This window comes from Caballeronia cordobensis (assembly GCF_001544575.2).
GTDB classification, from domain to species: Bacteria; Pseudomonadota; Gammaproteobacteria; order Burkholderiales; family Burkholderiaceae; genus Caballeronia; species Caballeronia cordobensis.
The window spans coordinates 114,624-170,242 of the sequence record NZ_FCNY02000008.1; the positions used below are offsets into that span (position 1 = coordinate 114,624).

Annotated in this window: 58 protein-coding genes (2 of these 58 cut by a window edge); 19 read left to right on the forward strand and 39 right to left on the reverse strand. The window is 63.9% G+C overall.

Translation table 11 applies throughout. The features are described from left to right. Positions 1-100 carry the 5' portion of an NADH:flavin oxidoreductase gene (locus AWB70_RS16895; RefSeq protein ID WP_053570570.1) on the reverse strand. It extends 1,016 nt beyond the left edge of the window, so only the first 100 of its 1,116 coding nucleotides appear in the window; its start codon is at positions 98-100; its stop codon lies off the left edge, out of view. A 105-nt stretch (positions 101-205) separates the two neighbouring features. Between AWB70_RS16895 and AWB70_RS16900 the strand changes: the two genes are divergently transcribed. Beyond that, on the forward strand, positions 206-1,141 hold the full coding sequence (locus AWB70_RS16900; protein WP_053570569.1) for a LysR family transcriptional regulator: 936 nt from the start codon (positions 206-208) through the stop codon (positions 1,139-1,141). Between the two features lie 18 nt (positions 1,142-1,159). Here AWB70_RS16900 and AWB70_RS16905 read toward each other — a convergent pair whose 3' ends face one another. The 11 genes from AWB70_RS16905 to AWB70_RS16955 all read right to left on the reverse strand — a co-directional run bounded on the left by AWB70_RS16905 (position 1,160) and on the right by AWB70_RS16955 (position 12,439). After that, positions 1,160-2,053, reverse strand: a complete 894-nt coding sequence (locus tag AWB70_RS16905) for a LysR substrate-binding domain-containing protein (protein ID WP_053570568.1) — start codon at positions 2,051-2,053, stop codon at positions 1,160-1,162. A 64-nt stretch (positions 2,054-2,117) separates the two neighbouring features. Then, positions 2,118-2,843 carry an amino acid ABC transporter ATP-binding protein gene (locus tag AWB70_RS16910; RefSeq protein ID WP_014193481.1) on the reverse strand — a complete coding sequence of 242 codons (726 nt, stop codon included), beginning with the start codon at positions 2,841-2,843 and terminating at the stop codon, positions 2,118-2,120. Positions 2,844-2,883: 40 nt separating this feature from the next. Next, on the reverse strand, positions 2,884-3,540 hold the full coding sequence (locus tag AWB70_RS16915; protein WP_045456715.1) for an amino acid ABC transporter permease: 657 nt from the start codon (positions 3,538-3,540) through the stop codon (positions 2,884-2,886). Continuing rightward, positions 3,537-4,286: an amino acid ABC transporter permease gene (locus tag AWB70_RS16920; protein WP_014193479.1), complete on the reverse strand. Its 750-nt coding sequence runs from the start codon at positions 4,284-4,286 to the stop codon at positions 3,537-3,539. Before AWB70_RS16920 ends, AWB70_RS16915 begins: the two co-directional genes overlap by 4 nt. A 43-nt stretch (positions 4,287-4,329) precedes the next feature. Beyond that, positions 4,330-5,103 (reverse strand): transporter substrate-binding domain-containing protein, encoded by a 774-nt coding sequence (locus tag AWB70_RS16925; protein WP_053570567.1) that lies wholly within the window; start codon positions 5,101-5,103, stop codon positions 4,330-4,332. A 77-nt stretch (positions 5,104-5,180) separates the two neighbouring features. Next, positions 5,181-6,254 (reverse strand): ABC transporter ATP-binding protein, encoded by a 1,074-nt coding sequence (locus AWB70_RS16930; protein ID WP_053570566.1) that lies wholly within the window; start codon positions 6,252-6,254, stop codon positions 5,181-5,183. 11 nt (positions 6,255-6,265) lie between these two features. Continuing rightward, complete coding sequence (locus AWB70_RS16935) at positions 6,266-7,108, reverse strand: ABC transporter permease (protein ID WP_053570763.1); 843 nt, start codon at positions 7,106-7,108, stop codon at positions 6,266-6,268. After that, positions 7,105-8,025, reverse strand: coding sequence for an ABC transporter permease (locus AWB70_RS16940; RefSeq protein ID WP_053570565.1), 921 nt, complete (start codon positions 8,023-8,025; stop codon positions 7,105-7,107). The genes AWB70_RS16935 and AWB70_RS16940 overlap by 4 nt, the downstream gene beginning before the upstream one ends. 5 nt (positions 8,026-8,030) lie before the next feature. After that, on the reverse strand, positions 8,031-9,128 hold the full coding sequence (locus AWB70_RS16945; protein ID WP_053570564.1) for an ABC transporter substrate-binding protein: 1,098 nt from the start codon (positions 9,126-9,128) through the stop codon (positions 8,031-8,033). Positions 9,129-9,269: 141 nt separating this feature from the next. Then, entirely contained in the window at positions 9,270-10,745 is a 1,476-nt protein-coding gene (locus tag AWB70_RS16950) for an aldehyde dehydrogenase family protein (RefSeq protein ID WP_053570563.1), read from the reverse strand. After that, positions 10,742-12,439, reverse strand: a complete 1,698-nt coding sequence (locus AWB70_RS16955; protein ID WP_082378150.1) for a 5-guanidino-2-oxopentanoate decarboxylase — start codon at positions 12,437-12,439, stop codon at positions 10,742-10,744. The genes AWB70_RS16950 and AWB70_RS16955 overlap by 4 nt, the downstream gene beginning before the upstream one ends. A gap of 296 nt (positions 12,440-12,735) precedes the next feature. Here AWB70_RS16955 and AWB70_RS16960 point away from each other — a divergent pair, with 296 nt between their 5' ends. Beyond that, positions 12,736-13,590, forward strand: a complete 855-nt coding sequence (locus AWB70_RS16960) for a CPBP family intramembrane glutamic endopeptidase (RefSeq protein ID WP_053570562.1) — start codon at positions 12,736-12,738, stop codon at positions 13,588-13,590. A gap of 13 nt (positions 13,591-13,603) precedes the next feature. Here the strand turns inward: AWB70_RS16960 and AWB70_RS16965 are convergent, their stop codons facing one another. Continuing rightward, positions 13,604-14,668: a LacI family DNA-binding transcriptional regulator gene (locus tag AWB70_RS16965; protein WP_045456723.1), complete on the reverse strand. Its 1,065-nt coding sequence runs from the start codon at positions 14,666-14,668 to the stop codon at positions 13,604-13,606. Between the two features lie 385 nt (positions 14,669-15,053). On the opposite strand from AWB70_RS16965, the gene AWB70_RS16970 reads away from it, so the two are divergent. From AWB70_RS16970 to AWB70_RS17020, 11 genes are all read left to right on the forward strand, one after another. Next, positions 15,054-15,455, forward strand: a complete 402-nt coding sequence (locus AWB70_RS16970; RefSeq protein ID WP_053570561.1) for a RidA family protein — start codon at positions 15,054-15,056, stop codon at positions 15,453-15,455. Between the two features lie 57 nt (positions 15,456-15,512). Then, a complete protein-coding gene (locus AWB70_RS16975) occupies positions 15,513-16,817 on the forward strand; it encodes an MFS transporter (protein WP_053570761.1) in 1,305 nt (434 codons plus the stop codon). A 38-nt stretch (positions 16,818-16,855) separates the two neighbouring features. Next, positions 16,856-17,458: a flavin reductase family protein gene (locus AWB70_RS16980; protein ID WP_053570560.1), complete on the forward strand. Its 603-nt coding sequence runs from the start codon at positions 16,856-16,858 to the stop codon at positions 17,456-17,458. A 66-nt stretch (positions 17,459-17,524) separates the two neighbouring features. Then, positions 17,525-18,685, forward strand: coding sequence for an acyl-CoA dehydrogenase family protein (locus AWB70_RS16985; protein WP_053570559.1), 1,161 nt, complete (start codon positions 17,525-17,527; stop codon positions 18,683-18,685). Next, positions 18,675-20,207: an AMP-binding protein gene (locus tag AWB70_RS16990; protein ID WP_053570558.1), complete on the forward strand. Its 1,533-nt coding sequence runs from the start codon at positions 18,675-18,677 to the stop codon at positions 20,205-20,207. The genes AWB70_RS16985 and AWB70_RS16990 overlap by 11 nt, the downstream gene beginning before the upstream one ends. Positions 20,208-20,222: 15 nt before the next feature. After that, positions 20,223-21,017: a citryl-CoA lyase gene (locus AWB70_RS16995; protein WP_053570557.1), complete on the forward strand. Its 795-nt coding sequence runs from the start codon at positions 20,223-20,225 to the stop codon at positions 21,015-21,017. Beyond that, positions 21,014-21,451, forward strand: coding sequence for an acyl-CoA thioesterase (locus tag AWB70_RS17000; protein ID WP_053570556.1), 438 nt, complete (start codon positions 21,014-21,016; stop codon positions 21,449-21,451). The genes AWB70_RS16995 and AWB70_RS17000 overlap by 4 nt, the downstream gene beginning before the upstream one ends. After that, a complete protein-coding gene (locus AWB70_RS17005; protein ID WP_053570555.1) occupies positions 21,448-22,248 on the forward strand; it encodes an enoyl-CoA hydratase/isomerase family protein in 801 nt (266 codons plus the stop codon). The genes AWB70_RS17000 and AWB70_RS17005 overlap by 4 nt, the downstream gene beginning before the upstream one ends. 1 nt (position 22,249) lies before the next feature. Beyond that, positions 22,250-22,999 carry an electron transfer flavoprotein subunit beta/FixA family protein gene (locus AWB70_RS17010; protein WP_053570554.1) on the forward strand — a complete coding sequence of 250 codons (750 nt, stop codon included), beginning with the start codon at positions 22,250-22,252 and terminating at the stop codon, positions 22,997-22,999. Between the two features lie 23 nt (positions 23,000-23,022). After that, positions 23,023-23,979, forward strand: coding sequence for an electron transfer flavoprotein subunit alpha/FixB family protein (locus AWB70_RS17015; protein ID WP_053570553.1), 957 nt, complete (start codon positions 23,023-23,025; stop codon positions 23,977-23,979). Further along, positions 23,976-24,245, forward strand: a complete 270-nt coding sequence (locus AWB70_RS17020) for a hypothetical protein (RefSeq protein WP_014193459.1) — start codon at positions 23,976-23,978, stop codon at positions 24,243-24,245. Before AWB70_RS17015 ends, AWB70_RS17020 begins: the two co-directional genes overlap by 4 nt. 45 nt (positions 24,246-24,290) lie before the next feature. On the opposite strand, the gene AWB70_RS17025 is transcribed toward AWB70_RS17020, so the two are convergent. From AWB70_RS17025 to AWB70_RS17065, 9 genes are all read right to left on the reverse strand, one after another. After that, a complete protein-coding gene (locus AWB70_RS17025) occupies positions 24,291-24,764 on the reverse strand; it encodes a cupin domain-containing protein (protein ID WP_053570552.1) in 474 nt (157 codons plus the stop codon). Between the two features lie 33 nt (positions 24,765-24,797). Further along, positions 24,798-25,238 carry an HdeA/HdeB family chaperone gene (locus tag AWB70_RS17030; protein ID WP_235024274.1) on the reverse strand — a complete coding sequence of 147 codons (441 nt, stop codon included), beginning with the start codon at positions 25,236-25,238 and terminating at the stop codon, positions 24,798-24,800. A 35-nt stretch (positions 25,239-25,273) separates the two neighbouring features. Continuing rightward, positions 25,274-26,230 carry a D-2-hydroxyacid dehydrogenase gene (locus AWB70_RS17035; protein ID WP_053570550.1) on the reverse strand — a complete coding sequence of 319 codons (957 nt, stop codon included), beginning with the start codon at positions 26,228-26,230 and terminating at the stop codon, positions 25,274-25,276. Between the two features lie 21 nt (positions 26,231-26,251). Then, on the reverse strand, positions 26,252-28,231 hold the full coding sequence (tkt, locus tag AWB70_RS17040; protein ID WP_053570549.1) for a transketolase: 1,980 nt from the start codon (positions 28,229-28,231) through the stop codon (positions 26,252-26,254). Between the two features lie 55 nt (positions 28,232-28,286). Further along, entirely contained in the window at positions 28,287-30,149 is a 1,863-nt protein-coding gene (locus AWB70_RS17045; RefSeq protein ID WP_053570760.1) for a TRAP transporter large permease, read from the reverse strand. Between the two features lie 5 nt (positions 30,150-30,154). Continuing rightward, on the reverse strand, positions 30,155-31,195 hold the full coding sequence (locus AWB70_RS17050; RefSeq protein ID WP_045456757.1) for a TRAP transporter substrate-binding protein: 1,041 nt from the start codon (positions 31,193-31,195) through the stop codon (positions 30,155-30,157). Positions 31,196-31,263: 68 nt separating this feature from the next. Further along, the gene (locus tag AWB70_RS17055; RefSeq protein ID WP_014193452.1) at positions 31,264-32,028 is read right to left on the reverse strand and encodes an SDR family NAD(P)-dependent oxidoreductase; all 765 of its coding nucleotides are present in this window, start codon (positions 32,026-32,028) and stop codon (positions 31,264-31,266) included. 36 nt (positions 32,029-32,064) lie between these two features. Next, on the reverse strand, positions 32,065-33,048 hold the full coding sequence (locus tag AWB70_RS17060; protein ID WP_014193451.1) for a transketolase family protein: 984 nt from the start codon (positions 33,046-33,048) through the stop codon (positions 32,065-32,067). Beyond that, positions 33,045-33,815, reverse strand: a complete 771-nt coding sequence (locus tag AWB70_RS17065; RefSeq protein WP_235024283.1) for a transketolase — start codon at positions 33,813-33,815, stop codon at positions 33,045-33,047. The genes AWB70_RS17060 and AWB70_RS17065 overlap by 4 nt, the downstream gene beginning before the upstream one ends. Positions 33,816-34,033: 218 nt before the next feature. Between AWB70_RS17065 and gcvA the strand changes: the two genes are divergently transcribed. From gcvA to AWB70_RS17090, 4 genes are all read left to right on the forward strand, one after another. Continuing rightward, complete coding sequence (gcvA, locus tag AWB70_RS17070; protein ID WP_014193449.1) at positions 34,034-34,921, forward strand: transcriptional regulator GcvA; 888 nt, start codon at positions 34,034-34,036, stop codon at positions 34,919-34,921. Between the two features lie 285 nt (positions 34,922-35,206). Continuing rightward, complete coding sequence (locus tag AWB70_RS17080) at positions 35,207-36,490, forward strand: NHL repeat-containing protein (protein ID WP_159680252.1); 1,284 nt, start codon at positions 35,207-35,209, stop codon at positions 36,488-36,490. A 380-nt stretch (positions 36,491-36,870) separates the two neighbouring features. Continuing rightward, positions 36,871-37,998, forward strand: coding sequence for a TlpA disulfide reductase family protein (locus tag AWB70_RS17085; protein WP_053570546.1), 1,128 nt, complete (start codon positions 36,871-36,873; stop codon positions 37,996-37,998). Positions 37,999-38,050: 52 nt separating this feature from the next. Beyond that, a complete protein-coding gene (locus tag AWB70_RS17090) occupies positions 38,051-38,884 on the forward strand; it encodes a hypothetical protein (RefSeq protein WP_060854110.1) in 834 nt (277 codons plus the stop codon). Between the two features lie 74 nt (positions 38,885-38,958). Here AWB70_RS17090 and aroQ read toward each other — a convergent pair whose 3' ends face one another. From aroQ to AWB70_RS17120, 6 genes are read right to left on the reverse strand one after another with little or no spacing between them, the layout of a single operon-like run. Further along, the gene (gene aroQ / locus AWB70_RS17095; protein ID WP_053570544.1) at positions 38,959-39,402 is read right to left on the reverse strand and encodes a type II 3-dehydroquinate dehydratase; all 444 of its coding nucleotides are present in this window, start codon (positions 39,400-39,402) and stop codon (positions 38,959-38,961) included. Between the two features lie 19 nt (positions 39,403-39,421). Next, positions 39,422-40,255, reverse strand: coding sequence for a shikimate dehydrogenase (aroE, locus tag AWB70_RS17100; RefSeq protein ID WP_053570543.1), 834 nt, complete (start codon positions 40,253-40,255; stop codon positions 39,422-39,424). Between the two features lie 7 nt (positions 40,256-40,262). Then, complete coding sequence (locus tag AWB70_RS17105) at positions 40,263-41,474, reverse strand: CaiB/BaiF CoA transferase family protein (protein ID WP_053570542.1); 1,212 nt, start codon at positions 41,472-41,474, stop codon at positions 40,263-40,265. Beyond that, positions 41,474-41,932 carry a MaoC family dehydratase gene (locus AWB70_RS17110; protein WP_053570541.1) on the reverse strand — a complete coding sequence of 153 codons (459 nt, stop codon included), beginning with the start codon at positions 41,930-41,932 and terminating at the stop codon, positions 41,474-41,476. Before AWB70_RS17110 ends, AWB70_RS17105 begins: the two co-directional genes overlap by 1 nt. Before the next feature lie 2 nt (positions 41,933-41,934). Then, positions 41,935-42,327: a VOC family protein gene (locus tag AWB70_RS17115; protein ID WP_053570540.1), complete on the reverse strand. Its 393-nt coding sequence runs from the start codon at positions 42,325-42,327 to the stop codon at positions 41,935-41,937. Beyond that, a complete protein-coding gene (locus tag AWB70_RS17120; RefSeq protein WP_053570539.1) occupies positions 42,324-43,274 on the reverse strand; it encodes a ketopantoate reductase family protein in 951 nt (316 codons plus the stop codon). Before AWB70_RS17120 ends, AWB70_RS17115 begins: the two co-directional genes overlap by 4 nt. 98 nt (positions 43,275-43,372) lie before the next feature. On the opposite strand from AWB70_RS17120, the gene AWB70_RS17125 reads away from it, so the two are divergent. Then, positions 43,373-44,278, forward strand: coding sequence for a LysR family transcriptional regulator (locus tag AWB70_RS17125; protein ID WP_053570538.1), 906 nt, complete (start codon positions 43,373-43,375; stop codon positions 44,276-44,278). Between the two features lie 21 nt (positions 44,279-44,299). On the opposite strand, the gene AWB70_RS17130 is transcribed toward AWB70_RS17125, so the two are convergent. The 10 genes from AWB70_RS17130 to AWB70_RS17175 all read right to left on the reverse strand — a co-directional run bounded on the left by AWB70_RS17130 (position 44,300) and on the right by AWB70_RS17175 (position 54,316). Further along, complete coding sequence (locus AWB70_RS17130; protein WP_014193435.1) at positions 44,300-45,049, reverse strand: IclR family transcriptional regulator; 750 nt, start codon at positions 45,047-45,049, stop codon at positions 44,300-44,302. A gap of 11 nt (positions 45,050-45,060) precedes the next feature. After that, the gene (locus tag AWB70_RS17135; protein ID WP_014193434.1) at positions 45,061-45,813 is read right to left on the reverse strand and encodes an amino acid ABC transporter ATP-binding protein; all 753 of its coding nucleotides are present in this window, start codon (positions 45,811-45,813) and stop codon (positions 45,061-45,063) included. After that, positions 45,810-46,454, reverse strand: a complete 645-nt coding sequence (locus AWB70_RS17140; protein ID WP_014193433.1) for an amino acid ABC transporter permease — start codon at positions 46,452-46,454, stop codon at positions 45,810-45,812. Before AWB70_RS17140 ends, AWB70_RS17135 begins: the two co-directional genes overlap by 4 nt. Before the next feature lie 11 nt (positions 46,455-46,465). Further along, positions 46,466-47,182 (reverse strand): amino acid ABC transporter permease, encoded by a 717-nt coding sequence (locus AWB70_RS17145; protein WP_053570537.1) that lies wholly within the window; start codon positions 47,180-47,182, stop codon positions 46,466-46,468. A gap of 13 nt (positions 47,183-47,195) precedes the next feature. After that, the gene (locus AWB70_RS17150; protein ID WP_014193431.1) at positions 47,196-48,047 is read right to left on the reverse strand and encodes an ABC transporter substrate-binding protein; all 852 of its coding nucleotides are present in this window, start codon (positions 48,045-48,047) and stop codon (positions 47,196-47,198) included. Positions 48,048-48,261: 214 nt separating this feature from the next. Beyond that, complete coding sequence (locus tag AWB70_RS17155; protein WP_053570536.1) at positions 48,262-49,542, reverse strand: MFS transporter; 1,281 nt, start codon at positions 49,540-49,542, stop codon at positions 48,262-48,264. Between the two features lie 92 nt (positions 49,543-49,634). Continuing rightward, positions 49,635-50,735 carry a porin gene (locus AWB70_RS17160; protein WP_053570535.1) on the reverse strand — a complete coding sequence of 367 codons (1,101 nt, stop codon included), beginning with the start codon at positions 50,733-50,735 and terminating at the stop codon, positions 49,635-49,637. Between the two features lie 30 nt (positions 50,736-50,765). Then, positions 50,766-52,382: a bifunctional 3-(3-hydroxy-phenyl)propionate/3-hydroxycinnamic acid hydroxylase MhpA gene (gene mhpA, locus AWB70_RS17165; protein WP_053570534.1), complete on the reverse strand. Its 1,617-nt coding sequence runs from the start codon at positions 52,380-52,382 to the stop codon at positions 50,766-50,768. Positions 52,383-52,470: 88 nt separating this feature from the next. Further along, positions 52,471-53,409, reverse strand: a complete 939-nt coding sequence (locus AWB70_RS17170; protein WP_053570759.1) for a VOC family protein — start codon at positions 53,407-53,409, stop codon at positions 52,471-52,473. A gap of 58 nt (positions 53,410-53,467) precedes the next feature. Further along, positions 53,468-54,316 (reverse strand): fumarylacetoacetate hydrolase family protein, encoded by an 849-nt coding sequence (locus AWB70_RS17175; protein WP_053570533.1) that lies wholly within the window; start codon positions 54,314-54,316, stop codon positions 53,468-53,470. Between the two features lie 174 nt (positions 54,317-54,490). Between AWB70_RS17175 and AWB70_RS17180 the strand changes: the two genes are divergently transcribed. Then, positions 54,491-55,210 (forward strand): TetR/AcrR family transcriptional regulator, encoded by a 720-nt coding sequence (locus AWB70_RS17180; protein WP_045456789.1) that lies wholly within the window; start codon positions 54,491-54,493, stop codon positions 55,208-55,210. A gap of 35 nt (positions 55,211-55,245) precedes the next feature. Here AWB70_RS17180 and AWB70_RS17185 read toward each other — a convergent pair whose 3' ends face one another. Continuing rightward, positions 55,246-55,619: the 3' portion of a MarR family winged helix-turn-helix transcriptional regulator gene (locus AWB70_RS17185; RefSeq protein ID WP_053570532.1), read on the reverse strand. Its footprint extends 82 nt past the window's final position; 374 of the gene's 456 nt are visible here — the last part of the coding sequence; its start codon lies beyond the right edge, outside the window; the stop codon is at positions 55,246-55,248.

Consider the following 55,619-nt stretch of genomic DNA (forward strand, 5'->3'; position numbering starts at 1 on the left):
TGGCCGTGATACGCGTCATGGGCGCGACGGCGATGCGGTTCCGCACGGCGACGCCGTTGCGGTCGTACGGAGAAAGGATGGGAGAGGTTGTGCCGTTCATGTCGCTGCTCGTGTCGTGAAGAAGGTGAATGCATGGTAGGCGTCGCGAGCGGAAGGAAACAGAGGCCGGCGCGTGAAGCCGGCCTAACACTTTTGGATATAAACGATGTTCTCCCAGGACGTCCAGACGTTCCTTGCCGTCGCATCGGCTGGAAGCCTGTCAGCGGCGGCGCGTCAGTTGAACGTGGCGCCCATGCAGGTGTCACGGCGCATCGCCGCGCTCGAAGAAGAACTCGGCGTGCGCCTCTTCCATCGGACCACGCGGTCCCTGACCCTGACCGCGGAAGGCGAGGCGTTCGTCCCGTATGCGCGGGCGATGGCGGATGCGGAAGCGGGAGCGCGCGCCGAACTCAATCCTGCCTCGGGCGCGGCGTCGGGCGTATTGCGCATGACGGCGCCGAGCGGCTTCGGCCAATCCGTCGTCTTGCCGATGCTGCCGGGCTTGCTCGAAGCCAACCCGGAACTGCGTATCGACCTGGATGTTTCGGACCGCCAGGTCGATATCGTGGGGCAGGGGCTGGATCTCGCATTGCGCATTGCTCCGCTCGAAGACTCGGAACTGGTGGCGAAAAAGATTGCTGCGAATCCGCGCCTCATTTGCGCTTCGCCGGCGTACCTGGAAAAGCACGGACACCCTGCGACGCTGGGGGGACTGGACCAGCATCGCTGTATCCAGCTCAATTCGGTGGGACGATGGCCGCTCGTCGTGGACGGCAAGCCGATACGCAAGCGCATCGAAGGGGTCATCACCACGAGCAGTGTGGAGGCGGCGCGCACGGCTGCCGTGCAGGGACTCGGGCTCGCCCTGTTGAGCTACTGGGATGTCTTCAGACAGCTTGCTGACAACTCGCTCGTTCGCGTTCGGCTGAACGACGCCGCGATGGAAGATCTGTCGGTGTGGGCCGTCATTCCCAGCCGGCGATATGTGCCGAATCGGGTGAAAGTGTTCCTCGGTGCCCTTCAGCAGGAACTGTCGGATCTGGTGGAACGCTGCGGCCCGCCGTACGGCGATCAGACTCCGGTGCCGCGCTTGCCCGAATGAAAAGCGCGCGTAGTGCGGCTATGCGCGGATCGCCGCCGCCTCATCGCGGTTACGCACCATCCAGTCGCTGAAGAGCTTGAGCTTCGGCTGATGCGCGACGCAGTCCGGATAGACGAAGTAATAGCGCGAACCCGTCGAGAGCACGGTCTCGAACGGCATCACGAGCCGCCGGGCCGCGACGTCTTCGCCAACCAGCGTGCGGTCGCCGATCGCGACCCCGAAGCCCTGCATGGCGGCATTGGTCGCCAGATCGAGGGTCTCGAACGTCGGGCCGAGCGTCGCGTCGATCTCGCTCGCCCCTGCGCGCTCGAGCCATAGCTTCCAGTCGCGGTGATCGCGCGTCGGATGCAGCAGCGCATGATGCGCGAGATCCGACGCCGCGGCGAGCGGCTTTTCGGTGAGCAGATCGGGCGAGCACACGGGCGTAAGCTGCTCGTCGAAGAGCGGCACGGCATGCACGTCCGCACCGGGCGACGAGCCATAGATGATCGCCGCATCGAACGATTCGACCTGAAAGTCGACGTCGTGCTGCCAGGTCGTCGTGATCTGCAGTTGCAGTTCGGGATGCTCGCTCTGAAAGCGCATGATTCTCGGCAGCATCCAGCGCATGACGCACGTGGGCACTTTCAGCGCGAGATCGGTGCGCTGGCGCGTGAGACGCAGCGAGACTTCTTCGATCCGGGCGAAGCCCTCCCGGACGACCGGCAGCAGCACGTCGCCTTCGGCCGTCAACGTCAGCCCGCGCGCGCCCCGTATGAAAAGCGGAAAGCCGAAGTACTCTTCGAGCGCGAGAATCTGCCGGCTGATCGCGCCTTGCGTGAGGCACAGATGTTCAGCGGCGCGCGTGAAGCTGCGATGCCGCGCGACCGTCTCGAAGATCTGCAAGGCATTGAGCGGAGGAAGTCGTCGCATGGGGCGTGTCTCCGATCAGGAAAATCGTGTCAGCCGAAGCTATGGTAGCAAGCCGGACACGATGCTAATGAAGTATCTTGCCGAGAAACTCCCGCGCCCGCTCGGAGCGCGGATGCGCGAAGAACGCGTCCTTGCCGTCGTCCTCGACGATGCGCCCGTGATCCATGAAGATCACCCGGTGCGCGACCTTCTTCGCGAAGCCCATTTCGTGCGTGACGCACATCATCGTCATGCCTTCCTGCGCGAGTTCGACCATCACGTCGAGCACTTCGTTGATCATCTCCGGATCGAGCGCGGAGGTCGGTTCGTCGAACAGCATCGCGACCGGATCCATGGACAGCGCCCGCGCGATCGCGACGCGCTGCTGCTGGCCGCCCGAAAGCTGGCCGGGAAACTTGTCCGCGTGCGCGCGCAGGCCGACGCGCTGGAGCAGGCGCAGCGCCTTGTCGGCGGCTTCGTCTTTCGAGCGCCCCAGCACTTTCGTTTGCGCGAGCGTGAGGTTTTGCGTGATCGACATGTGCGGAAAGAGCTCGAAATGCTGGAACACCATGCCGACCTTCGCGCGCAGCTTCGACAGATTGGTGCGCCTGTCGTGGACGGATTCGCCGTCGATCGTGATGCTCCCGCTCTGAAACGGCTCCAGCCCGTTGACCGTTTTGATGAGCGTCGACTTGCCGGACCCGGACGGGCCGCAGACCACGACCACTTCGCCTTTGCTGACCGTGGTGCTGCAATCGGCCAGAACCTGAAACTGCCCGTACCACTTCGACACGTTACCAATGGAAATCATGCGCAAACCTCATTGAACGGATGTGGGTCACAGCGTAGCGTCAGCGATGCCGGCCGATGCGATACCGCCGCTCCAGCGCACGCGCGTACCACGTCAGCGGGAAGCACATCGCAAAGTAGAGCAACGCGACGATGGCGTAGATCGGGAACGGGCGGAACGCGGCGTTCGTGATCATGGTTCCGGTCTTGGTCAGCTCCGTGAGACCGATGATCGACGTGAGCGCCGTGCTCTTCACGACCTGCACGAGAAAGCCGACGGTCGGCGGCACGGCGATCTTCCATGCCTGCGGCCAGACGACATAACGCAACTGCTGCGTCCATGTCATGCCGAGGCTCGCCGCCGCGCTCCACTGGCCGCGCGGCACCGCTTCCACGCAGCCGCGCCAGATGTCGGCGAGATAGGCGCCGGTATAGAGCGTCAGCGTGACCGTCGCGGCGGCCCACGGCGATACTTCGACGCCCAGGAGCGGCAAGCCGAAGAAGCCGAGGAACAACTGCATCAGAAGCGGCGTGCCCTGAAACAGTTCGACGTACAGCACGACGAATCTGCGCAGCCACGGCAGCGGCGACACCCGCATCGCGAGCAGCACGAGGCCCGCGATGCCGCCGCCGGCGAACGCGATCAACGACAGCAGAACCGTCCAGCGCGCGGCGAGCAGCAGGTTGCGCGCGATATCCCATAGCGTGAACTCGATCATCGTGAACGCTCCTTCGGAAGGCCGACGCGCATCGAAAACAGGTTGCGCCATCCGCGCCGCGATTCGCCCGCGCCGCCGCGCGCGGCGCGTCCCGCGAACAGCCGCTTGCCGAGCCGGTTGATCAGCATGCGCAGCACGATCGACAGCAGCAGATAGATCGCGGTGACGATCAAGTAGCATTCGAACGAACGGAAGTTGCGCGACTGAATGAAGCTGGCGGCATGCGTCAGGTCCGGCACCGAGATTTGCGACACGACCGCCGAGCCGAGCATCACGATCAGCACCTGCCCGAGCAGCGCCGGAAACACGTTGGCGAGCGCCTGCGGCAGCACGACGTGGCGGAACACGTGCGGACCGCGCAAGCCGAGCGCCATCGCGGCCTGCACTTGTCCGCGCGGAATCGAGTCGATGCCCGCGCGGACGATCTCCGTGGCATACGCGCCGAGGTTCACCGTCATCGCGAGCACGGCGGCTTCCATCTCGCCGATGCGCACGCCGAGGCTCGGCAGCCCGAAGAACACGAAGAACAGTTGCACGAGAAACGGCGTATTGCGGATGATCTCGACATACGTCGCCACGGCGGCGCGCACCGGCTTCGAGCCCGTCACGGCAAGACACGCGCCGCCGATGCCGACCAGACCGCCCAGCAGCGTGGAAAGCGCGGTGAGGCCGAGCGTGACCGCGACGCCATGCACGAGCACGTCGGCGTAGAGGCCGAAGTCGCTGAAATCGAAGGTATAGGTCATCGTGGCGTCCTCGGCGTGCGAGCGAGCGGATGAGCGCGGCGCATCACAGATCGGCCGGCAGCGGCGCGCGCAGCCACTTCTGCGAGATCGCGTTCATCGTGCCGTCCTTCTTCGCGGCGGCGATGGCCTCGTCCACCTTCTGCTTGAGGCGCGGCTCGTTCTTGTTCAGGCCGACGTGATCGGGCGAACTGAAGAGCGAGAACTTCTGCTCGGGTTCGTTCGCCGGACGGCGCGCGATGATGGTCGCGCCCACGTCGTTGCCGACGACGAGCAATTGCGTCTGCCCGGCGAGAAACGCGGAGATCGCGCCATTCGGATCATCGAAGCGCTTGATGGTCGTGGAGGGCGGCGCGACCTTGCTCACGCTCAGGTCTTCGAGCGTGCCGCGCGCCACGGCCACGCTCTTGCCCGCGAGGTCGCCCGCGTTTTTCACGGCGAGCGACTTCGGACCGAACACGGCCAGGTTGTACGGCGCATACGCCTGCGAGAAGTCGATCACCTTCTCGCGCTCGGGCGTCTTGCCGACCGAGAGCAGCATGTCGGCCTTATGGTCGGCGAGATACGCCATGCGGTTGTCGCCCGTGACCTGAATGAGTTCGACCTTCGCGTTGAGCGTCTTGCCGAGCAGATTCGATACGTCGATGTCGTAGCCCTGCGGCTTCATGTCCGGCCCGATCGAGCCGAACGGCGGATAGTCCATGAAGACGCCGATGCGGACCACGCCGGATTTGCTGATCGTATCGAGCGCATCGGCGTGGGCCAGCGGCGCGAATGCGCAAAGACTTGCGACGCCGGCAAGGGCGAGGGCGGCGGACATGCGCTTCACGAGGCGTTACGCGGAAGTCGTCGTGTTCATGAATGTGTCTCCTCTATCGATGTTTCGAGCGGTGTGAATCAGTGCGCGGTGCGAGCCGCGATGAGCTTGCAGGCATGCGGCGGCAGCTCCGCGAAAATGGGCATGCCTATCTGTAGATCCGGCGTCTCGCGCGGGGTCGTGGCCGCGGTCAGCGTAAAGCCCGCGCAATCGATGGTCGCTTCGAGCGACGAACCCACGTCGCGGATGAACGCCACCGTTCCGGCCAGCACATTCGGTCCCGGTTGGGCGATGGCCGGGCGCATCGATACGTCTTCGGGGCGAATCAGCAGGCGCATATCGTCAGTCGCGCCGTTCGTGCGCGCCGCGGCGGCGACGGCGATCCGCTGGCCGCCGGGAAGCGCGATGCGATCCGTGCCATCGATCGTGACCGGCAGGATATTGCCGAGCCCGATGAAATCGGCGACGAACTCGCTCACGGGATTGCGATAGATGTCGAGCGGCCGGCCGACCTGCGCGATGCGGCCTTTTTCCATCACGACGATTTCATCGGCCATCGTCATGGCTTCGCGCTGATCGTGCGTCACCATGATCGTCGTGATGCCGAGGCGCTGTTGCAGGAGACGGATCTCGACCTGCATCGCCTCGCGCAGCTTCGCGTCGAGCGCGGAGAGCGGTTCGTCGAGCAGCAGCAGCTTCGGCGAGGACGCGATGGCGCGGGCAATCGCGACGCGCTGCCGCTGCCCGCCCGACAGACGCGAAACCGGCCGGTCCGCCATGTGCGGCAACTGGATCAGGTCGAGCAGTTCGGCGACGCGCGCGGCTTGCGCATCCTTCGCGACACGGCGCAAGCGCAGCGGATACGCGATGTTCTGCGCCACCGTCATGTGAGGAAAGAGCGCGAGCGATTGAAACACCATGCCGAAATCGCGCTGGTTGGCGGGCACGTGCGTCAGGTCGCGTCCGGCGAATGCGACCGTTCCGGACGACGGCGTTTCCAGCCCCGCGATGATGCGCAAGAGCGTCGTCTTTCCGCAGCCGGACGGGCCGAGAAAGCACACGAGCTTGCCGTCGGGCACGGCGAGATCGACGTGATCGACCGCATACGCGGTGTGAAAGCGCTTCGTCACCGCCTGAAGTGTCAGATGAGTCATGAGGGCTCCTTTTACAGCGCGACGCCTTCATCGCCGACCAGCTTTTCGAGCAGCCAGATCAACGCGAAATCGATGAGCACGATGACGACCGCGAACGAGAACACGGTCGGATCGAGCGAGGACACAGTGCGGCTGTACAGCCAGATCGGCAGCGTCATCGTGTCGATGCCGTACAGGAAGAACGTCACCGTGAATTCGTTGAACGAGATGATGAACGCGAACAGCATGCCGGCGAGAATGCCCGGGCGCATGAGCGGCAAGACCACATCGACGATCGCGCGGCGCGGGCTCGCGCCCATCAGGCACGCGGCTTCCTCGAACTCGGGTCCGATCGATGCGACCGATGCCGCGCAGTTCTTCACCGTGAACGGCAAGGCCAGAATCACGTGCGCGATGACGAGCCGCGCGATGCCGAGCTCGACGGGCAGCACGTTGAACACGAGCAGCAGCGCAAGCCCGAGCATCACGAGCGGATAGACGAGCGGCAGCGCGACGAGCTGTTCGATCACGCTCTTGCCGCGAAAGCGATAGCGCGAGAGCACGTAGGCCGCCGGCACCGAGACCGCGGTGGCAATGAGCATCGTCGAGATCGCGACGATGAGGCTCGTCGTGAGCGCCGTGCCCATCGAGAGCACGTCGCTCGCATCGGGCGACAGGAACGTGTGCCACGCCGCGTGATACCAGCGCAGCCCGAAGCTCGGCGGCGGGAATTCGAGCGTGTCCGAATTGCCGAACGACATGGTGATCATCGTCAGAATCGGCAAGGCGGCGAGAAACAGCACGACGGTCGCGAGCAGGCTGGCCGCGCGGCTCAGCCGTCCGGGCATGGTCGCGGAGAGGCGCAGGGTGGTCATGAGCGGCATTCCTCTTGGCGTTGCAGGCTGCGCACGAGCCGTTGCGAAACCGACATGACGATGAGCGTCGCCACCATCAGCACCACGCCGGAAGCCGACGCCGCCGGCCAGTTCAAAAGCGGCGCGACCTGGTCGTGCACGAGCACGGCGAGCATCGGCACGCGGCGGCCGCCCAGCAGCAGCGGCACGGCGAACGCGCTCGCGTTGTAGGCGAAGACGAGGAGCGCGCCGGACACGAGACCGGGCATGGCGAGCGGCAGGACGATATGGCGCAGCGTCTGCCCGCGCGTCGCGCCGAGCGTCGCGGCGGCTTCCTCGTAACTGCGCGAGATGGCGCGCATCGCGCTTGCGAGCGGCAGCACGGCGAGCGGGAACGCGGTCTGAATCAGCCCGAGCAGCACGCCGTTCTCGCGATAGAGCCATTGCAGCGGACGGCGGATCACGCCGGCGGCGAGCAGCGCGTGATTCAGCATGCCGGCCGGTCCGAGCATCACGAGCCAGCCATAGCCTTGCAGCAACAGGTTGACGAGCAGCGGCAGCAGCACGCCCGCGAGCAGAAGCCTGCGCGCGAGCCGTGACTCGGTGCGCGCCATCGCGAGCGCGACGGGAATGGCGAGCAGCACTGCGCAGATCATGCTTTGAAACGCGAGCTTCAGCGTGAGCCAGAGCGAACGCAGAAAGTACGAATCGGCGAGGTCCGCGTAATTGCGCAGTGTGAGCGCGTGCCACTCGTTGCCCGGCACGCCGAAGCTCATGCGCAGCACCACGAGCGTCGCCGCGACGAGCACGGCGAGAAACGCGAGGATGGGCGCGAGCAGCATCCACGGCGGCACCTTCGGCAGCGTGGGCGCCGCCGGCTGCGCGGGGCCGGCGTCCGTGACCGCCGCCGGTCTGCGCCGGAAAGAGAGAGCGGACATGGAGGTCAGGCCGAGAAGATTTCCGTATAGCGCTTGATCCAGGCGGGCTGCACCGAGGCCAGCGCACGGTCGTCGTGCAGCACCGCGCTTTCCGCGATTTGCTTGGGCGACGGCACGAACGCGCGGCTTTCCGCCGGAATCACCGCTTTCGAGTTCACCGGGCCGTTCAGCACGTCGGCGGCCATGCGGCCTTGCACGCCCGCATCGAGCGAATGGTTGATGAACGCGTGAATCAGGTCGATGTCGCCCGGATGCGCCTTCGGAATCACCGTGAACATGAGCTGCGTCGCGAAACCTTCCTTCATGCCGTAGGTGACGGCCATCTTGTACTCGGGCTTGCGCAACTGATTCGGAAAGAAGGCGGGCGAGTAGATGCCGCCGATATCCAGCGATCCGGTGCGAAACAGATCGGCGACCTGATTCGGGTTCTCGCCGAGCGTGAGCACGCGGTCCTTCAGTTGCGCGAGTTTCGCGAAACCCGGCTCGATGTTTTGCTGCGAGCCGCCCGCCATCTTCGCGGCGATGATCGCGAGATCGACCGCTTCGGCCCATTCCGGCGGCGGCAGGAAAATGCGGCCCGAATATTTCGGATCCCAAAGCGCTTCGTAGCTGGAAGGAGGCGTCTTCACCGATGCCGTGCTGTAGACAAGCCCGTCCGACCACAGCAGATAGCCGACGCCGAAGCCATTCGCGCCCGTGCGGTAGGGCGGGGCGACATCCTGCAGATTGGGCAGCTTGTTCAGATCGGGCTTCATCAGAAGGCCGGCATCCGCGAGGCCCGAGGCGCCCACGCCCGCGAGCGTGATGACGTCGTAGGTCGGCCGGTCGCCCGCCGCCTTTACTTTCGCCACCATGCCGGAGGTGCCGTCGGCGCGATCGGCGACGACCTGCGCGCCGGTCTTCTGGCTGAAGGTCGCGGCGATGTTGCGCAAGGCCGCCGCGCCGGTGTCGTCCGACCAGGTCAGGAGGCGCAGCGTCTTGCCGGCGAAGCTCTTCTCCTGCGCCCGCGCCGTGCTGATGAACGGCATCGGCAGGCTCGACGCGGCGAGCGCCATGCCGATGGTCTTGATGGCGTGCCTTCTGCCTCGCTTGATGTCTTGCATGGCTCACTCCTCGATGAACGGTGCGACGGTCTGAACCGGCTTCGGTGGAACTACTCTAGGGACGCAAAATTTCGGCAACAATCGAATTCTCGGCATGATCGCCATGAGCCGAATGCATGGCTCCGAGCTTCGAAAAACCTTTCAGTCGGCGCTGACCGCACTCAATATCTGCTTCACTTCCTGGAACGAGGCGAGACCGAACGGCCCGAGTTCGCGGCCGAGGCTGCTTTTTTTGTAGCCGCCCCATGAGGTCTGCGGAAAGATCAGTTGCGGTGCGTTGATCCACACGACGCCCGCCTGCAGCGCGCCGGCCACGCGCTCGCCGCGGGCCGCATCGCGCGTGACGACGGTGGCCACCAGCCCGAACTCGGTGTCGTTGGCCGCGGCGATCGCGTCGGCTTCGGTATCGAAGCTGCGCAGGCACAGCACCGGTCCGAAAATTTCCTCGCGCCAGACCGCGCTGGCGGCGGGCACATCGACGAACATCGTCGGCTGCACGAAATAGCCGGGGCCTTCCGGCACGCCGCCCTGCACGACGAGACGGGCGCCGTCCGCCTTGCCGGAGGCGATGAAGCGTTGCACCCGTTCGAATTGCGCGCGATTCGTGAGCGGCCCCATTTGCGTGCCGGATGCGAACGGGTCGCCGACGACGGTGCGCGCGACGCGATCGGCGAGGCGCGCGATCAGCGCCTCCGCAAGCGGCCGCTCGACGAGCACGCGGGACGTCGCGGAGCACATCTGTCCGGCGTTGAAGAACGCGCCGCCCATGACGAGATCGACGGCGAGATCGAGGTCCGCATCCGCGAACACGACAATTGGCGACTTGCCGCCCAGTTCGAGGCTCACGCCCTTGATGGATGGCGCCGCCGCTTTCATCACCTGCTCGCCGACCGCCGTGCTGCCGGTGAACGACACCTTCGCCACGAGCGGATGCGCCGTGAGCGCCGCGCCGACTTCGCTGCCGGTGCCCGTCACGACGTTGAACACGCCCCGCGGCAGCCCGGCGCGCTCGACGATCGCGGCGAGTTCCAGTTCCGGCAGCGGCGTGAATTCGGACGGCTTCAGCACGACCGCGCATCCGGCGGCGAGCGCGGGGGCGAGCTTCCACGCCGTCGTGACCATCGGGAAGTTCCACGGCACGATCAGCGCGACCACGCCCACCGGTTCGCGGCGGATCACCGCGCGATGATCGGCGCTCGGAATCGCGATGGCTTCGTCCGCGGCATCCAGCGTTTCGGCGAGCTGCGCGTAGTAGTCGAAGGTCGCGACCACGTCGCCGACATCGATGCGCGATTCGGCGATCGGCTTGCCGTTGTTGCGCGACTGAAGCGCGGCGAGTTGCTCGCCATGCGCCTCCACGCCGCGCGCGATGGCACGCAGATAAGTCGCGCGCTCCGTGCCCGTCGTGCGCTTCCATGCGCCAAACGCATGCGACGCCGCTTGCACCGCGCGATCGACGTCGGCGGGGCCGCCGGCTTCCACTTCGACGATCGTTTCCTCGGTCGATGGATCGACGACAGGCAGCCGTTGCCGCGTCTCGGACACGCACCATTCGCCGTCGATGAAAAGCCGCGTGCGCAGCGGGGATTCGAAACGGGGACGGGCCGGCGCGCTCATGACGGCACCCGCGCGAACCAGTCCGCTTCGCGAACTTCGATCACGGTTGGAATCTCGCGCGCGATAGCTTGCCGCAATGCGAGGTCGAGCGTCTGCGGGTCGTCGGCTCTCGCGGCCTCGCATCCGAAGGCGCGCGCCAGCGCCATGAAATCGGGCGTGTAGATATCGACGCCGACGGGCGTGATCGCGCGCTGATCCATGTACTTGCGGATCTCGCCATAGCCGAAGTTGTTCCACAGCAGCACGATCACGGGCACGCGCGCTTCGACCGCGCTCGCCAGTTCCGGCAGCGTGAATTGCAGTCCGCCGTCGCCTGTCAGGCACACGACGGGCCGGTCGGGTGCGGCAAGCTTCGCGCCGATGGCGGCGGGCAGTCCGTAGCCGAGCGTGCCGTAGCCGGTCGACGAGTTGAACCACGCACGCGGCGCGGGCGCATCGTGAAGGAAATTGCCCGCGTAGACCGGGCTCGTCGAATCGCCCGCGATGACGGCATCGGGCAGGGCGCCGATGATCGTGTCGATCAGGCGCTGCTGCGAATGCGCCGCGGCGTCGCAGGCGGCCATGACGGCGTCGCGCGCCAGCGCCACGCGCGCGGCGCCCCAGTCCGGCGAGGCGGGGCGGACCGGCCGTTCGTGCAGCCGCGTCGACAGCGCGCTCAGCGCGTCGCGCGCATCGCCGACGATAGCCACATCGGGACGCGCGTTGCGCATCGCCTGTTGCGCGTCGATATCGATGCGGATGAGCTGTCCGTCGATCGCGAAGCCGCCATCGAACATCACGTCGTAGTCGGTTTCGCCGAGTTCGGTGCCGACCGCGAGCACGACGTCGGCTTCGCGGATCATCGCGCGCGTGGGCGGCAGCGATTGCGTCGAGCCGATGAGCAGCGGCGCGCCGCGCGGCAGCAGCCCTTTCGCGTTGATGGTGAGCGCGACGGGCGCCTGCAGCCGATCGGCGAGTTCGCGCAGTTCGGGCGCGGCATGCGCCGCACCGCCGCCGGCGAGAATCAGCGGGCGGCATGCATCGGCGAGCAGGTCCACGGCTAACGCGAGCGCGGCGGGATGCGCGGCGGGCTTTGCGGGACGCACGGCGGGCGATGCTTTCATCGCTTTCATCGGCGACACGATGACATCGAGCGGAATCTCGATATGCACGGGGCGCGGCCGCGCGCTTTCGAACACGGCGAACGCGCGCGCCAGCACGTGAGGCAACTCGGCCGCATTTAGCACGGTGTGCGAGAACGCGGCGAGTCCATCGAATACTTCGCGCTGCGAAGGCAGTTCGTGCAGACGCCCGTCGCCGTGGCCGAGTTGACTGCGCGCGTTGACGCTCGATATCACGAGCATCGGAATGGAATCGGCATAGGCTTGCGCCATCGCGGTCGCGATGTTCGTCATGCCCGGCCCGGTGATGATGAAGCACACACCCGGCTTGCCCGTGACCCGCGCGTAGCCGTCGGCCATGAAGCCCGCGCCCTGTTCGTGACGGGGCGTCACGTGCCGGATCGACGAGTGCGCAAGGCCGCGATACAACTCCACGGTATGCACGCCCGGAATGCCGAAGACGTACTGGACGCCGTAGGTCTCGAGCAACGTGACGAGCGCTTCGCCACACGTTTGGGGGGAGGGGGTCACGTCGCTGTTCGCCATGCTCACGTTGCGTTCGTGGAAGTGCCTGGTGGATTCGCGAAGGTTCATCGGTCGTCGCATTCCTGGTTGATTTGAGCGCGGACGCGGCCGGTGAGACGAGCACCGGCGGCTGGATTTGGAACCATTCTCGACGCGGCCTCGTCGCGGCAACAATCGAAAAGATTTCATGAGGCGCATGACTTTCCTGCATGCGCAGGCGTACCGCCGCAGTGGAGGCGGGTTTGACAATCGAGCGTTATTCGTGGAGTTCAAGCGAATGCGCTTCGACTTAACGCGGCGCTAAGCCAAAGCTGTCATCATTCACGCCTCGATCGACTCACCGACTCACTCAAGGAGACATGCTTATGGTCGCGGCGCCTTTCATCGCGCTATTTCTGGCTGCGGCCGCCGTCTGGTCGCCGGCTCCGCGATGGCTCGTGCCGGGTCTGCTCGTCATCGCGTATGGCGCGGCGCTGGCCGGCGGCCAGATCACGCCGCTTGCCGCGATGCCGCTCGCATTGCTCCTGGCCGCCGCGGCTGCGGTCGCGCCGCATCGTCGGGCGTGGCTGCGTTATGCAGGTCACGCGTTGTTCATTGCGCTGGCCGTTGCGTTGAGCCTGCACTGGCTGCCGGGCTTTCATAACCCGCGCGTCATCGGGCCCGAGCGGCTTTCAGCGGAGGCGGTACCGTTCACGATGTACCTGAACCTCGACAAGCCGCTCGTCGGTTTCTGGCTGCTGCTGGCATGGCCGTGGACGCGCCCGCGCCATGGGACGCTGGCATCGATGAAAGCGGGGATGGCGAGTCTGGCGGGAACGACTATCGTCTGCCTGCTTCTCGCGCTTGCGCTCGGCATGGTGAGATGGGAACCGAAGTGGCCTTCGTCGACGTGGCTTTTCATGCTGAACAATCTGCTGCTCGTCACGATGACAGAAGAAGCCTTTTTCCGTGGGTATGTGCAGGGCGGATTGTCGCGTTTGTTCAAGCGCTTTGCATACGGGGACATCATCGCGCTGATGATCGCGGCGCTCGTTTTCGGGCTTGCGCATTTTCCCGGCGGCTGGCATTGGATCGTGCTGGCTAGTCTCGCGGGCATCGGCTATGGGCTCGCGTATCGCTTTGGCGGCCTGGCTGCCGCAATCGTGGCGCACTTCGGGTTGAACGCGGCGCACTTTCTCTTGTTTACTTATCCGATGCTTCAGGCGTACGGGACGTCATGACGTTCCGTGTAGTTCACGCACGAACCGCGCGTGCTCGCGCGGATGCACTTGCCTTGCCGCGCGCAGGCGTCCGATGCGGTCCGTCCGAAGCGCGGATGATCATCTCAGGCGCCCACACCTCCTGAAGCGTTTGCGGTGACGCACCTTCGAGCCGCTGAAGCAGCATCTGCGCCATCCGCTTGCCCGCGCGATGTGTCTCCGCCGAGAACGTCGTCAGCGCGGGCTGTACATATCGTCCGATCGGATGGTTGTCTCCGCCGATCACCCCGACGTCATGCCCCGGCCTTCTCCCCGTTTCCGCGATGCCGCGCAGCGCCCCCAGCGCGATCAGATCGTGCCCGCATACGATCGCCGTGGGCGGATCCGCGAGGTTCAGCAGTCGGCGCGCGGCTTCCGCCCCGCCTTCTTCCGAAATATCCGCCTCGATGCAGAGCGACTTGTCGAACCTGATGCCGGCTGCACGCAAGGCCTCCGTATAGCCCGTTCGTTCGAGATGACTGAACATCAGATATTCCGGCGCGTGAACGAGCGCAATCCGGCGATGACCGAGCGCAATGAACCGCGCACAGCCTGCGCGGCCAACGACCTGATGATCGATATCGACGAAAGGGAAGGCATCGGACGTCTCGCTGCGGCCAAAGGCAACGAAGGGAATATCGCGCTCGAGCAAATAGGCGATGCGTTCATCCTCGCGCCGCGTGCGCCCGAAGAGCAGCGCATCCACGCGCTGCCGCTCGATGAGACGCTTGAATAGATCGATCTCCGTTTCGACGCTGCGCGCCGAGGCGACGATCACCTGATAGCCGGTGTTGTCCATCGCATCGTTCACGCCCATCAGCATGTCCAGAAAGAACGGATGCGCGAACGATGTCTGCGGCGGCGACACGACGAACGCGATGGTATCCGCCGATTGCCGTCGCAAACGGCGCGCCGCCGGATCCGGCGAAAACCCGTGCAGCTCGGCCGCCTCCAGCACGCGCTTGCGGGTGTCGGCGCTGACGTCCTCGCGTCCGTTCAGCGCCTTCGAGACGGTGCTGACGGACAGCTTCAGCTTCGCTGCGAATTCCTGGATGTTCATTCCGGCTGCTCTCCACAGGTCCGCTCCGCGCGGAGCGTCGAAAACGATTTTTCGAACATTTTACGCGCGCATGCCGTGTTCGCGGGAAACGCCGATGTTTCGCCAGAAATCGATTTCGAAAATGCCGCGCAGCGGGCGGTGAGTCATCGGTGTTTACCCTTCGAACGGAACCGAAGTCGAACAGGAAAAAGCCATCCGACATGGCCTCTTTTCGCCGGCGGGGCTTGGCTCTCGCCCGAATCGAACGCTCGGATGGTCATCTAAAACGATTTCGAAAGCCGGATTTTTATTCCTTGAAGCTTGAGGAAGTCACTGCTATCTTCGTCTCGAAATCGTTTTCGATAACTCGAATGGATTTCGGAACCGCAGGCACTTTCACTCAAAGGTGAGCAACTTGATCGAATATATCGTCACACCCAATGCGCCTCTGCCGCGCGGACATTACGCGCAGGCAACGAAAGCGAATGGTCTGATTTTCGTCTCCGGCCAGTTGCCGCTCGAAAACGCGGACGGCGTCGTTATTCCCGAAGGACTCGACGCGCAGGTTCATCAGGCTTTGTCGAACGTGCGTGAAGTGCTGCTGGCAGCGGGAAGCGACATCGACAGGCTGTTGAGCGTGCAGATCTATGTGTCGGACATCGAGAACTGGCCGAGGGTGAATGAACTGTATCGGGCGTTCATCGGCGAGCGCGCGCCGGCTCGCACCGTCGTGCCGTGCGGTCACTTGCACTATGGCGCGCATGTCGAGATCAGCGCGATCGCCCTGAGTGGCGATATCGACCGATAAACCGGCGCAAGTGCGCAAGCGCGCACGAGAACCGCGCAGTTCAATGAGGAGATGACGATGCAGGCGTTTGACTGGTACAAGGAAGCGGCTCCGGCGGAACGGCGCACGTTCTGGGGATGCTTTTGCGGCTGGACGCTGGATAGTTTCGACAATCAGGTCCTGTCGTTTCTGTTGCCCGCGCTGATGGCGGCTTGGCATTTCTCGAAAACCGAAGCAGGGCTGATCGCGACCTCGTCGCTGCTTGCGGCCGCGGTCGGCGGGTGGGTCTCCGGCATTCTCAGCGACCGTCACGGCCGCGTGCGCGTGCTGACGGGCTCGATCATCTGGTTCACGGCGTTCAGCATCATCGCGGGTTTCACGAACTCGTATCACCAGTTGCTGATCGTGCGTGCCTTGCAGGGAGTCGGCTTCGGCGCGGAGTGGGCGGTCGGCGCCGCGCTGATGGCGGAAGTCATCAACCCCGCGCATCGGGGCAAGGCGCTCGGGCTGGTGCAGAGCGGCTTCTCCGTCGGCTGGGCGCTCGCCGCCGTCATCACGGGTTTGCTGCTCGCGTATCTGCCCGCGTCGATCGCCTGGCGCTCGGCGTTCTGGATCGGCGTCGTGCCCGCGATCGTCGTGCTGCTGATTCGCCGATACATTCCCGAGCCCGAAGTATTCCGCGAGATGAAGAAGGCGACGGGCGGGGCGGTCGTGGCGACATGGCGCTCGTCGTTCCGCGCGGATGTCCGGCGCTGGAGCCTGCTTGCCGCGCTGCTCGTCACGGGGCTCCAGGCCAGCAGCTACGCCATCATGATCTGGCTGCCGACGATGCTCATGCAAGTGCGTCATTTGCCGGTATCCACCGTGGCGCTGATGGCGACGATGATGAGCATCGGCTCGTTCATCGGGCAGGTCGGCTTCGCCTATCTCAACGACTCCTTCGGGCGCCGCTTCACCGCCATCGCGTTCTGCATCTTTTCCGCTTCGCTGACGGCCTGCTACCTCTTCGTTCCCATGGACCCGTGGCTTCTCGCGATGCTCGGGCTTCCGGTCGGCATGGGCATTAACGGCGCGTTCGCCGGCATCGGGCCGATGCTCTCGGAGCTGTTCCCGACCGAGATCCGCACGACCTGCATGGGCTTCTCGTACAACGTGGGCAAGTCGCTCGGCGCGCTCTCCGTCGCGCTGGTGGGGGTGGTGGCGGAGCGCATGGGCATGGTGGGATCGATCGCGCTCTTCAGCTTCATCGGCTACTTCTGCGCACTGCTCGCGCTGACCTTCTTGCCGGAGACGCGCGGCCGCGATCTCACCAACGTCGTCGCCGACGACCCAGGCCATGTCGAGGCCGATCTGCTCGAAGCGGCGAGTCCCACCCGCAGATGACATCTCGATCCGCATCCCTCGAAACTTCGGAGACGTCCATGTTTTACGATCCCGCCGCGGGCCACGGCCTGCCGCATGATCCGTTCAAGGCGATCGTCGCGCCGCGCCTCATCGGCTGGATATCGACGCGTTGCGCGAACGGTCAGTCGAACCTCGCGCCGTACAGCTTCTTCGGCGCCTTCGGCAGCGCGCCGCCGATCATCGGCTTCTCCAGCGAAGGGCGCAAGGACAGCCTGCGCAACGTCGAGGCGACGGGCGAATTCGTCTGGAACCTGGCCACGCGCCCGCTTGCCGAGCAGATGAATCTGACTTCGGCGACCGTCGCGGCCGAGATCGACGAATTCGAGCTGACGGGCCTGACGCCTGTCGCGGGACGCAACGTCTCGGCGCCGCGGGTCGGCGAGTCGCCGGCAGCGCTCGAATGCAGGCTCCTGCAGGTCGTGCATCTGCACGACATGAACGGCAAGCCTACCGACAACTGGCTCGTGCTCGGGCAAGTCGTCGGCGTACATATCCAGGAGGCGTATCTGAAGGACGGTTTCTTCGATACGCGCGCCGCGCAGCCGATCATGCGCGCCGGCTATCGCGCGGACTACGCGCAGATAGGCGACATGTTCGAGATGCATCGCCCGGTTGTCTGAGCGCCGCGTAATGGACGGCACACGTGTGCCTTCGATCGAAAACGATTTCGACAAAGTGAGACTGCAATGACCCAGATGGACAACGAAGTATCCATGATCCGCACGACCGCACGACGCTTCGTGCGTAACCGGCTCGTTCCGCTCGAGCAGCAGATCGAAACGGACGACGACGTGAGCGAGGAACTCCTCGCGCGCTTGCGCTCGGAAGTCGCGGCGCTCGGCTTGTACGGGTTCAATCTCCCGAAGAGCATCGGCGGGCCGGGTCTGACGGCCGCGGCGAAAGTCGCGATTCTCGAGGAAGTGACGCACACATCGGTGCCGTTGAGCGAGGTGTTCGGCCATCTGCCGCTTCAGTTGTCACAGGCGAGCGAGCGCCAGCGCGCCGAGCTTCTGCCCGGCATTCTCGCGGGCGGGAAGATCGTCACCTATGCGTTGACCGAGCCCAACGCGGGCTCGGACCTCGGCGGGCTGCGCACGCGCGCCGAGCGAACGACCGGCGGCTGGCTGCTCAACGGCGCCAAGCATTTCATCTCGCACGCGGAGACGGCGGATTACATCATCGTGCTCGCGCTCACCGATGCGTCGGCGCCGCTGAAGGGCCGGCTCAGCACGTTCATCGTTCGCCGAGGCAATCCGGGCGTGGTCGGCATGACGCGTTACCGGAAGATGGGCTGGCGCGGCTATCACCTGAACGGCTTCACGCTCGAAAACTGCTTCGTTCCCGACGAAGACCTGCTCGGCGAAGTCAACGCCGGCTTCCTCGGCATGATGCAGTCCATCAATCAGGATCGTCTGCTGTCCGCGAGCCGTTCGCTCGGTCTCTCGGCGCGAGCCCAGGCGATGGCCTGCGAGTACGCGCAGGAGCGCAAGGCATTCGGCGCGCATCTCGCCCAGCATCAGGCGATCCAGTTCATGATCGCCGATAACGACGTCGAGATCGAGGCGGCGCGCATGCTGATCCGCGCGGCGGCGGAGCTGATCGAAAGCGAAGATCCGCACGCGCACGTCGCCGCGTGCCGCGCAAAGCTCTATGCCAGCGAGATGGGATGCCGCGTGACGGATCGCGTGCTGCAGATTTTCGGCGGCATGGGCTACATGACGGAACTGCCCATCGAGCGCTTCTATCGCGACGCGCGGGCGTTTCGCATCGGCGAAGGCACGTCGGAGATGCAGCGGATCCAGATCGCACGCGCGGCGTTCGCATCGGGAGGCCGCCATGGCCTTTGATCTGCTCGAAGCCGGCGATCACGAACGCGTCGCGCTGCATCATGGCGAACGCAGCTTCACGCGCGGCGAGCTGGGTGTGGCGTCACGTCGCGCGGCGTCGTTCTTGCATGAACTCGGCGTGAAACGCGGCGATACCATCGCGGTTTGGCTGCCCGACGGCGCGGTGTGGATGCAGCTCTTCTTCGCCGCGGCGCAGCTCGGCGCGCTGATGGTGCCCGTGAGCACGCGCTTCCGGCAGCAGGAAGCGCTGCATGTCGTGAAGACCGCGAACGCGCGGGTGCTCTTCGTGCCGGAGCGTTTCCTCGATTTCGACTATGCCGGCGCGGCGCGCGAGATCGAAGACGCTTGCGAGGTGTTGCAGCAGGTCGTGCAGGTCGCGCGCTTCGACAGCCCCGGCTGGAGCGCATACGAACCGTACCCGCGCTGGGAAGGGCGCGACACGGATCTGCTCTGCACGTTCATGACGTCCGGGACGACCGGCCAGCCGAAGCTCGCCGCGCACACGGCGGGAGGCATCGCGCGGCATGCGCGCAACGTCGGCCAGTACAACGACATGCGGCCGAACGACGTCATGCTCTGCGCGCTGCCGCTCTATGGCGTGCTGGGCTTCGTGCAGGCCATCGCGGCGCTGGCCTCGGGCGCGGCGTGCGTGCTGCTGCCCGTCTTCAAGGCGGATGCGGCGGCCGCGGCGATCGAACGGCATCGCGTGACGCATTTCTTCGGATCGGACGCGATGCTGGACATGGTGCTCGATGCCGGCGACTACTCGCTGGCGAGCTGGCGTCGCGGCGCATTTCCCGAGTACGCGGGGCTGGGCCGCAGCGTCATCGCGAAGGCATGGGATGCGTGGGGCGTGCGCCTGAGCGCGCTCTACGGCATGTCCGAATGCTTCGCGATGACCGCGATGCGCGATCCGCAAGGCGATGCGGAGCAGCGCGGCATGCCCGGCGGCACGCCGATCTCGTCCGAGATCGCATTCCGCATCGCCGATCCGGAAAGCGGCGTGCAGCTTGCCGACCAGCGGCAGGGCGAACTGCAACTGCGCGGCTACAACGTCATGGCCGGCTATCTGAACAATCCCGCGGCGACATCCGCGGCCTTCACGGCGGACGGCTGGTTCCGGACCGGCGATCTCGCTCACGCCGATGGCGCTTCATTCCGCTATGTCGGCCGCATCAGGGACAGCCTGCGGCTACGCGGCTATCTGGTCGATCCCGTCGAGATCGAGATGTTCCTCGCGCAGCATCCGGGCGTGGAGGCGGCGCAGGTCGTAGGCGTGCATGTCGAGGGCGAGGGCGACGTCGCTGTGGCCTTCATTCGCGCATCGGCGACGCCCGCCACCGAAGAAGCGCTGCTCGCCTGGCTGAAGCAGGGCATCGCCGGCTTCAAGATGCCGCGCCGCATCGTGACCGTGGCGGCGTTCCCGCAGAAGGACGGTCCCAATGGCGTCAAGGTCCTCAGAAACGAGTTGCGCGACATGGCTTCGCAGTGTCTCGGACTCGCGCAAACGACATCGGCATGACACGGAGATCAAACAATGAAGCAAGCTGAAATTCGCTCGGACATCGCCTGGGCGACGCCGGAGAAAGTGGTCATTCACGGTCTCGATCTGTGCGAAGACATCGTCGGCAAGATGGACTTCGGGCAGATGGCTTTTCTGCAATTGTTCGCGCGCCTGCCCGAAGCGCGCGAACTGCGCATGTTCAACGCGATGATGGTCATTCTCGTCGAGCACGGCATCACGCCTTCATCGCTCGCCACGCGCATGACGTATGCGGGGGCGCCGGAAGCGGTTCAGGCGGCCGTCGCGGCCGGTTTGCTCGGTCTGGGCTCGGTGTTCGTCGGCTCGCTCGACAATGCCGCGCGGCTCTTGCAGGAGTCGATGCCCGATCCGGACGCTGCGCTCGATATCGATGAGCTCGCGCGCAAGATCGTCGATGGCTACCGCGCCCGCCGCGAGATTCTGCCGGGGATCGGGCATCCGTTTCACAAGCCGATCGACCCGCGCGCGCCCGCGCTGTTCCGGGTCGCACAGGAGACGGGCTACGACGGGCCGTACATCCGCCTCATGACGGCGATAGGCAAGGAGGCCGAGCGCAGGCTCGACCGCGCATTGCCGGTGAACGTCACGGGCGCGATGGCTGCGGTCGCATCGGAGATGGGCATTTCATGGCGAATTTGCCGCGGCCTGGCGGTCGCCGCGCGCGCGGTCGGGCTGGTCGGTCACATTCTGGAGGAAATGCGCCAGCCGCTCGCGACCGCGCTCTATCTGCGCACCGAACACGAGGCGAGCGCGCATCGGGTTCCTCGACAGGAACGGGAGCAAGGATGAGCGCACTTCGAGACAACGGCTTTCGCTTCTGGACCGAAGAGAAGCTGAGAAACGCGGACACCGATCAGTTCAGACACGTCAATAACGCGTCCATCGCGACATTGTTCGAAGCGGCGCGCATGGAAATTTTCGCGCCGCCGCAAATTCACGCGCTGATGAACGGCGCGAATCTCGCCGTCGTGAGATTGCTGATCGAGTTCGACGCCGAGTTGCACTTTCCGGGACGCGTGCGGGTGGGCAGCGCGGTCGTCGAGGTGGGGAATACGTCGTTCAAGGTGCGGCAAGGTCTGTTCGATGAGCGCCAGGGAACCGGCTGCGCGACGGCGGAAGCCGTGTGCGTTCTGCTGCACGGCGAGACCGGACGTTCGTATCCGATCGCGCCTGAACTGCGCGCATACCTTCTCTCCGACGACGCGATGGAGGCGCTCGCATGAATGCCGACAAGGTGCTGTATGAGCGGCGCGGACACATCGCGCTCGTCACGCTGGATGAGCCGCAGCGCCGCAATGCGCTGTCGCGGGAGATCGTGCGCGGGGTGTCGGCGGCCTTGCGACGCGCGCTCGACGAAAACGCGCGCGCGGTCGTGATTGCGGCGAACGGCCCGGCGTTTTGCGCGGGCGCGAATATCGACGATCTTCGCGACGGATGGATGGAAGGCCCCGCGCCCGACGAAGACCCCGCGGTGATGTTCAGGCGCATGGCCGAGTTCGAACGGCCGGTGATCGCGGCGGTTCATGGTCCGGCGCTCGGCGGCGGCATGGAGCTCACGCTCGCGTGCGATCTCGTCGTCGCGTGCGAGGCGGCCTGGTTCTCGATGCCCGAGCTCGGGCACGGCGTGATTCCGAACACGGCCTTGGCCTTGCTGCCGCGCGTCGTCGGCATGCGCCGCGCGCTCGATCTGATTCTCACGCGACGGCGCGTATCGGCCGGCGAAGCGCTGGACATCGGCCTCGTCAATCGCATGGTTCCCGCGCACGACGTGCTCGACAGCGCGCTGGCGCTCGCCGGGCAAGTGGTCGAAGCCGTGCCGCCCGGCGCCCTCAAGGCGGCGAAGCGCAACGTGCGCGCGCATGCCGCCATCGACTGGCAGCGCGTCGTGGCGTCGCCGCGCGATGTGCCGAAGACGGAGTGGCAGGAAGGGCTCGATGCGTTCACGCAGAAACGCGCGCCCGACTATGAGCGCTTCTGGCGAGACGACTCAACGGCCTTGCAAGGTATTGAAGGAGACTGACGTGAAAATACTGGTAGCGGTGAAACGTTGCGTGGACGCCAACGTGAAGGTAGGCGTGAAGCGCGACAACACGGGCGTCGACATGGCGAACGTGAAGATGTCGATGAATCCGTTCGACGAGATCGCGGTCGAGGAAGCCGTGCGCCTGAAGGAAGCGGGCGTGGCGACGGAAGTGATCGCGGTCTCGGCGGGCGTCGCGCAATGTCAGGAAACGCTGCGGACCGCGCTTGCGATCGGCGCGGACCGCGCAGTGCTCATCGAATCGAACGAGGTGTTGCAGCCGCTCGCCGTGGCGAAGCTGCTCAGGGCACTGGTCGAGCGGGAGCAGCCGTCGCTCGTGATGCTCGGCAAGCAGGCGATCGACGACGACTCGAATCAGACCGGCCAGATGCTCGCCGCGCTCGCGCGTTTGCCGCAGGCGACGTTCGCATCGAAGGTCGTGATCGCCGAGGGTCGCGCCACGGTGTCGCGCGAAGTCGACGGCGGCGCGGAAACGCTTTCGCTGACGCTGCCCGCGGTCGTGACGACCGATCTGCGCCTCAACGAGCCGCGCTACGTCACGCTGCCCAGCATCATGAAGGCGAAGAAGAAGCCGCTGGACGTCATGACGCCCGAAGCCCTTGGTGTCGATGTCGCGCCGCGGCTCGAAACGCTGAAAGTCAGCGAACCGCCGAAGCGCGCCGCCGGCGTGAAGGTGGCGGATGCGAAGGCGCTGGTCGTGAAGCTCACGACCGAAGCCAGGGTGCTTTGACCCAAGGACACGCGGAGACGAACATGACGATTCTTGTAATTGCCGAGCACGACAACCAGACGCTCAAGCCGGCCACGCTGAACACGATCGGCGCCGCCGCGATCGTCGCGACCTTGACCAATCAGCCGGTTCACGTATTCGTCGCGGGATATGGCGCGAAACCCGTGGCGCAAGCGGCGGCGAAACTGGCCGGCGTCGAGAAAGTGCTGCTGGCCGATGGACCACCACTGGCGGACGGACTGGCGGAGAACATCGAGGCGACGCTGATCGGGATTGCGCAGGATTATTCGCACATCCTCGCGCCGGCGACAGCTTATGGAAAGAACGTCGCGCCGCGCATTGCGGCCCGGCTCGATGTTGCGCAAATCAGCGACATCGTTTCGGTGGTCGGTGCCGATACGTTCGAGCGCCCGATCTACGCAGGCAACGCCATCGCAATGGTCAGATCGCGCGATCCCGTCAAAGTGATCACGGTGCGTGCCACGGCGTTCGATCCCGTCGCGACGGAAGGCGGCAGCGCGTCGATCGACATGATCTCCGTCGCCGCCGACGCAGGCGGCTCGCAGTTCGTGAGCCGCGAGGTGACGAAGCTCGATCGTCCGGAGCTGACGTCGGCACACGTCGTCGTATCCGGCGGTCGAGGCCTCGGCAGCGGTGAGCACTACAGGAGCGTGCTCGAACCGCTCGCCGACAAGCTGGACGCGGCGATGGGCGCATCGCGCGCGGCCGTCGACGCCGGTTATGCGCCGAACGACTTCCAGATCGGCCAGACGGGCAAGATCGTCGCGCCGGAGCTATACATCGCGGTGGGCATTTCGGGTGCGATCCAGCATCTCGCCGGCATGAAGGACTCGAAGATCATCGTCGCGATCAACAAGGACGAGGAAGCGCCCATTTTCAGCGTCGCGGACTATGGGCTCGTCGGCGACCTGTTCGATTGCGTGCCCGCGCTGCTCGGGGAACTGGACGCGCTGCGATGAAGCCGCGGTTGCAGAGCGCCGCACCGGGCGGCGCGAATCTGACGGACAGGGCTCGCCTTCAGGCTCGCGCCACCGCGAATGCCGAAGACGCGAACGTGTGGCGATGGTTTTCGCTGCTGTTGCAGGAGTCGCGCATCCGCTGGTTGCGCGCGCCTGACGGTTGGCTCGTGTCCATCGATCATCGGCATATTGCGACTGAAGCGAGCTTCGACGAGGCGATGCGCGCCGCGAAGGCGCGTCTCGACGGGCAGGCCGGGCGCGACTGAACGAAGCGGTTGTGAGAAGCGCCGCCCTAGCGACGCCCCGACTCATCACTCCCCTGTCAGCGGCGGCCCGACAAACTCGATCTCCCACTTCGCACCCAGGCGCGCGAGCGTGGCCGGATCGGGCATGCCGTCGCTCATCACGTCGCGCAATTCGCTGAAGAAAGCGGTAGCGTCGAATCCGGGCGAGATGAGGACCAGCATGCGCGACGTCTCATCGCTGATATTGACGAAACGGTGCGTGGTGCCGACCCGTGCCGTCAGCGTCTCGCCTGCCCGCACGACTCGGCGCTCGCCATCCACTTCGAAGAGATAGGCGCCTTGCAGCACATGGAACACTTCGGTTTCGTTGCCGTGCCGATGCATCGGCGGGCCGAAGCCCGGTGCATCGCGTGTTTCGATGAGCGTCGCGCGCCCCTGCGTTGCCGATGGCTCGATGCAGACCGTCAGATCGAGCCCGATCGCGGGAATGTGAATAGCGTGATCCGCGATCGTTTCTTCGTCGATGAGTTGCGGTTTCATGATGTCGGTCCTTATCGTCGATGGCGCTTGGGGTCAATGATGGTCGAACAGTGCGATCTGCTTCGACTTGACCATCGAGCGGACCTTGCTCATGAACTTTGTCTGCGGGTCTTTCTGGCACTCCTGCGCGACGGTCGCGGCGACCGGCTGCATGGTATCGACGACCGTGGTTTCGGTGCCCGTCACGCCGAGCTTGTCGACGCCCGCAACCCAGTAGACGAGCGCCGGCTTGTACGCGTCGTCTACCTGCACGAAATCGGCGCATGTCATCTTGGCCGGCGCGATTTTCTGCTCGGCCGCGTGGGCCACACCGGATGCACCGATGACGAGAACAGACATGGCGGCGGCGATGCTTTTCGAGAATTTCATTTGATACTCCTTGGTGGTGGTGAAGTTCGAGACTGTCTGCGCATCGTATCGACGCAGAATTAGCCGCGAATTACCATCGATGAGTATCCGTGCGTGCTCGCGCATCGCCGCCCACGCCTGAAACCGCCGCGCGATTCAGGTCATGACACGACGTTGACAGGCGCGCCCGCGACGAACGCCGCGATGTTGTCCATCAACTGATCGGCGAGCGACTGCTGCGCTTCATCCGACGCCCACGCGACATGCGGCGTCACGATCACGTTCGGCCGGTTCGCGATGCGCATGAGCGCGTTGTCGGGCGCGGGCGGCTCCGTCGTGAGCACGTCGAAGCCGATGCCGCTGATCAGCCCTTCGTCGAGCGCGGCGACGAGCGCGGCTTCATCGACGAGACCGCCGCGCGCCGTGTTGATGATGAGCGGCTTCTTCTTCATCGCGCGGAATTCCGCCGTCGATAGCATGCCGCGCGTGTGCGGCGTGAGCGGGCTATGGATCGTGATGACATCGCTGGTCGCGAGCACTTCGTCCCACGGCGTGTAGAGCGGGCCCAGGCCCTCGCGTCCCTTATGCGCCGCGAAAAGCGGCTTCATGCCGAAGGCTTTGGCGATGTCCGCGACGCGCTGCCCGAGCACGCCTTCGCCGATGATGCCGAGCGTAGCGCCGCCCAGATCGCGGATCGCGTGATTGAAGAAGCAGAACTGGCCGGACTTCTGCCATTCGCCGTTGAGCACGTCGTCGCGATACGCGATCAGATTGCGCCGCAGCGCGAGCATCAACGCGAAGGTATGCTCCGGCACGGTGTTGACCGCATAGCCGCGAATGTTCGATACGACGATGCCGCGCTTTTCGCACGCCGCCTTGTCGACGACATCCGTTCCCGTGGCCGCGACGGCGACCAGCTTGAGCGTCGGCACCTGTTCGATGATATCGGCGCTGATCGCGACCTTGTTCGTGATGACGATGCTCGCGCCCTGCAGGCGCGCCGCGACCTGATCCGGCGCGGTGCGGTCATATTCGACGAGTTCGTGTTCGAACGCGGGGCGCTTCAGCGCGATCTGCGGTGCGAGCGTGGCGCGGTCGAGAAAGACGATCTTCTGCATGTGTGTTCCGAGGTAAGGGGTTCAAAGAAGCCGCTGCGCCTGTTCGACGACGTGCGACGCCGTGATGCCGAAGTGCTCGTAAAGCGTTTCAGCCGGCCCCGACGCGCCGAAGCCCTTCATGCCGACGAAGCCGCCGCGCTCGCCGAGATAGCGGTCCCAGCCGAAGCGCACCGCCGCTTCCACCGCGATGCGCACGGTACCCGCGCCGAGCACGCTCTGCCGGTAATCCGCGTCCTGCTCGTCGAACAATTCGCAGCAGGGCATTGACACCACCGCGGTCGCGACGCCCGCCGCCTGCAACTGCTCGCGCGCGGCGAGCGCGATGGCCACTTCCGATCCCGTCGCGATGAGCGTGACGCGGCGCTTGCCGCCTTCGGCCTCGGCCAGCACATAGCCGCCGCGCGCCGACCGGTTCGCGTCGTCGTGCGTGCGGCGCACGAGCGGCAGCGCCTGACGCGCGAAGACCATCGTGCTCGGGCCGGTCTTGTGCTCGTAAGCGAGCATCCAGCATTCGGCGGCTTCGACGGCATCGGCGGGACGGAACACGCGCATGTTCGGCATCGCGCGCAGCGACGCTAGGATTTCCACCGGCTGATGCGTCGGCCCGTTCTTGCCGACGCCGATCGAGTCGTGACTGAAGACGAACTTCACCGGCAAGCCCATCAGCGCGGCCATGCGCATCGCGGGGCGCTCGTAGTCGGAGAAGGCGAGATAGGTGACGGCGAGCGGCACGATGCCGCCGTGCGCGGCCATGCCGTTCGCCATCGCGCCCATCACGTGTTCGCGCACGCCGCAATGCACATACGCGCCGCCGCGATCTTCCGCGTTGAAGGCGCGCAGGCTGCGCTTGTGGCTCGTCGGCGCTTCGAGGTCCGCGCAGCCGACCATGCGCTCGGGCAGCACGTTCGCGAGCAGATCGTTGATCTCGGCGGAAATCACGATGCCGCCCGGCGCCTCCGTTTGCTTCGACGCATCGCGTTTGTACGTTTCGAGCGTGTCTTTCCAGCCGGCGGGCAATTCGCCCGCGATGACGCGTTCGACCTCCGCGCGCGTCGCGTCCGGCAACGAGGCGACGCGCTCGCGCCACGCGCGATATTCGCCTTCGCTGCGGCGGCCGGCATCGCGCCAGGTCGTCATGAGATCGGCGGGAATCTCGAACGGCGCGTGCGGCCAGTTCAGCTCGTTGCGCGCGGCGTCGGCGTCTTTCTCGAACAGACGCCCGCTATGACCGCCGCGCTGACCTTGCAGGCGCGCGATGCCGCGTGCGATCACCGTGCGGCACGCGAGCATCGACGGACGCGGATCGCGCTTCGCTTCATCGAGCGCGCGCGACACCGCTTCGAGGTCGTGTCCATAGACTTCGATCACATGCCAGCCCGCCACGCGAAAACGCGCGCTCACGTCCTCGCTGACGGACAGCGCGGTGCTGCCGTCATCGGTGATGCGGTTGTCGTCCCAGCACAGAATGAGTTTGCCGAGCTTGAGATGTCCGGCGAGCGAAATCATTTCCTGCCCGACGCCTTCCTGCAGACAGCCATCGCCGACGAACGCATACGTGTAGTGATCGACGATGCCGGCGCCGAACTTCGCGTTCAGATACGCCTCCGCGACCGCCATGCCGAACGCGTTCGCGATGCCTTGCCCGAGCGGCCCGGTCGTCACTTCGATGCCCGACGCCGTGTCGAACTCCGGATGCCCTTCGCAATGCGACCCGAAGTTACGAAACGACCTGATCTGATCGATACCGAAGTTCGCATAGCCCGTGAGATGCAGCAGCGCATAGAGCAGCATGGAGCCATGTCCGTTCGAGAGCACGAAGCGGTCGCGGTCGGGCCATTGCGGATCGGCGGGATTGAACTTCATGTGGCGCGTGAACAGCGCCGTCGCGATCTCGGCCATGCCGAGCGGCACGCCCTGATGACCTTCGCCCGCGCGCACGATCGCATCGATGGCGAGAAAGCGGATGGCGTTCGACAGCGCTGGCGTGTCGATGGAAGACATGACTTCTCCTTGCCGCTCCATGACTGGAGCGGCATCAAGGTGATTTGAGGGGGATTTACTTCAGGAAGCCAGTGGAAATCCACGGCACGGCGGCGACGACGATGAGACCGACGATCAGCGCCGCGATATAGCCGATGATCGGCTTCATGCCTTCGTCGGGATGAATGCGGCTCACCGCGCACGCCGAGTAGTAGCCGACGCCGAACGGCGGCGCGAACAGGCCGACGCCCATCGAGAGGATCACGACCATGGCGTAATGCACGTCGTTGATGCCCATCTCCCGGGCGATCGGGAACATCAGCGGGCCGAACAGCACGATCGCGGGAATGCCTTCGAGCACGCTGCCGAGCACGATGAACACGAGGATCGACGCCGCCATGAACATCCAGCCACCGCCGGGCAATGCGGCCATCGCGCGCGCGAGCTGGCCCGAGAAGCCCGATTGCGTGAGCGCCCACGCCATGCTCGTCGCCGCGCCGATGATGAGCAGGATCGCACCGGAAAGCGCGGCGGTATCGATCAGCATCGGCTTGAGACGCATCCATTCGAAGCGGCGATAGATCAGCAAGCCCGCCAGCACCGCATACGCGATGCCGATGGTCGACACTTCCGTCGCCGTCGCGACGCCTTCGACCACCGCCGCGCGAATCACGAACGGCAGCGCCAGCGCGGGCAGCGCGACGGCGAGCTTGCGCAGGATCTCGCCGCGGGTCGCGCGCTTCACATTGGAGAGATCGTCCACGCGATAGCGCCACCACACGACCGCGCACAGCGTGATCGCGAGCACGATGCCCGGCAGCATGCCGCCCGTGAAGAGCGCGGAAATCGACACGCCCGTGACCGAGCCGAGCGTGATGAGCACGAGACTCGGCGGAATGGTTTCGGTCTGCGCGCCGGTGGCCGCGAGCAGCGCGACGAGATCGCCGGGTTTCGCGCCGCGCGCTTTCATCTCGGGGAACAGCACGGGTGCGACCGCGGCCATGTCGGCGGCTTTCGAACCGGAGATGCCGGAGACGAGATACATCGCGCCGACGAGCACATACGACAAACCGCCGCGCACATGCCCGAGCAGGCTCGCGAGAAACGCGATCATCGCGGCGGCCATGCCGGTCATCTCGATCAGTTGCCCGAGGAACACGAAGAGCGGCACGGACAGGAGAATCAGATGCGACATGCCTTCGTCCATGCGCCCGACCACGACGACGAGCGGCGTGCTCGTCGTCAGCGCGAGATAGCCGAAGGTCGCGAGGCCGAACGAGAACGCGATCGGCACGCCCGACAGCACGCACAACGCGACGAGCCCGACGAAGAAGATCAGCAGGTTCAGATTGCCGAGGTCCTTGAGCACCGGGCTCGCCGCATAGAACGCGCCCGCGATGGCCACGACCACGGCGAGCGCGCCGAGCACGAGCTTCCAGTCGCCGACGCGCGCGAGCCGCACACAGGCGACGAGCAGCATCAGGCCGGAGCCGATCGGCAACGCGGCCGCGCGCCACGAGTTCGAGATGTCGAGCGCGGGCGTCGTGATGAACGCTTCGTCCTGCGCGAACTCGACAGCGGGGCCGATCACCATCGCGAGGAAGGCGAGGGGCGCCGCGATCGCGATCACGTCGAGGAACGCGCGCATGCCGGGCGAGGCCATGCCGACGAGCGCCGTCATCCGCATGTGTTCGCCGCGCCGCAACGCGACGACCGCGCCGAGCATCGCGAGCCAGAGGAAAAGCATCGACGCGAGTTCGTCGGACCAGACGAGCGGCGTGTGCAGCGCGTAGCGGCTCGTGACGCCCGCGAGCAGCACGACGATCTCGGCCACGACCAGGAGCGCGGCCGGAATTTCGACGAGATGGCCGAGCAGGGTATCGAGTTTTGCCGCGATACCGCGATGCGGCGCCGGATGCGGAAGCGGAACCGTCTGCATGATGTTCATACCAGTTTGCCGGTGTATTTTTCGAGCACGCTCCAGCCTTGCTCGCCGTACTTCGCTTTCCAGTCGCTATAGAAGCTGGTTTTCTTCAGCGCGCCGCGGAACGCTTCACGATCCACCTCGACGATGTTGATGCCCTTGCCCTTCAGATCGTCGCGCAGGCTCACATTCAGCTTCGCGATGTCGGCGCGCTGGTTCATACCGGCCGCTTCGAACTCGCGCGTGACGATCGCGCGCATGTCGGCGGGCAGCTTCTCCCACGCGCGCCGGTTGCCGAGAATCCAGTACGCATCCCACACATGCGAGGTGAGGCTGATCGACTTCTGCACTTCGTAGAGCTTGGCCGTCGCGATGATCGGCAACGGATTTTCCTGACCCTCGACCACGCCCGTCTGCAACGCGGAATACAGCTCGTTGAAGTTGATCGGCGCGGGACCGGCGTCGAGCGACTTGAAGAGCGACGTGAGCATCGGCGCCTGCGGCACGCGGATCTTGAAGCCCTTGAGATCGGCGGGCGTCTTCACGACGCGCGTCGACGAACTCACTTGCCGGAAGCCGTTGTCCCACGGTTTCGACACCGCGATGATTCCCGACTTCTCGATCTGCTGACGGATGTAGCCGCCGAGATCGCCGTCCATCGCTTTCCAGACCGTGTCGTAATCGGGGAACGCGAAGCCCGTATTGACGATGCCCGCGGCGGGCGTGAGGGTCGCGAGAATCGACGACGCCTGATTGAAGAACTCGACGCCGCCGCTCCTCACCTGCGAGAGCAGGTCGGTGTCGGAGCCGAGCTGGTTCGCGGGAAAGAGCTTGATGTCGAGCCTGCCGCCGGTGGCTTCGCGAATCTTGTCGCATGCCTGCTGACCGCGAATGTTCACCGGATGCGTGGGGTCCTGTCCGGTCGCGAGCTTGTACGAGAACTCCGCCGCCGACGCGCGGCGCGTCGTGATGGCGAACAGCGGCGCGGCCGCGGCGACGGTCGCGCCCGCCTTCAGGAACGTGCGCCGGTCGATGCCGCTTTCTTTGGTGCGAGTGGTCATGGTGTGCTCCTCCAAACCTGGTGATGTCGATATAAGTGTTGTTATTCGATGCCGCGTTGTTCGCGGTTTCAGCCGTGAATCAGCATGCCTCCGTTCACGTCGATGACCGCGCCGGTAATGTACGAGGAAATCGGCGCCGAGAGAAACAGGAACGCGCCCGCGACGTCATCGGGTACGCCGAGGCGATTGAGCGGAATGCCCGCGAGAATCTCGACGCGCTTGTCGTCGCTGATTTTGCCCGCGTTGATGTCGGTTTGAATGAGGCCCGGCGTCACGCAGTTCACGCGAATGCCGTCGATGCCGAACTCGCGCGCCATCGCCTTGGCGAGACCGAGCACGCCCGCTTTCGCGGCGGAATAGTGCGGGCCGCCGAGAATGCCGCCGCCGCGCTGCGCCGATACCGACGACATGCAGCCGATCGAACCGCCGCCGTTCTTCTTCATCACCGGCACGACGGCTTGCGACAGATACAGCACGCCGCGCAGGTTCACATCGAGAATGCGGTCCCAGCTTGCCGAGTCGATGTCGAGCAGCTTCGCAGCCTGCGTGATGCCCGCGTTGTTGATGAGAATGTCTATGGCGCCGAAGTCCGTGACGATGCGATCCACGGCGGCGTCGCATGCGGCGCGGTCGGTCACGTTGCACACATAGCCGCGATGTTCCGGGCCGATGCTGCCGGCTGCCTCGCGCGCGGCCGCTTCATCGAGATCGAGAATGGCGACTTTCGCGCCGTGCTTCGCGAACATGCGCGCCGTCGCCATGCCGATCCCGCGCGGCGATGCCGCTCCGGAAATGACGGCGACCTTGCCTTCGAGAAGACGCGACTCTGACATGATGTGATTCTCCTGACGTTCGTGGTGGATGAAGGCTTAGCCGAGCCAGCCTTTGATGGTGTTGCACATCGCTTCGGTCGAAATGCCGTAGCGGTCGTGCAAGGTGGGTAACGCGCCCGCGTCGAGGAACGCATCGGGCAGGGCGATCTGTCGGAAGGCGGGCGTCACGCCCGCGCCGAGCAGCGTGCGCGCGACGGCTTCGCCGAGCCCGCCGATCACCGTATGGTTCTCCACGACGACGACCATGCGGCCCGTGCGCTTCGCTTCGCGCAGGATGGTCGCGGTGTCGAGCGGCTTGATGGTCGGCACGTGCAGCACGGCGACGTCGACGTTGTCCTGCCGCAAGGCGTTCGCCGCTTCGAGCGAACGCATCGTCATGATGCCGGTCGAGATCAGCAGCACGTCGTTGCCGCCGCGCAAGAGCTTGGCCTTGCCGAGTTCGAACTGATAGCCGTATTCGTCGAGCACGGCCGGCACGTTGCCGCGCAACAGACGCGCATAGACCGGACCCTTGTGCGCGGCGATGGCCGGAACCATCTGCTCGATGTCGAGCGCATCGCACGGATCGATCACGGTCATGTTCGGCATCGCGCGCATCAGCGCGAGATCTTCGGCAGCCTGATGGCTCGGGCCGTAGCCCGTCGTTAGACCCGGCAGCGCGGCGACGATCTTCACGTCGAGGTTGTCTTCCGCGATCGTCTGATGGATGAAGTCGTAGGCGCGGCGCGTCGCGAACACGGCATAGGTCGTGACGAACGGTTGCGCGCCTTCGTGCGCCATGCCGGCCGCCGCGCCCATCAGCAATTGCTCGGCCATGCCCATCTGGTAGTAGCGCTCGGGGAAGGCCTTTGCGAAGACATGCAGATCGGTGTATTTGCCGAGGTCGGCCGTCATGCCGACGATGTTCGTCTTCGTGTGCGCGAGTTCGGCGAGCGCGTGGCCGAAGGGCGCGGAACGCGTCACTTGTCCTTCGCTGGCGATGGACGCGATCATCGCGGAGGTTTTCAGTCGCGTGTTCATGCTGTGCGTCCTTGTTCGAGTGCTTCCAGCGCGAGCTGCCATTCATGCGGATCGACGCGAATGAAGTGATTCTTTTCCCGCTCTTCGAGGAACGGCACGCCGCAGCCCATCTTCGTATCGCACACGATGATGCGAGGCTTCGCGTCCGTGAGATTGCGCGCGTTGTCGAAGGCCTCTTTCACGGCGCGAATGTCGTTGCCGTCGATGCGCTGCGTGTACCAGCCGAATGCTTCGAGCTTCTCGACCAGCGGCTCGAACGCCATGATCTGCGTCGAAGGGCCATCGGCTTGCTGATTGTTCACATCGACGATGGCGATGAGGTTGTCGAGCTTCCAGTGCGCGGCGGACATGAGCCCTTCCCAGATCGCGCCTTCATCGAGTTCGCCATCGGAGAAGAGCGTGTAGACGAAGGACTTCGAGCCCTTGCGCTTGAGGCCGAGACAGCGGCCGACAGCGATCGTCAAACCCTGACCGAGCGAGCCGCCGGACATTTCCATGCCGGGCGTGTAGCTCGCCATGCCCGACATCGGCAAGCGGCTGTCGTCGCTGCCGTAGGTTTCGAGTTCGTCTTCGGGCAGCACGCCCGCTTCGAAGAGGGCGGCGTACAGCGCGATCGCATAGTGACCGTTGGACAGCAGGAAGCGGTCGCGCTCTTCCCATGTGGGATCGTCCGGACGATGATTCATCGCGCCGAAATAGGCCACCGCGAGTACGTCGGCGATATCGAGCGCCTGGCCGATGTAGCCCTGGCCTTGCACTTCGCCCATCAGAAGCGCGTTGCGGCGAATGCGATGCGCATGCTCCGCGAGTTGCGCGATGTCGTTTTTCACGCGTTGTCTCCATCGTTATATTGGCGGCCGCGCGGCTCGGGGTATTCCCTTGAAACGCCCGGTCAGCGAGTAGATACAAGCGTATTGCTTTGGACAGACGCGCTCAAACGAATTAAAGTGGCCGATCGTTGAATTCAATTCATCCGAACACCGCAATGCACAATCGCGTCACGCTCAAGTCCATACAGGCGTTCGAGGCAGCGGCGAGGCTGTCGTCTTTCGCACTTGCAGCAGACGAACTGTTCGTGACGCCTTCGGCGATCAGTCATCAGATCAAGCTGCTGGAAGAGCAATTGAGCGTGCGGCTCTTCCATCGCGTGCATCGCGCGGTGATCCTGACCGACAGCGGCCGGCAGTATGCGGAAGAGATCGGCGCGGCGTTCGCGCGCATCGAGAAGGCGACGCGGGATATCGGGCGCATCGCGAAGAGTGACATCCTCACCGTGCATTCGACGCCGAGCTTCGCGACGCAATGGTTGATGCCGCGGCTCGCGCGCTTTTCATCGCGGCATCCGGATATCGATTTGCGGCTGCATGCGTCGAACGATCCCGTCGATCTCACGCGTGAGTCGGTGGATATCGACTTGCGGTATGGCGCGCGCAGGCTGCAACCTGCGGGCACGCTGGTGCTGGATCTGCCGTCCGAGACGATCGTGCCGCTGTGTTCACCGGCACTGATGGAAGGCAAGCACCCGATCCGCACGGTCGCGGATTTGAAGCATCACACGCTGATTCACAGTGAAAATTGCCTGGTTGGATGGCGTGACTGGATGCGCATGCATCGAAAGACGCCGCTCGACATTTCGCGCGGGCCGCGCTTCGATCGCTCGTTCATGGCGATCAGCGCGGCCGCCGATGGCGTGGGCGTGTGTCTGGAAAGTTTGCTGCTCGTGCAGCGGGAACTCGATACGGGGAAGCTTATCGCGCCGTTTGGATTCGACGGGCTGAGCGTGAATGGGTATACGTTGAACCTGCTCAAGTCGTCGGTGGATCTGCCGAAGGTTAAGAGCTTTCAGGATTGGTTGTTTGAGGAGTTGGGGTAGGGTGGGCGGGCGGGTTGGGCCATGATGAGCCATTCGTCCAGGCATTGCCCGTACATTCGGACGGTCAGTGACAATCCCCAAGCGGACGTCCGATCACGACGTGACTTGATTCCCCACAGCTTTCGCGAAGTTGCGTCGAGCATCGCGTTATTTAACGAACGCCAGCCTCAACTTTGAGGCGCATCTGCCGTAATGGGGAGAGGGTCGATAGTCAAACTACGAGCAACCGCGAAGAGTATCTGGCTTTCCTCGACAAATCCTGGCAACGCTCATCCGCGGAAAAAAATGAAAATGGTCGCACCGTCATCCCTCAAGCGAACAGTCATCGCATCGCTGTGCCTGTTCCTCGCCGCCTGCGGCGGTACGAACAATCCGCAGCAAACCACCACCTCACCGGCGAGCAGCGCTCCGGCGGACAGCGCTCCGGCGAGCAGCACCCCGGCGAGCAGCGCTCCGGCGAGCAGCGCTCCGGCGGACAGCGCTCCGGCGAGCAGCCCTCCGGCGAGCAGTGCGCCGGTGAGCAGCACTCCGCCTGTGGTTACTTATCGAATCGGCGGTGCCGTCACGGGTCTACCGGGCTACGAGCCGCTGACGCTGCTCAATAACGGTGGCGACGCGCTGACGTTGACGGCAAATGGTTCGTTCACGTTTGCCACGCGAGTCGCGACCAACAACGCCTATGCGGTCACCGTAGGCAAAAATCCGCTGTGGAAGATTTGCAATGTAACGAATGGCAACGGCACAGTCACAAACGATGTGAGCAACGTGGCGGTAGCCTGTTCGGCTGCCCACGGGAACGTATCCAGACTGGCCTCGACGTACACGTTTAGTACGCCCATGGCCACCGCGGTCGATGCGCGCGGAAACGTCTACGTCGGCAACACCAATGGCAACACGGTCGTCAAGATTTCTGCCGATGGCAGCAGCGTCACGACGTTAGGCGGCGGATACACGTTCAACGGACCCATGGGTATCGCAGTGGATGCGAGTGGCAATGTCTACGTAGCCGATGCGAACGATAGCAAGATTCTCAAGATATCCTCCAACGGAACTACCGTCACGCAGTTGGCGGCATCGCACACGTTCAGCGATCCGATGAGTGTTGCCGTGGATGCCAGCGGCAACGTCTATGTGGAAGACACGAACAATTATCAGGTCGTCAAGATCGCGCCTGACGGTACCACTGTCTCCGTACTGGCGCCCTCGTATTCCTTCGGAATGTTGATGGGTATGGCCGTGGACGCGAGCGGCAACGTCTATGTGTCGGACTACACGAACAACAAGATCCTGAAGATTTCGGCGGGCAGCAACACTGTCACGCAACTCGCTGCATCGTCGACGTTCGCCGGTGCCTACGGTCTGGCCGTGGATACGAGCGGCAATGTCTACGTCGCGAATTCCATGACCAACAAGATACTGGCGATAGCACCGGGCAGTTCCACCGCCACACCGATTACGACCTCGAGCGCGCTGAACGGACCCTACGGTGTAGCGGTGGACGCGCAAGGCAATCTTTACGTTGCGGACGGCGGTGACAGCCAGATTCTCAAGATCACGCCTGTACCTTGATCGAGAGGTTGCCGTAATATTTCAGGCGAGGGTGCGCAAAGGATTGCTGACTTGATCCACCCAAATTCAGACGCAATCCGATTGCGTGCTGCCGTGCGCATAGATGGGGGAGGTCCGCTGGACCTCCAAAACCTGTCACTTGCGCAGAACTACATCGAAGGACGGCTTCGGGTCGAACAGAGACAGGATGGGAGCGGTTCTCTGCGGAAGCGAAGCTCAATCATCAACCCAACTTTCGGGGGTGGGATCACCCATGGCCGCGCGTGACCCGAACGTCGATCGTAAGGCTTGACAGACGCCGCCGCCTAGGATTATTAGCATTTCATTTGCCCTTGTTCCTCTGCCCGAAGCTACCGGGCGAAGCCACGCATGAGTTTTCCATGACGACACTCCTGGTCTTCGCTTTAGCCTTGCCCTGGTTAATCATCGTCTTCGGCTGCTGGTTTGGCTACCAGCTGGTGCGTCAGCACGGGCGAATCTTGCTGAGCTTAGAGGCGCTCGAGAAAGGGTTTCAGGGCGGACTATCCGAGCCGCCTCGTCCTGCATCGACTACCCTGAACGGCCTCCCCCTAGGCTCTAACGCTCCGGACTTCGAATTGCCTGACCTTTCGGGGGCGCTTCACCGGCTCTCCGAGTTTCGGGGCCGTCCCGTCTTGCTAATCTTCTTTAACCCTGCGTGCAGTTTCTGCATGAGCATGATGCCCGAACTGAGGGCGTTCCCGCCTGAGGGCGAAAGTGGCAAGCCGGTGCCGCTGGTAATAACTACAGGGGAAGCCGAGCTAAACCGCCAGTTGTTCCAAACACACGGTATCGCATGCCGAGTGCTGGTACAGAACGATATGGAAGTGGCTGCGCAATATCAGGTGAACGGCACGCCGGTGGGCTACCTCGTCGACGAGACCGGAACCGTCGCCAGTGAGTTGGCCATGGGCGCGGTAGCCTTGATGGCGTTAGCGACGTCGCCAACGCCTCAAGCCGAACCGGGACCGGATCGCAGGCGGCCGGCCGAGCCGGCAGCTCGGGGCAATAAGCCCTTGGATAGAAGCCGGCTCAACCGCAGCGGCCTTAAAGCGGGCACGCCTGCGCCGAATTTCCGTTTGCCGAGCCTGGATGGAGAGGAATGGGTCCTTGAGGATTTCCGGGGCAGGCGAGTGTTGCTTGTCTTCAGCGATCCAGGTTGTGGTCCATGCGAGCTTCTGGCCCCGCACCTGGAACGTGTGCATCGTGAGCGGAAAGATGTTCTGGTGCTCATGGTGAGCCGGCAGGACGCAGACACTAACCGGCAAAAGGTGGCAAAGCTAGGATTAACGCTCCTGGTGGTGCTGCAGAGAAACTGGGAGGTCTCGCTCCAGTATGCGACATTCGCTACGCCGGTGGGTTACCTCATCGATGAGCGTGGAGTACTGGTATCCGACCTGGCGGAAGGATCTGACGCCATTCTGGCGCTAGCGGCCAGCCAACGCGCGCCTTCGAACGGCGCCAAACTCCATACTGCAAGTCCTTTGTGATTGCACGAGTCACTCGCAGGAAGTCAATGCGCACAGATTCCAGGACGCCGCCATGAAAACCCGCCCGGTCAACTCGAAAGCAATGGACAGTCAATTTGATGAGTGGACTAAAGCCGTCGCGCGCAAGCCGACCCGGCGCAAAACGCTGCAACTGATAAGCGGTGGCCTGTTTGGGGCGCTCTTGACCTCGCTCGGAAGGAGAAGTTGGGCCGCGAGCAGCACCAGCGCCGCTGCTCCGAGCGCCTCGCCCCCTATCGGGATCGAAGACAACACTGCGGCCGCCTCGGTACAAAAGGGGCTCTCGATCTGCCGCAACCAGGAGTACGCGCTGTGCGCTGGGGTCCGCTGCTTCGTCTACAACAACGTCGCCTATTGCCGCTGCAACTTGCAGTTCGGCGACAGCGTCAGCCGCCGGTTGTCATACGCTGGCGGCGACGTTTGCACCTTCAATGCTGAGGGCTCCGGCAACGGTTATGTGGTGAGCACCTTCAGCGTTCCCCCGGCAAGCGCAGGGCCATCCGGAGATCGAGCGCTCTACTTCTGCCCCCCAACGTCAAACTCCGGCGCCTATGCCTCGTGCGATGGCGGCATCTGTTTCGCGAGCACACGAGGCCAATCGTTCCCAGGCCTCGGCCGACTCGGACAAGACCAGATCGTGTGTTCCTGTCCGATCGCGACAGGCACTTCAGGCTCGGCGGCCAAGGTAGGCCATCAGATCTTCGGCCCCTATCCGTGCCAAGCCTCTTTCTTCGAAAACTGCACGAGCGCGGTCGCCACCGGAGCCAACGGTACGATCATCTACGAAGGCGCACCTACCGGCTCGTACGAAATTGGCGCCCTGGTGCTGAACGGCAGGCCTGCGCGCTTCAACATGTGCTTTCCCTAAGCGGTCGGATGCGTCTACAAGATCCTTAGCCTCAGTCGCAGACGAACACTTCGACTAGCCGGTCGTCGTTCCCATCATTCCTGTCTGGTCAAAACCACCGCCGCCCGCAACCCAAGCAGATAGCTCTCTACGCCAAGGCCGCATATCTGTCCATCGACTACCTCCGCGAACACGGAGTGATGCCGAAACGGCTCGCGCGCGTGGATGTTGGACATATGCAACTCCACGACCGGGCAGGTGAGAATCGCCAGCGCATCGCGGATGCCGTAGCTGTAGTGGGTCCACGCTCCGGCGTTGATCAGCACGGCATCGCAGCGCTCCGCGAAAGTGCGATGAATGCGCTCGCACATCGCACCTTCGTGGTTCGTCTGGAACGATTCGATCTGTACGCCGAGTTCGGCGCCGAGCGCCTGCAAACGAGCGTCGATTTCATCCAGCGTGATCGTCCCGTACTGCGCGGGATCGCGCTTGCCGAACATGTTGTGATTGATACCGTGAAGCATCAGGATCTTCTTCATTTGTCGCTCCTTCGCGCGCTTAATCCAGCGGCACTGTAAGACGGTCGATCACCGCCCGTGTAGCGGGCCGTACGCCACGCCACCAATAGAAGGCTTCCGCTGCCTGTTCGACGAGCATGCCTACGCCATCCGCGACGCCGCGCACGCCCGCGTTGCGCGCGAGCCGCAGAAAGGGTGTCAATCGTTTCCCATAAGCGAGTTCGTAGGCCGCGCCTGCGGGACTGAAGACACTCGGAGGAACCGGCGGCAGATCGCCCGTGAGACTGGCCGACGTCGCGTTGACCACCAGATCGAAGCGGCCCATCGCTTCCAGATCGCCGTATGCGCAGGCGGAAACCGGACCGCGCGCGCTCACCTGCGCCGCGAGCGCGCGGCATTTGGCCACGTCGCGATTGGCGATCACCAACTCGGCCGTCCGGGCAGACAGGAAGGGCAGCAGCGCGCCCCGCACGGCGCCGCCCGCGCCGAGTATGAGTACCCGCTTGCCCGCCATCGGCAGGCCGAGATTGACCTCGATGTCCCGCACGAGTCCGATGCCGTCGAAGTTCTCCGCGACGATGCGGCCGTTCTCGAACTTCATCGCGTTGACGGCGCCGGCGAGTTCCGCTCGCTCGCTGCGTTCGTCGGCCATGTCGAATGCTTTCAGCTTGAACGGCGCCGTGACGTTCATTCCCTTGCCGCCCGCCGCAGCGAATGCGCGCACGGTGTCGGCGAAGGCCTGCTCCGGTTCAAGCGGCCCTTCGATGGCCGTATAAGCCATGTCCTGATGCGTCTCTTCGGCGAAAAGTCCATGAATCAGGGGAGATTTGGTATGTCCGATCGGATTGCCGATCACCGCGTACTGGTCCGTCATCGTGTCCTCATTTCGAAAATAGAACGCCTTCGGTCTGCATGGCGTCGATCTCGGCAGGACCAAAGCCGAGCGACTGCGCGACTTCCGCGTTGTGCTGACCGAGGTCCGGCCCGACATCGCGAATCGTCGTGTCGCAATCGGAAAAGCGAAATGGCAGATTCGGCAGCCGCAGCGTGCCGAAGCGCGGATGCTGCTGCTCGACCACCATGCCCCGCGCGACGATCTGCGGGTCCGACAGCACTTCGTCGATGCGCTGCACCTTCGCGCAGGGCACATCGACGCCGTCCAGCAGTTCGAGCACCTGCGCGACCGCGCGCGCGGCGACCCACGATTTGACGGCCGCCAGTATCTCCACACGATTCGCGTTGCGGCCGTTGAGCGTATGAAAGCGCTCGTCCGTGGCGAAGCCCGCAGGGCCGCCGTTCGATTCGATGACAGCGGCGAACCGCTTCCAGGCGTCGTCCACCTGAGCGGCGATGACGAGATCGCCGTCGGCCGCGCGAAACACGCCATAAAGCGTCGAAGCGGGCATGTCGTGCCCCGTTTGCTCGGGCAGGATGCCCTGCATCGTGTAGCACTGCACCGCGTATTCGTGCATCGACACGAGCGTGTCGTACAGCGCCATATCGATGTGCTGGCCCCGGCCGCTCGTCACGCGACCGAGCAGGGCAGCGTTGATCGCGGCGACTGCGTGGATGCCCGTGTACATGTCGCCGAGCGAAACGCGCATGAGCGGCGGCGGCGAACCGGGCTCGCCGATCATCTGCATGATGCCGCTCTTCGCTTCGGCGATCAGGCCGAAGCCGGCGCGGTGCGCATCCGGTCCGGTATGTCCGTACGCCGAGATGGAGCAGTACACGAGCCGCGGATTGCGCGACGAAAGCGCTTCGTATCCGAGGCCGAGTTTGTCGAGCGCGCCCGGCCGGTAGTTTTCGATGAACACGTCCGCCGAGTCGCACAGCCGCTGCATGAACTCCTTGCCGCGCGGATCTTTTATGTTGACGCTCACGCCGCGTTTGCCCATATTGAGCTGCAGGAAGTAGGCGCTTTGCTGGTCGTCGAGAATCGTGGCGTGCTGGCGTCCGGCGTCGCCACTGCCGGGCCGCTCGACCTTGATGACTTCAGCGCCGAGCGCCGCAAGACAGCGGCCTACATAGGGGCCGGCCAGGAAGTGGCTGTAATCGACGACGCGGATACCTTCGAGAGGGCGGGCTTGCATCAGCATGCTCCTGGACGGCGCGGCACCATCAGGCGATGCTCGCCGCGCTGGACGACCTGGCCGTCCTGGTTGATCAGCTCGGACGGCAACACGACGATGCCCCAGTCCGGACGACTCTTGCTTGCGCGCATGGCGCCCACGCGAAACTTCACGTGCAGCACGTCGTTGACCTTGATCGGCAGAAGGAAGTCCCACGTCCAGCCAAGCGACATGCCCGGCAGGAAGCGGTATTCGCTCTGCGTCTTGAGGCCGTCCGCGATCGACAAGCCGAACAGGCCATGCGCGACGATCGAACCGAAGTGGCTGGCGTTGGCATAGGCCTCGTCGACGTGCACGGGCGTGTGGTCGCCCGTGAGGTCCGCGTAGGCCAGGATGCGTTCCTTCGTAACCGTGTAGGTCGGACTCAAGGCTTCGTCGCCTTCGCGGGCGTCGTCCCAGTATTTCTCGATGATCGTCATGGTCACGCCTCCGCGCGTGGGTCGATCGCCAGCGCCTGCGCGACGCATGCGGCGGGTTTGGCCTGGATCAGTTCCACCGCGAGGCCGTCCGGCAGACGCAGCCAGTTGTGACCTTGCGGCATCTCGGTGACGCCGAAGGCTTGCGCTGCGGCGAGTGCGGCGTCGAGGTCTTCGCACATCACGCCCAGATGCGCGAGACGGCCTTCGGGGCCTTCGTGGCGCGCGTCGTGGATGAATTGCAGGCCACCGAGCGTCCAGTACTGACGCGGCGCATCGCGGGTGCCGTCCACTTCGCGCATCGTCATGCCGAGCACTTCTTCGAAGAAGCGAATGTGCCAGTGGATGTCTTTCACCCAGATCGCGACGTGTTCCACATACGCCCTGGAGCCGCTCATGCTGATGCTCCTTGTCGTTGCTGGTCCGTCATGGCGCGCTCGATGCCCTTGATGCATGCGACGAGCGTCGAGTTGACGGGCGTCGGCACGCCGAGCTTTTCGCCCCAGCGCACGACAGCCCCGTTGATGAAGTCGATCTCCGTGACCGAGCCTTTCTCGAGGCTTTGCAGCATCGAGGTCTTGAATTCGGGCGAAAGCCCTTCGGCTGCCAGCGTCCACGCCTGCTCCGCGTCCGTCATGGAGAGTCTGACGCCGGCGGCCTTCGCGGCGGCCATCGCCTCGGTCACGGCGGCGAGCGCGGTCGCCTTGAGGACGGGCTCTTCGTAAAGCTGGCCGTAGGTGAGACGCGTGATGCCGGTCAGCGCGCCCGTCGCCACATTGATCAGCAGCTTGTCCCACATCGTGCCGAGGATGTTGTCGCTGACCGTGGTGGCGAGACCCGAGGCATTGAAGGCATCAGCGATCGCCTGCACTCGTTCCGTAATTTGGCCATCCAGCTCGCCGATATATGTGAACTTGCCGCGCACGCCGGACTGGATATGACCCGGTGCGCGCATCACGCCGCCGACATACGTCTTGCCCGCCAGCACGCGCTCACGCCCCACGATCTCGCTGAGCACGTCTTCATGGCCCAGCCCGTTCTGCAGGGACAGCACGACGGTATCGGGTCCGATCAGGTCCAGCGCGCCGCGCATGGCCGAGTCCGTGTGAAAGGACTTGACCAGCACGACCACCAGATCCACGGCGCCGACTTCGGCGGCGTGCGTCGCGGCGCGAACCTTGACGCGCCGGGAACCGTCGGCATCGTCGACTTGCAGGCCTTCGCGGCGCATCGCCTCGACGTGAGCAGGGGAGCGGTCGATCAGCCAGGTCTCGTGACCGCCCTGCGTGAGCGTGGAACCGATGGCGCAACCCAGCGCGCCGGCCCCCAGAACTGCGATCTTCATTGGCGTCTCCGTGATGTGTTGAAGCAACGATAGAGCGCGTTGCTCATCACGGCAATGCAATGGCTACAATGACGTCATTGCATCACGCAATAACGACCATGAACCTGACCGAACTGCCCGACCTGAAGCTGCTGCAGCTTTTCGATCTGCTGTACGACGCCCGCAACGTCACGCGCGTGGCGGAGCAGCTCGGACAGAGCCAGCCGACCATCAGCATCTGGCTGGGACGTCTGCGCGAGTTCCTGCAAGATCCGTTGTTCATCCGCACGCCCGGCGGCATGGCGCCGACACCGCAGGCCGACGCGCTGATCGGGCCGTGCCGCGAAATTCTCGAATCGCTTCGACGCTTTGCGGCATGGGAAATCGCCTTCGATCCCGCTACCGCGAAACGCCGGTTTCGCATCTGCATGACCGATGCGAGCCACATCACGTTGCTGCCCCGCATGCTGGCGCACATTCGGGCGCAGGCGCCGGGCATCCGTCTGGAGGCCGCGCGGATCGACGGCAATACCGAACGCGCGCTCGAGTCCGGCGAGGCCGACCTTGCGATCGGTCATGTGCCGTGGCTCAGCGGCGGCATCTATCAGCAGCAGTTGTATGAGCAGGACTGGGTGTGTCTGACGAATCGGCATCATCCGCGTGTGCGCGCACGGCTCGGGATGAAGCACTATCGCGCGGAGGGACATGTCGCCATCGCGGCGGGCACGGGCGCGCAATTGCTGGAGCAGGCGCTGTTACGCGAGCAGATTCAGCGGGACATCGTGCTGGAACTGCCGGGTTTTCTCGGGCTGGGCGCGATCATTCAGACCACGGACCTGATTGCCACGCTGCCGCGGCATATCGGACAGACGCTGGCGAAGGTGAATGACCTGTCGATCCATCCGTGTCCGATCCCGGTTGAAGGTTTTGCCGTACGGCAGCACTGGCACGCGAGGTATCACCACGAAGCGGGCAATCGCTGGTTGCGTGAGACGGTGGCGCAGTTGTTCAGCAGTTTGCGCTGACTGTCTGACCGGCAGTACGGGTCAGCGATGCGAAAGCGCCTTCGCAGACTGAAGTAGATCATCCAGCATCGACTGACGGCGTTCGGGGTCCGTGTCGCGGCCCGTCATGAAGCACAGTGCGGCGATCGGCGTGCCCGCGCGATCGCGAACGGGTGCGGCCATGCAGAGCCGGAATGCGTTGGACAGGCCTTCCGTGCAGCAATAGCCGAGCGCTTTCGCGTTCTGCACATCGCGCATGAATTCATCGAAATCGATGCGCACGCCGTTGTCGAGCACGAAGTCATCCGCGGGAATCAGGGTGCGGATCGCGTCGGCGTTCATGTGACCGAGCAGCAGGCGTCCGGTCGCGGTCCACGGAATCGGCACGCGCACGCCGATATCCGAGCTGATGTTGAACGGCCGCGCACTGTTCTCCGATAACACGACCGAGTACTTGTTCCCTTCGAGCATGCACAACTGCGTGGTCTCGTCGTACTTGCGCACGAGCGCGAGAATGGACTGATGCGCGCGGCTGATGAGGTCGTTGTGCGTCGCGTAGTCCGAGCCGTAGTAATGCATCTCGCGGCCGAAGAACACGCTGCCATCCGCCGATGTTTCGAGCCAGCCCACTTCGGTGAGAATCGCGACGAGTTCGTAGATGCTCGAACGCGGCGAGCCGGTCGCTTCGATCAGCTCGCGCATCGTCATGGGCCGCTGCGCGTGATGCAGCTTCCTGAAGATATCGATGACACGGTCCACGCCTCGCGCGCGCGACGATTCCGTTGCTGCCATTCGCTCGCCCATTAATGGTCGAGCACACGGCTGAGAAACTGCCGCGTGCGTTCGTTCGACGGGTTGACGAAGATTTGCTCCGGGTCGCCTTGCTCTGCAATCACGCCCTTGTCCATGAACACGACGCGATCCGCCGTCTTGCGCGCAAAGCCCATTTCATGAGTGACGACGACCATCGTCATGCCGTCGCGCGCGAGGCCGCGCATCACTTCTGTCACTTCGCCCACGAGTTCGGGATCGAGTGCGGAGGTGGCTTCATCGAAGAACATGATGCCGGGTTCGACCGCCAGCGCGCGCGCAATGGCAACGCGCTGCTGCTGCCCGCCCGACAACTGGCTCGGGTAATGCGATGCACGGTCCGCGAGGCCCACGCGGTCGAGCGTTTCCATTGCGCGTGTGCGGGCATCGGCGGGCGACATGCGGCGTGCCTTGATCAGCGCGAGCGTGACATTGCCGAGCGCGGTCTTGTGCGGAAACAAGTTGAACTGCTGAAACACCATGCCCACATGGCCGCGAATTTCGCGCGCGCGCTTCGGATCGTGCAGGGGCACTTCGTTGACCCACACCTCGCCGGAGTCCGTCGTCTCCAGTCCGGCCATGATGCGCAGCACCGTGCTCTTGCCCGAACCGGATGCGCCGATCAGCACGAGCACTTCGCCTGCGCGCACGTCGAGATTGATCTCGTTGAGCACGCGCGTCGCGCCGAATGCCTTGCTCACGCCCGACAGCGAAATGACGGGCTTGTTCTGAATGGAATCGCTCACGTAAGTCTCCGGCGGTCATGATGGCGCACCCATTGCGAAAGCGGGAAGCACACGACGAAATAGATCAGCGCGACGAGTCCGTAAATCTCGACCGGCTTGCCGATGCGATCCACGATCGCCTGGCCACCGTGCATCAGTTCGGACATGCCGATCATGCTGACGATCGAGGTATCCTTGATGAGCGACAGATACTGCCCGACGAGCGGCGGCAACACGATGCGTCCGGTCTGCGGTAACACGACCGAGGCGAAGGTCTGTGTGCGCGACAGACCGAGAATCTGCGAGACTTCCCACTGTCCCTTCGGCACTGACTCGATGCCCGAGCGAAAGACTTCCGCGATATACGCGCCCTGATACACGCTCAAGCCGATCACGCCCGCTGCAAAGACATCGATTGCATAGCCGAAGTACGAGACGCCGAAGTAGATGAACATCAGCGTGATGAGTACGGGCGTACCGCGAAACAACTCCGTATAGAGCTTTGCGATCCGGTCCGTGCCCCACGGTCCGAACGTCCGCAACACGGCGGCGAAGAGGCCGATGAGCGTGCTCCCGACGATCGCCGCGACAGACAAGAGCAGCGTCGTCACGAGACCTTGCAGCAAGATCGACAGACTGTTTTTCAGCAGTTCGAATGACATGACTCAATCCCTCATGCACGATTCGCACGACGCAGCGTGAATCCACCCAAACGCGCACCCGGCCTCACGATGAGCGGCGGATGAAACATGCGTGCACCGAGTTGACTGGCGATCCACGACAGCACATTGCTCAGCACCAGATACGCGACGAGCACGACCGCGAAGGTCTGGACATACAGGAGCGTGCGCGAATTGATGACGGTTGCGGTGCCGGTGAGCTCGGGCAACGCAATGGCCGACAACAGCGAAGTACCGAGCAACAACTGAATCAGGTAATTGACGATGGCCGGATACACCGCGCGCGCGGCCTGCGGCAACACGATCTCCTTGAAAATCTGCCCGCGTTCCAGGCCAAGAATGCCGGCTGCTTCGATCTGTCCGCGCGGCACCGATTGCATGCCCGCGCGAAACACTTCCGACAGATACGCGCCTACGTTCACGCCCAGCGCGATGACACCGGCCCAATAGGCATCGAGCGCAATGCCCATCGACGGCAAGCCGAAGAAGACGATGAAAATCTGCAGCAACACGGGCGTGTTGCGGATGGCTTCGACATAAGCCCGCGCGATGAACCGCACGATGGCCGACGGCGACATGCCGGCAAGCGCTGCGATCAGACCGAGCGCGAGCGCCAGCACGAACGACAGCAACGTGATCTGCAAGGTCAGCCAGCCTGCCTTCAGAAACTCGGGGACGTAGCCCCATAGCGTCAGCCATTGATAGCTCATCGGCGCCTCCGCTTCAGGACTGCGGATTGAGCGGATATCTCGGATCGACGCCGAACCACTTCTTGTACAACTGTGCATTGAGCTTCGATGCATTGATGTTGAACAGGAACAGGTTCAGATAGTTGAGCCACGCCTGATCGCCCGCCTTCACGCCGAATGCGTTGTATTCGAGCGGCACGAGTGCTTCGTTCGTCACCGCCAGTTCCGGATCGAGCTTCGCCTGATACGCAAGGAAGTTGTTGTCCTCGATCATCGCATCGGCCTGGCCCTGCTTGACGGCGAGAATGGCCGCCTGCGAGCTGTCGTATTCCTGAATCTTGACGGGGATGCCCATCGAGCGGACTTCGTCGCCGTTGGTCGAGCCTTTGACCGTGGCGATGGTGCGCCCGCTCATGTCCTTCGCCGACTGGATGCCGCTGCTCTTCTTCACGAGCATCGCTTCGCTGGCGACAACGTACGGCGACGTGAATTCGACGACCTTCGCGCGTTCGAGGTTGCGCGTGAAGTTGCAGAACACGACATCGACCTTGGCGGTCTGCAGGTTCGGGATGCGGTTCGCGCTGGTCGTGTTCACGACCTCCAGCTTCACGCCCATTTGCTTGGCGAGTTCCTTGGCGAGGTCGACGTCGTAGCCGTCCGGATTGCCGTCTTTGTCGTAGAAGCCGAACGGCGCGAACGTGAGGCAGTCGCCGACGCGCAGCGTGCCGCGCTGAAGCACGGCCTGAAGCGTCGATGCAGGCGCCGCTGCCGATGAACCCTGCTCGGGCGTCGCCACTTTCGTGCAGGCGGAGAGCGCGAGCAGTCCGCTCACGGCGGTTGCGGCAAACAGCAAGGCGGCCTTGGCGCCCTTGGTGGCGAGCTTCATGTTCAGATCCTGGTCGAGGGGTTGGTCTGAGAAACCGCTCCCAGCGGGGCCTCGCGTTCGCGACATCTCCGTCGAAGCACTCGGTTGTCCGGTATATCGGACAATTATCTGGCGAGCCGGATTGATGCCAGAGTGTTGGACGCTAAAAAGGGTTGTGCAAGCGGCCACAACCCTTATTGCTTCTGGAATTTTGTTGGGCTAGCGGACGGTGGCGTTATGCGTGTTCGCGCGGTGCGGTCTCTGTCGGCAACTCGTCCTTTTGCTGACGCACGCGCGCCCGGGAGGGGGCGGTTTCCTTCAGGCCGAGCGTCACAAAGAGTCCGATCGCAAGTGCCGCAAGGCCGAGATGCATGATGTACTGAATGCCAAAGTGCTTGGCGATGTATCCGGCGATCGCCGGTGCGAACCCGCCGCCGAACACTTCGCCAATGCCCACCACCAGACCCGAAGCCGTCGACATCAACTTCGCCGGCACCGATTCCGCGCTCAACGGCCCCACCGTGAGTGTGATCATGCTGAACACGAAAAGAAGCGTGAGGGTGAGATAGATGAAGAGGGCGGTCGGATTCGCGCCGGTTCGCATGAGAAGGAACAGAAAGACGGCCGCTCCGGCCACCGATAGGATCATGACCGGCTTTCTGCCCAGTCTGTCGGAAAGAGCGGGCATCACGAGCGTGCCGAGCGTGCCGCCGAAGCCGATCGCCGAAAGCACGTAGCCCATCTGCTGCATGCTCAGGTGCAGGTAGTCGATCAGATAGCTGGGGAAAAGCGCGCTCAGAACGACGAGGCACGTCAGCCAGCACAGCTTGCCGACGATGTTCAACGGTATGTTGCGATAGCGGAAAACATCGGTCCACGTGTGGGTCGCAACATCATGGGTCGCCGTGTGCAATGCGGCGGCCGTGGGGCGAGTATTGCGCAGCACCTTTAACATCAGGTAAGCGACCAATAGGCCCGGAATTGACACGACCGCGAATATCCAGTGCCACGGCAACACCTTGAGCAATTGCGTCACGAGGATCGGCGCGATGCCCAGACCGAAAAGCGGCAGCGCCATCTGCTGAATGCCGATGTTGCGCCCGTGACGCGTGGGTTTGGACGCATCGAGGGTTGCGATGATGCTCGCAGGCGTGTACGCACCCTCGGCAAAGCCCATCACCGCGCGGATCAGGATCAGCGAGCCGACGCCGGTCGCCAGACCGCTCAGGCCCGCTAACAGCGAGAACACGACGATCGCTGGAATGATCACCCTGCGGTGGCCGATGCGATCGGAGAGGTTGCCCATGAACATCGCAGAGAGTCCCCATGCGACGGCGAGCGCCCCGGTGATGTGCCCGAGATCCTGATAGTCCAGATGCAGGTCCGTCATCATGACGGGAAAGAGCGGCATGATCATGAACCGGTCGATGCCGACCAGTCCAAAGCCAAGCGACAACAAGGCGACGGCTTTCCACTCGTAGGCTGTGTCCCACCTGAGTCCGGTGTTGTATTCCATGTTTGCGATCTCCAGTCGATAAGCGGCGTCGTCAGATGCGACGATCCGATGTGCGCGAGCGATTCGCGCACGCTTCAGGAAAGAAATGCGTGTCAGAAAGAGGTCTGCAGGCCGAGGCGGCCGATGACCTGATGCGTCGTGCTCGATTGAGCCGTGCCGTTGATCCAGGCGTTGTGTCCGCCTTCGACATCGCCGCCGGTCCACTGGTAGACCGCTTCGGCGTAGAGCGTCGTGCGCTTGGAAAGGAGATACTGCGCCGCGCCCGTGACCTGCTGCGCCCTGTTGTGGCTGAGCTGTGCGTTGCCCTTCATGTACTGATAGTTCGCACCGAACCTGATGTCCGGCATGAACGTGTACAGCCCTCCGACTTGAACCGCCTGGACGACGCCTCCCGTCATCGTGTTGCGCGTGTTGGTGTAGAGCGCGTTGAGAAACACGTCGCCGATGGTCTGACTGACGCCGCCGCCGAAATTGCGGATTCCGTCGTGGCCGTCGTTCAGCGCCGCGTACTTCGTTTCGTTGTAAGCGGCCGCGATGCCGAAGCCGCCGATCGCATAGTTCACGCCGAAGCCGATCGTGTTGTTCGCGGAAAACGAGCCCGGCGTATTGCCGAAGCCGTACAAGGCGCCGAGTCTCAAACCTGCGAAGGTGGCCGACACGATCTTGACGGCATTCGACACGCGCGACGTTCCGCCGGTCTGATCGAAGTCGAACGAGCCGGTCGGATTCTGGGGAATGCCGAGCGCGGCGAACGGCCCCTGACGCATGTTGTAGAGGCCGCCGTAGGTGAAGGCGCCATCCAGCTTCGCGGGCGGGAAGAAGAGGAAGTCGGCCATCAGGTTATATTGCTGGCCGAACGTGATTCGCCCGACACCGTCCTTCGACAAGCCGACGAAGGCCTGCCGGTTGAAGTCCGCGTTCGGTCCCGGGATTCCCGCGCCGCTGTTCACGGAGAACTGCGACGCAAGCTCGAACAGGGTCTTGTACCCGCCGCCCAGATCTTCGATGCCACGAATGCCCCAGATGCTGGGCGTCCAGATCGAGTCGTCGGCTTTGAAGTTGTGGCTGCCGTTTTCGTTGCTCACATAGCTCACACCGGCGTCGAGAATGCCGAACAGCGTTACGCTGCTTTGCGCTCGCGCGTGCGTGGCGAGCGCGCAGGCCGCGACCAGCGCCAATAGTGTCTTCCTCATGTTTCCCTCCAGCGGTTTTATTGTTCGAGTTCAGGAAACGGCAGCCTCGATGGGTTCGGGAAGCGGAAGCCGCGATACGAGGTCGGTCAGCAACGACGGCAAATCCTGAAGCGTCTTCACGCCGCCGAAGATGTAGAAGTCGGGCCGCACGATGATGGCTTTGACGCCGTGCTCATCGAAGAACTGCTTGTATTTGCCGCTGACATCCAGCTGCACGCGATCCTTGACGGCTTTGTCTGCGTCGGTCGTGATGCCGATCGCCCGGCCTCCGATGGCAGCGAGCGCCGCCTTGCCTTGCGCGTCGAGATAGGGGTTCGGGTGCGCATCGAGCGCGATGACGTGAAAGCCGTTGGGCACCGCCTCGTCGTAGCGGGATGCTTCGCCGAGGTTCCTGACCTGACCGTGTACGCCCAACAGGCCCGCCACGCCCTCGCATGCGAACGCGGGGTTCCGGCAGATCATGCCTTCGGTCAGGCCGGGGAAGGGAGCAAGCGCAGGCACTTCGCCCTTCAGATAAGCTTCGTCACGTCGAGCCGCCTCGTCCTTGTCGGAGATGCAGACGACCTGTCCCATCGCGATGGATGCGTCGATCACCGCGCGCACTTGCGGACGGCGCTCGGGTGTATAGCTTTCGAGCAGACGGTCCGATGCAATGCCTTTGAAGATCAGGTCGAAACGCCAGGCGAGATTCCATGCGTCACGGATGCCGGAGCACATACCCTGGCCCATGAACGGCGGCATTTGATGAGCAGCGTCGCCCGCAAGCACCACGCGCCCGCTATGCCAGTTTCTCGCGATCAACGAACGAAACTTGTAGACGGCATGCCGCACGAGCGTCGCGTTCTCCGGCGTGACCCACGGCGAGAGCAGTTCCCACACTTTCTCCGGCTTTTGCAGGTCTTCGATCGATTCGTGCGGCAGACGCATGAACTCCCAGCGACGGTAGCCGGGACCGCCCGGCACCATCGTCGTGGGGCGGGCCGGGTTGCACCACTGGCCGATATCGGGCACGTCGAGCTTCACGCCATCGTTCGGCTTCAGATCGATGACGAGCCAGTCTTCCTCAAAGCCCAGATCGTCGAACTCGATGTGCTGCGACTTGCGGACAAAGCTGTTCGCGCCATCCGCCCCGACAACATAGCGGGCGCGCACGGTCTGGGTCTCGCCGGTCGGCTCCCAGTTCGAGCCGTTCATCACGCCGCGACGCAGGGTCAGTTCGCAGCAGTCGGTCAACTGCCGCAGTGCGGTGGCTTCCCAGCCTTGCTGCACCGAAACGTTCGTCAGCGACTTCGCCTTCTTGTCGAGCAAGGCTTCGAGCGACGGCTGATTGAAGAGGTAGCCCACCGGGCCATCGCTGATCGATTCCGCCGACCAGTCGATCTCGACGAGCGTCTTCCAGTCCGCGTTGAACCATTCATATTTGGCCGACGGTTGCGAGATGCGTTCGACGTCCGCTCCGATACCCATCGCATGAAAGATGCGGCGGATCTCGTGATCGTGAAAAACGGCGCGCGGAAGCGGATACAGCGAGGGCCAGCGATCGAAGACCGCGACGTTGTAGCCGCGTTCTCCGAGCAATATCGAAAGAGATTGCCCGACCGGTCCGTATCCGATAATCGCGACGTCGAGGATGGTTTGATCTGTCATTTCAGTTCACCTGCTGAAAAAAGAGCGAGTTGTGCCCTGACGCCGGATAAACCGGCAGTCATCGAATCGATGCAAAGGGGTGAAGCGGTCAGTCTTTGATAACGACGCCGGCTTCGGTGTTATGGATGAAGTCGTCGGGGACCGGCGGGCCCCAGAGATAGAGCGAGTCCTCCGGCGCGAAGTCACCGGCGGGCCACGTGCGGCCAGCGGACACGAAATCGATGTCGGCGGAGTACTCGCAGAACGAGCCCCACGGGTCTTGCACGTAGTGGAAGTAGTTCGAGCCCAGCACGTGTCTGCCTGTGCCCCAGCCCTTCGTGAAACCGGCGGCGGCCATCTGCGACGCGCCCTGGCCCACGAGATTCACGTTATCGACGTCCCACGCCGCGTGATGCCAGCCGCGCGCGCTGCTCTTGGCGAACGCGACCAGATGATGGTCGCTGCCATGCGGCGCGTGCGTGAACGCAATGATGTCGAGCGACTTGTCCGACAGACGCAGGCCGAGCGCCTTGCCGTAGAAGTCGAGCGCGCTGAGGACGTCAGGCGAGAACAGCAGCACGTGAGAAAGACGACGCGGACGCACGGTCATCGCTTCCGAACGCATGTGCGCGCCGCGCTCATTCGCGCTGCTCGAAGCGACGACGCACGGTGCCTTATCGAATGGCGTCGTCTTCGGGCCGATCCTGACCTGGATCAGGTTGCCGTCCGGATCGTGGAACCAGAAGCCTTCGTCGGGCGATGCAACCCGCTTCGCACCCGCCGCCACCGCCTGATTGCGGATCGCTGCGAAGTCCTCTTCGAAACAGTTGAAGCTGAGATACGCGAGTGACTTTCCAGATGCGGGAAGGATGCGCGCCCAGCGATGACCATCGGTTGCGCGCAGTTCGAGTTCCGAGGCTGTCGCCGCCACATCGAGACCGAACGCGCGGAAGAAACGCTCGGCATCGGCGAGCGAGGGAACGTTGAGCGCAAAGTGATCGATCGAGTGAACACTCGCGCATGCAAATGCTACGGCAGGGCCGCTCATGACCGTGTCTCCATGTTCGGTGAGCGCCGGCTCTGCGGCCGGCTTCGTGCATAGGGAATCAGCGCGCTGCTTCGTCGGCGATGACATTGCGCAGGGTGCCGATCTTCTCGACCGACACTTCGCATACGTCGCCTGCTTTCATCAGCAGCCGCGGCGTGCGAGCCCAGCCAATGCCCGATGGCGTGCCGGTTACGATCACGTCGCCCGGTTCGAGGGTGATGGCTTCGCTGATCACGCTGATGAGCGTCGCGACGTCGAAGACCATGTCGCTGGTGCTCGCCGACTGAACCACTTCGCCGTTCACGCGCGTTTCCAGCAGCAGGCCTTTCGCGCCCGCGGGCAGTTCGTCGGCGGTCACGAGGTCGGGACCGAATGCGCCGGTGCCATCGAAATTCTTGCCGACGGTCCACTGCGGCGTCTTGAACTGATATTCGCGCACGGAGCCGTCGTTGAAGAGGGCGTAGCCCGCGACGTGCGAGAGCGCGTCTTCCTTGGCGATGTGGCGGCCGCCCGTGCCCAGCACGACCGCGACCTCGCCTTCGTAATCGAGCCCTTCGCAATCGGCTACGCCCGGACGGATCATCGGCTGCTCGTGCGCGATGAGACTGGTGTTGACGCGCAGGAAAAGCGTCGGGTAATCGGGTTGTTCGTACTTGCTTTCTTTCGTGTGGTCGGCGTAGTTCAGACCCACGCACACGATCTTCGGCGGCTTTTGCAGCGGCGGAAGGAACTTCAGGCCAGCGGCAGGCACTTTGTCTTCCGTCGCGTGGGTCTTCGTGTACTCATCGAGACGCACGCCGCGAGCGAGGAGCGACTCCAGCGGCTCGTCGCCGATGACGCGCACGTGATCTCCATCGCGAACGCCGAGGGTTGCCTTGCCATTCATTTCGAAACTGACGAACCGCATATTGCCTCCTGTTCACCCGAGGCAAGCCGCCTCAGGGTTGAGTGATTCTCGAATTGACGAATTTGTCATTTCCAATTCTAAGAAAAATGACAATATCGTCAACATGAATCGAGCTAGGACAAACCCGCAGGCGGCACGCGCTGCTAAAATCAAGCCAGATCAAAGGGATAGTCAATGGAAGCGACAGATTCGATCGAGAATCATCGAACCCGCGTGGGCGCATTGCGACGCGAGAAGACGCGCATTCGCCTGATCGAAAGCGCGCTGGGCGTTTTTGCGGAGAAGGGCGCGGACGCGCCGACGATCGATGATTTCATCGCCGCGGCGGGTGTGGCGCGCGGGACGTTCTACAACTACTTCCGCACGACGGCGGAACTGCTGTCGGCGGTGGCCGGCGAAAGCAGCGACGAAGTGCTCGCGGTCATCGATCCACTCGTGCGTGCAATCGACGACCCTGCGCAGCGCGTGGTGGTGGGTTCGCGCCTCTACATGGGCATGGCCGCACGCTATCCGCTGTGGGGCGCGTTCATCACGCGGGTAGGCACGAAACGGGGGTCGCGAGGCCGCTTGCTCGACGAGTACCTTATCCGGGATCTGCAGATGGGCCTGGATGCGGGCCGATTCGACGTGGCGGACGTGGTCGTCGCGCGCGATATTGCGCTTGGCTCGATCATGTACGGCATCGACACGCTGTTATCTGGCGACGCGCCGGTCGATTATGCCGAGCAGGCGATGTTCGCGCTCATGCGCGCCTTCGGAATCGGATCGCGGGAAGCACGCAAACTTGCCTATGCGCCAATTGCCGAGCCGCCGGCGCCGCGCGGCGCCATCTTTGAACGCGTCGATGCGTTGTCAGGCGAACACGGCGGGCTGAATCGTGACGCGGCGAGTTAGGTTGCAGGAAGGGAATCGCGTTGCCTCGGCGCGTCTCACTCGCCGCCCCGCACCGATTGAATGAGATTGTCGCGCAACGTGACGATGGTCTTTTGCAGCTTCGCGAACTCGTCCGGCGCGAGCGCGGTCGCATCGGTGAGGTCCATCTTCAGGCATTTTTCGCGCAAGCGCCGGCCGCTTTTCGTCAGGCTGATCAACACCTGGCGCTCGTCGCCGGGGTCGCGTCGCCGTTCGACATAGCCCATCGCCTCCAGCTTCTTCAGCATCGGCGTGAGCGTGTTCGATTCGAGAAACATCTTCTCGCCCAATCCGCCGACGGTCTGATTGTCCTGCTCCCACAGCGCGACGATCGCGATGTATTGCGGATACGTGAGCCCGAGTTCATCGAGCATCGGCTTGTAGGCCTTGC

Bases quoted from the DNA above. Each gene is read 5' to 3' on its own strand.
- AWB70_RS16900 (WP_053570569.1), top strand. From the start codon at position 206: ATGTTCTCCCAGGACGTCCAGACGTTCCTTGCCGTCGCATCGGCTGGA.
- AWB70_RS16905 (WP_053570568.1), bottom strand. From the start codon at position 2,053: ATGCGACGACTTCCTCCGCTCAATGCCTTGCAGATCTTCGAGACGGTC.
- AWB70_RS16910 (WP_014193481.1), bottom strand. From the start codon at position 2,843: ATGATTTCCATTGGTAACGTGTCGAAGTGGTACGGGCAGTTTCAGGTT.
- AWB70_RS16915 (WP_045456715.1), bottom strand. From the start codon at position 3,540: ATGATCGAGTTCACGCTATGGGATATCGCGCGCAACCTGCTGCTCGCC.
- AWB70_RS16920 (WP_014193479.1), bottom strand. From the start codon at position 4,286: ATGACCTATACCTTCGATTTCAGCGACTTCGGCCTCTACGCCGACGTG.
- AWB70_RS16925 (WP_053570567.1), bottom strand. From the start codon at position 5,103: ATGTCCGCCGCCCTCGCCCTTGCCGGCGTCGCAAGTCTTTGCGCATTC.
- AWB70_RS16930 (WP_053570566.1), bottom strand. From the start codon at position 6,254: ATGACTCATCTGACACTTCAGGCGGTGACGAAGCGCTTTCACACCGCG.
- AWB70_RS16935 (WP_053570763.1), bottom strand. From the start codon at position 7,108: ATGACCACCCTGCGCCTCTCCGCGACCATGCCCGGACGGCTGAGCCGC.
- AWB70_RS16940 (WP_053570565.1), bottom strand. From the start codon at position 8,025: ATGTCCGCTCTCTCTTTCCGGCGCAGACCGGCGGCGGTCACGGACGCC.
- AWB70_RS16945 (WP_053570564.1), bottom strand. From the start codon at position 9,128: ATGCAAGACATCAAGCGAGGCAGAAGGCACGCCATCAAGACCATCGGC.
- AWB70_RS16950 (WP_053570563.1), bottom strand. From the start codon at position 10,745: ATGAGCGCGCCGGCCCGTCCCCGTTTCGAATCCCCGCTGCGCACGCGG.
- AWB70_RS16955 (WP_082378150.1), bottom strand. From the start codon at position 12,439: ATGAACCTTCGCGAATCCACCAGGCACTTCCACGAACGCAACGTGAGC.
- AWB70_RS16960 (WP_053570562.1), top strand. From the start codon at position 12,736: ATGGTCGCGGCGCCTTTCATCGCGCTATTTCTGGCTGCGGCCGCCGTC.
- AWB70_RS16965 (WP_045456723.1), bottom strand. From the start codon at position 14,668: ATGAACATCCAGGAATTCGCAGCGAAGCTGAAGCTGTCCGTCAGCACC.
- AWB70_RS16975 (WP_053570761.1), top strand. From the start codon at position 15,513: ATGCAGGCGTTTGACTGGTACAAGGAAGCGGCTCCGGCGGAACGGCGC.
- AWB70_RS16980 (WP_053570560.1), top strand. From the start codon at position 16,856: ATGTTTTACGATCCCGCCGCGGGCCACGGCCTGCCGCATGATCCGTTC.
- AWB70_RS16985 (WP_053570559.1), top strand. From the start codon at position 17,525: ATGACCCAGATGGACAACGAAGTATCCATGATCCGCACGACCGCACGA.
- AWB70_RS16990 (WP_053570558.1), top strand. From the start codon at position 18,675: ATGGCCTTTGATCTGCTCGAAGCCGGCGATCACGAACGCGTCGCGCTG.
- AWB70_RS16995 (WP_053570557.1), top strand. From the start codon at position 20,223: ATGAAGCAAGCTGAAATTCGCTCGGACATCGCCTGGGCGACGCCGGAG.
- AWB70_RS17000 (WP_053570556.1), top strand. From the start codon at position 21,014: ATGAGCGCACTTCGAGACAACGGCTTTCGCTTCTGGACCGAAGAGAAG.
- AWB70_RS17005 (WP_053570555.1), top strand. From the start codon at position 21,448: ATGAATGCCGACAAGGTGCTGTATGAGCGGCGCGGACACATCGCGCTC.
- AWB70_RS17015 (WP_053570553.1), top strand. From the start codon at position 23,023: ATGACGATTCTTGTAATTGCCGAGCACGACAACCAGACGCTCAAGCCG.
- AWB70_RS17020 (WP_014193459.1), top strand. From the start codon at position 23,976: ATGAAGCCGCGGTTGCAGAGCGCCGCACCGGGCGGCGCGAATCTGACG.
- AWB70_RS17025 (WP_053570552.1), bottom strand. From the start codon at position 24,764: ATGAAACCGCAACTCATCGACGAAGAAACGATCGCGGATCACGCTATT.
- AWB70_RS17030 (WP_235024274.1), bottom strand. From the start codon at position 25,238: ATGCGCGAGCACGCACGGATACTCATCGATGGTAATTCGCGGCTAATT.
- AWB70_RS17035 (WP_053570550.1), bottom strand. From the start codon at position 26,230: ATGCAGAAGATCGTCTTTCTCGACCGCGCCACGCTCGCACCGCAGATC.
- tkt (WP_053570549.1), bottom strand. From the start codon at position 28,231: ATGTCTTCCATCGACACGCCAGCGCTGTCGAACGCCATCCGCTTTCTC.
- AWB70_RS17045 (WP_053570760.1), bottom strand. From the start codon at position 30,149: ATGCAGACGGTTCCGCTTCCGCATCCGGCGCCGCATCGCGGTATCGCG.
- AWB70_RS17050 (WP_045456757.1), bottom strand. From the start codon at position 31,195: ATGACCACTCGCACCAAAGAAAGCGGCATCGACCGGCGCACGTTCCTG.
- AWB70_RS17055 (WP_014193452.1), bottom strand. From the start codon at position 32,028: ATGTCAGAGTCGCGTCTTCTCGAAGGCAAGGTCGCCGTCATTTCCGGA.
- AWB70_RS17060 (WP_014193451.1), bottom strand. From the start codon at position 33,048: ATGAACACGCGACTGAAAACCTCCGCGATGATCGCGTCCATCGCCAGC.
- AWB70_RS17065 (WP_235024283.1), bottom strand. From the start codon at position 33,815: ATGGGCGAAGTGCAAGGCCAGGGCTACATCGGCCAGGCGCTCGATATC.
- gcvA (WP_014193449.1), top strand. From the start codon at position 34,034: ATGCACAATCGCGTCACGCTCAAGTCCATACAGGCGTTCGAGGCAGCG.
- AWB70_RS17080 (WP_159680252.1), top strand. From the start codon at position 35,207: ATGAAAATGGTCGCACCGTCATCCCTCAAGCGAACAGTCATCGCATCG.
- AWB70_RS17085 (WP_053570546.1), top strand. From the start codon at position 36,871: ATGACGACACTCCTGGTCTTCGCTTTAGCCTTGCCCTGGTTAATCATC.
- AWB70_RS17090 (WP_060854110.1), top strand. From the start codon at position 38,051: ATGAAAACCCGCCCGGTCAACTCGAAAGCAATGGACAGTCAATTTGAT.
- aroQ (WP_053570544.1), bottom strand. From the start codon at position 39,402: ATGAAGAAGATCCTGATGCTTCACGGTATCAATCACAACATGTTCGGC.
- aroE (WP_053570543.1), bottom strand. From the start codon at position 40,255: ATGACGGACCAGTACGCGGTGATCGGCAATCCGATCGGACATACCAAA.
- AWB70_RS17105 (WP_053570542.1), bottom strand. From the start codon at position 41,474: ATGCAAGCCCGCCCTCTCGAAGGTATCCGCGTCGTCGATTACAGCCAC.
- AWB70_RS17110 (WP_053570541.1), bottom strand. From the start codon at position 41,932: ATGACGATCATCGAGAAATACTGGGACGACGCCCGCGAAGGCGACGAA.
- AWB70_RS17115 (WP_053570540.1), bottom strand. From the start codon at position 42,327: ATGAGCGGCTCCAGGGCGTATGTGGAACACGTCGCGATCTGGGTGAAA.
- AWB70_RS17120 (WP_053570539.1), bottom strand. From the start codon at position 43,274: ATGAAGATCGCAGTTCTGGGGGCCGGCGCGCTGGGTTGCGCCATCGGT.
- AWB70_RS17125 (WP_053570538.1), top strand. From the start codon at position 43,373: ATGAACCTGACCGAACTGCCCGACCTGAAGCTGCTGCAGCTTTTCGAT.
- AWB70_RS17130 (WP_014193435.1), bottom strand. From the start codon at position 45,049: ATGGCAGCAACGGAATCGTCGCGCGCGCGAGGCGTGGACCGTGTCATC.
- AWB70_RS17140 (WP_014193433.1), bottom strand. From the start codon at position 46,454: ATGTCATTCGAACTGCTGAAAAACAGTCTGTCGATCTTGCTGCAAGGT.
- AWB70_RS17145 (WP_053570537.1), bottom strand. From the start codon at position 47,182: ATGAGCTATCAATGGCTGACGCTATGGGGCTACGTCCCCGAGTTTCTG.
- AWB70_RS17150 (WP_014193431.1), bottom strand. From the start codon at position 48,047: ATGAAGCTCGCCACCAAGGGCGCCAAGGCCGCCTTGCTGTTTGCCGCA.
- AWB70_RS17155 (WP_053570536.1), bottom strand. From the start codon at position 49,542: ATGGAATACAACACCGGACTCAGGTGGGACACAGCCTACGAGTGGAAA.
- AWB70_RS17160 (WP_053570535.1), bottom strand. From the start codon at position 50,735: ATGAGGAAGACACTATTGGCGCTGGTCGCGGCCTGCGCGCTCGCCACG.
- mhpA (WP_053570534.1), bottom strand. From the start codon at position 52,382: ATGACAGATCAAACCATCCTCGACGTCGCGATTATCGGATACGGACCG.
- AWB70_RS17170 (WP_053570759.1), bottom strand. From the start codon at position 53,409: ATGAGCGGCCCTGCCGTAGCATTTGCATGCGCGAGTGTTCACTCGATC.
- AWB70_RS17175 (WP_053570533.1), bottom strand. From the start codon at position 54,316: ATGCGGTTCGTCAGTTTCGAAATGAATGGCAAGGCAACCCTCGGCGTT.
- AWB70_RS17180 (WP_045456789.1), top strand. From the start codon at position 54,491: ATGGAAGCGACAGATTCGATCGAGAATCATCGAACCCGCGTGGGCGCA.